General features: G+C 54.8%; 55 protein-coding genes (2 of these 55 only partly in view). 28 read left to right on the top strand and 27 right to left on the bottom strand.

From position 1 onward, the window contains the following. Window positions 1-259, bottom strand: partial view of a plant virulence effector HPE1-like domain-containing protein gene (locus M2418_RS07585; protein ID WP_250983205.1) — the 5' portion only. It extends 215 nt beyond the left edge of the window; the window shows 259 of its 474 coding nt (coding positions 1-259); its start codon is at window positions 257-259; its stop codon lies beyond the left edge, outside the window. A gap of 107 nt (window positions 260-366) precedes the next feature. Next, a complete protein-coding gene (purD, locus tag M2418_RS07580; RefSeq protein ID WP_259145761.1) occupies window positions 367-1638 on the bottom strand; it encodes a phosphoribosylamine--glycine ligase in 1272 nt (423 codons plus the stop codon). A gap of 232 nt (window positions 1639-1870) precedes the next feature. On the opposite strand from purD, the gene M2418_RS07575 reads away from it, so the two are divergent. From M2418_RS07575 to ubiA, 4 genes are all read left to right on the top strand, one after another. Continuing rightward, window positions 1871-4186, top strand: coding sequence for a Tex family protein (locus tag M2418_RS07575; protein ID WP_259145759.1), 2316 nt, complete (start codon window positions 1871-1873; stop codon window positions 4184-4186). 174 nt (window positions 4187-4360) lie between these two features. Then, on the top strand, window positions 4361-5614 hold the full coding sequence (locus tag M2418_RS07570; protein ID WP_259145757.1) for a cyclopropane-fatty-acyl-phospholipid synthase family protein: 1254 nt from the start codon (window positions 4361-4363) through the stop codon (window positions 5612-5614). A gap of 132 nt (window positions 5615-5746) precedes the next feature. Next, on the top strand, window positions 5747-6547 hold the full coding sequence (locus M2418_RS07565; protein WP_250983201.1) for a MipA/OmpV family protein: 801 nt from the start codon (window positions 5747-5749) through the stop codon (window positions 6545-6547). 78 nt (window positions 6548-6625) lie between these two features. After that, complete coding sequence (gene ubiA / locus M2418_RS07560) at window positions 6626-7588, top strand: 4-hydroxybenzoate octaprenyltransferase (protein WP_250983200.1); 963 nt, start codon at window positions 6626-6628, stop codon at window positions 7586-7588. A 63-nt stretch (window positions 7589-7651) separates the two neighbouring features. Here ubiA and M2418_RS07555 read toward each other — a convergent pair whose 3' ends face one another. Next, window positions 7652-8218: a DUF6101 family protein gene (locus M2418_RS07555; protein WP_192487849.1), complete on the bottom strand. Its 567-nt coding sequence runs from the start codon at window positions 8216-8218 to the stop codon at window positions 7652-7654. Between the two features lie 346 nt (window positions 8219-8564). Here M2418_RS07555 and M2418_RS07550 point away from each other — a divergent pair, with 346 nt between their 5' ends. Beyond that, the gene (locus M2418_RS07550) at window positions 8565-11150 is read left to right on the top strand and encodes a DUF1217 domain-containing protein (RefSeq protein ID WP_259145755.1); all 2586 of its coding nucleotides are present in this window, start codon (window positions 8565-8567) and stop codon (window positions 11148-11150) included. Between the two features lie 19 nt (window positions 11151-11169). Here the strand turns inward: M2418_RS07550 and M2418_RS07545 are convergent, their stop codons facing one another. The 3 genes from M2418_RS07545 to M2418_RS07535 all read right to left on the bottom strand — a co-directional run bounded on the left by M2418_RS07545 (window position 11170) and on the right by M2418_RS07535 (window position 14315). Beyond that, window positions 11170-12603, bottom strand: a complete 1434-nt coding sequence (locus M2418_RS07545; RefSeq protein ID WP_259145754.1) for an FAD-binding oxidoreductase — start codon at window positions 12601-12603, stop codon at window positions 11170-11172. A 31-nt stretch (window positions 12604-12634) separates the two neighbouring features. Then, a complete protein-coding gene (locus M2418_RS07540; RefSeq protein WP_259145752.1) occupies window positions 12635-13615 on the bottom strand; it encodes an L-threonylcarbamoyladenylate synthase in 981 nt (326 codons plus the stop codon). Window positions 13616-13703: 88 nt separating this feature from the next. Continuing rightward, window positions 13704-14315 (bottom strand): DUF6656 family protein, encoded by a 612-nt coding sequence (locus M2418_RS07535; RefSeq protein ID WP_259145750.1) that lies wholly within the window; start codon window positions 14313-14315, stop codon window positions 13704-13706. A gap of 316 nt (window positions 14316-14631) precedes the next feature. Here M2418_RS07535 and M2418_RS07530 point away from each other — a divergent pair, with 316 nt between their 5' ends. From M2418_RS07530 to M2418_RS07505, 6 genes are all read left to right on the top strand, one after another. After that, complete coding sequence (locus M2418_RS07530; RefSeq protein WP_259145749.1) at window positions 14632-15876, top strand: aromatic ring-hydroxylating dioxygenase subunit alpha; 1245 nt, start codon at window positions 14632-14634, stop codon at window positions 15874-15876. A 7-nt stretch (window positions 15877-15883) separates the two neighbouring features. Then, on the top strand, window positions 15884-16957 hold the full coding sequence (locus tag M2418_RS07525; protein ID WP_259145748.1) for a hybrid-cluster NAD(P)-dependent oxidoreductase: 1074 nt from the start codon (window positions 15884-15886) through the stop codon (window positions 16955-16957). Between the two features lie 177 nt (window positions 16958-17134). Further along, window positions 17135-17710, top strand: coding sequence for a BA14K family protein (locus tag M2418_RS07520; RefSeq protein ID WP_259145747.1), 576 nt, complete (start codon window positions 17135-17137; stop codon window positions 17708-17710). Window positions 17711-17925: 215 nt separating this feature from the next. Beyond that, entirely contained in the window at window positions 17926-18423 is a 498-nt protein-coding gene (locus tag M2418_RS07515; RefSeq protein ID WP_259145746.1) for a BA14K family protein, read from the top strand. Window positions 18424-18625: 202 nt separating this feature from the next. Next, on the top strand, window positions 18626-19384 hold the full coding sequence (locus tag M2418_RS07510; RefSeq protein WP_259145745.1) for a crotonase/enoyl-CoA hydratase family protein: 759 nt from the start codon (window positions 18626-18628) through the stop codon (window positions 19382-19384). A gap of 89 nt (window positions 19385-19473) precedes the next feature. Next, entirely contained in the window at window positions 19474-19788 is a 315-nt protein-coding gene (locus M2418_RS07505) for a hypothetical protein (protein ID WP_259145744.1), read from the top strand. Window positions 19789-19823: 35 nt separating this feature from the next. On the opposite strand, the gene M2418_RS07500 is transcribed toward M2418_RS07505, so the two are convergent. Both M2418_RS07500 and M2418_RS07495 read right to left on the bottom strand, forming a co-directional pair. Beyond that, window positions 19824-21074, bottom strand: coding sequence for a class I SAM-dependent RNA methyltransferase (locus tag M2418_RS07500; RefSeq protein ID WP_259145743.1), 1251 nt, complete (start codon window positions 21072-21074; stop codon window positions 19824-19826). Then, on the bottom strand, window positions 21071-21823 hold the full coding sequence (locus M2418_RS07495; RefSeq protein ID WP_259145742.1) for a TlyA family RNA methyltransferase: 753 nt from the start codon (window positions 21821-21823) through the stop codon (window positions 21071-21073). The genes M2418_RS07500 and M2418_RS07495 overlap by 4 nt, the downstream gene beginning before the upstream one ends. Window positions 21824-22159: 336 nt before the next feature. On the opposite strand from M2418_RS07495, the gene M2418_RS07490 reads away from it, so the two are divergent. Further along, on the top strand, window positions 22160-24184 hold the full coding sequence (locus tag M2418_RS07490; RefSeq protein ID WP_259145740.1) for a methyl-accepting chemotaxis protein: 2025 nt from the start codon (window positions 22160-22162) through the stop codon (window positions 24182-24184). A gap of 328 nt (window positions 24185-24512) precedes the next feature. Here the strand turns inward: M2418_RS07490 and dxs are convergent, their stop codons facing one another. The 7 genes from dxs to M2418_RS07455 all read right to left on the bottom strand — a co-directional run bounded on the left by dxs (window position 24513) and on the right by M2418_RS07455 (window position 30699). Continuing rightward, window positions 24513-26432, bottom strand: coding sequence for a 1-deoxy-D-xylulose-5-phosphate synthase (gene dxs, locus M2418_RS07485; protein WP_259145738.1), 1920 nt, complete (start codon window positions 26430-26432; stop codon window positions 24513-24515). Between the two features lie 101 nt (window positions 26433-26533). Next, window positions 26534-27457 carry a pirin family protein gene (locus M2418_RS07480; protein WP_250983185.1) on the bottom strand — a complete coding sequence of 308 codons (924 nt, stop codon included), beginning with the start codon at window positions 27455-27457 and terminating at the stop codon, window positions 26534-26536. A 126-nt stretch (window positions 27458-27583) separates the two neighbouring features. Beyond that, on the bottom strand, window positions 27584-27838 hold the full coding sequence (locus M2418_RS07475; RefSeq protein WP_192487158.1) for an exodeoxyribonuclease VII small subunit: 255 nt from the start codon (window positions 27836-27838) through the stop codon (window positions 27584-27586). Window positions 27839-27840: 2 nt separating this feature from the next. Beyond that, on the bottom strand, window positions 27841-28776 hold the full coding sequence (locus M2418_RS07470; RefSeq protein ID WP_259145737.1) for a histone deacetylase family protein: 936 nt from the start codon (window positions 28774-28776) through the stop codon (window positions 27841-27843). Window positions 28777-28821: 45 nt separating this feature from the next. Then, a complete protein-coding gene (locus tag M2418_RS07465) occupies window positions 28822-29385 on the bottom strand; it encodes a biotin transporter BioY (RefSeq protein WP_259145735.1) in 564 nt (187 codons plus the stop codon). 4 nt (window positions 29386-29389) lie between these two features. Next, window positions 29390-30022, bottom strand: coding sequence for an energy-coupling factor transporter transmembrane protein EcfT (locus tag M2418_RS07460; RefSeq protein WP_259145733.1), 633 nt, complete (start codon window positions 30020-30022; stop codon window positions 29390-29392). Beyond that, the gene (locus tag M2418_RS07455) at window positions 30019-30699 is read right to left on the bottom strand and encodes an energy-coupling factor ABC transporter ATP-binding protein (RefSeq protein WP_259145917.1); all 681 of its coding nucleotides are present in this window, start codon (window positions 30697-30699) and stop codon (window positions 30019-30021) included. The genes M2418_RS07460 and M2418_RS07455 overlap by 4 nt, the downstream gene beginning before the upstream one ends. Window positions 30700-30853: 154 nt before the next feature. Here M2418_RS07455 and M2418_RS07450 point away from each other — a divergent pair, with 154 nt between their 5' ends. Further along, window positions 30854-32047 (top strand): winged helix-turn-helix domain-containing protein, encoded by a 1194-nt coding sequence (locus M2418_RS07450; protein WP_259145731.1) that lies wholly within the window; start codon window positions 30854-30856, stop codon window positions 32045-32047. Window positions 32048-32079: 32 nt separating this feature from the next. On the opposite strand, the gene ribB is transcribed toward M2418_RS07450, so the two are convergent. The 3 genes from ribB to M2418_RS07435 form a co-directional block, all read right to left on the bottom strand. Further along, window positions 32080-33189, bottom strand: coding sequence for a 3,4-dihydroxy-2-butanone-4-phosphate synthase (ribB, locus tag M2418_RS07445; protein WP_259145729.1), 1110 nt, complete (start codon window positions 33187-33189; stop codon window positions 32080-32082). A gap of 9 nt (window positions 33190-33198) precedes the next feature. Next, entirely contained in the window at window positions 33199-34296 is a 1098-nt protein-coding gene (aroC, locus tag M2418_RS07440) for a chorismate synthase (protein WP_192487164.1), read from the bottom strand. Window positions 34297-34428: 132 nt separating this feature from the next. After that, window positions 34429-37581: an EAL domain-containing protein gene (locus tag M2418_RS07435; RefSeq protein ID WP_259145726.1), complete on the bottom strand. Its 3153-nt coding sequence runs from the start codon at window positions 37579-37581 to the stop codon at window positions 34429-34431. A gap of 305 nt (window positions 37582-37886) precedes the next feature. On the opposite strand from M2418_RS07435, the gene M2418_RS07430 reads away from it, so the two are divergent. Then, a complete protein-coding gene (locus M2418_RS07430) occupies window positions 37887-38147 on the top strand; it encodes a DUF1344 domain-containing protein (protein WP_192487853.1) in 261 nt (86 codons plus the stop codon). Between the two features lie 43 nt (window positions 38148-38190). Here the strand turns inward: M2418_RS07430 and M2418_RS07425 are convergent, their stop codons facing one another. The 4 genes from M2418_RS07425 to M2418_RS07410 all read right to left on the bottom strand — a co-directional run bounded on the left by M2418_RS07425 (window position 38191) and on the right by M2418_RS07410 (window position 41567). After that, window positions 38191-38781 (bottom strand): histidine phosphatase family protein, encoded by a 591-nt coding sequence (locus M2418_RS07425; RefSeq protein ID WP_250983178.1) that lies wholly within the window; start codon window positions 38779-38781, stop codon window positions 38191-38193. 34 nt (window positions 38782-38815) lie between these two features. After that, window positions 38816-39634, bottom strand: coding sequence for an enoyl-ACP reductase FabI (gene fabI, locus M2418_RS07420; protein ID WP_192487166.1), 819 nt, complete (start codon window positions 39632-39634; stop codon window positions 38816-38818). Window positions 39635-39866: 232 nt separating this feature from the next. After that, on the bottom strand, window positions 39867-41000 hold the full coding sequence (locus M2418_RS07415) for a DnaJ C-terminal domain-containing protein (protein WP_259145723.1): 1134 nt from the start codon (window positions 40998-41000) through the stop codon (window positions 39867-39869). 204 nt (window positions 41001-41204) lie between these two features. Then, the gene (locus tag M2418_RS07410) at window positions 41205-41567 is read right to left on the bottom strand and encodes an RT0821/Lpp0805 family surface protein (RefSeq protein ID WP_371815226.1); all 363 of its coding nucleotides are present in this window, start codon (window positions 41565-41567) and stop codon (window positions 41205-41207) included. A gap of 148 nt (window positions 41568-41715) precedes the next feature. Here M2418_RS07410 and pdxH point away from each other — a divergent pair, with 148 nt between their 5' ends. Beyond that, complete coding sequence (gene pdxH, locus M2418_RS07405; RefSeq protein WP_250983176.1) at window positions 41716-42336, top strand: pyridoxamine 5'-phosphate oxidase; 621 nt, start codon at window positions 41716-41718, stop codon at window positions 42334-42336. Between the two features lie 72 nt (window positions 42337-42408). Beyond that, window positions 42409-43032 carry a hypothetical protein gene (locus tag M2418_RS07400; protein ID WP_259145719.1) on the top strand — a complete coding sequence of 208 codons (624 nt, stop codon included), beginning with the start codon at window positions 42409-42411 and terminating at the stop codon, window positions 43030-43032. A gap of 23 nt (window positions 43033-43055) precedes the next feature. On the opposite strand, the gene M2418_RS07395 is transcribed toward M2418_RS07400, so the two are convergent. The 3 genes from M2418_RS07395 to M2418_RS07385 all read right to left on the bottom strand — a co-directional run bounded on the left by M2418_RS07395 (window position 43056) and on the right by M2418_RS07385 (window position 45709). Next, window positions 43056-43565 carry a GrpB family protein gene (locus M2418_RS07395; protein ID WP_259145718.1) on the bottom strand — a complete coding sequence of 170 codons (510 nt, stop codon included), beginning with the start codon at window positions 43563-43565 and terminating at the stop codon, window positions 43056-43058. A 6-nt stretch (window positions 43566-43571) separates the two neighbouring features. Next, window positions 43572-44987: a metalloprotease TldD gene (gene tldD, locus M2418_RS07390; RefSeq protein WP_259145716.1), complete on the bottom strand. Its 1416-nt coding sequence runs from the start codon at window positions 44985-44987 to the stop codon at window positions 43572-43574. Between the two features lie 173 nt (window positions 44988-45160). Further along, window positions 45161-45709 carry an invasion associated locus B family protein gene (locus tag M2418_RS07385; RefSeq protein WP_259145714.1) on the bottom strand — a complete coding sequence of 183 codons (549 nt, stop codon included), beginning with the start codon at window positions 45707-45709 and terminating at the stop codon, window positions 45161-45163. Window positions 45710-46031: 322 nt separating this feature from the next. On the opposite strand from M2418_RS07385, the gene coxB reads away from it, so the two are divergent. The 11 genes from coxB to M2418_RS07330 all read left to right on the top strand — a co-directional run bounded on the left by coxB (window position 46032) and on the right by M2418_RS07330 (window position 55647). Beyond that, window positions 46032-46928: a cytochrome c oxidase subunit II gene (gene coxB / locus M2418_RS07380; protein ID WP_259145712.1), complete on the top strand. Its 897-nt coding sequence runs from the start codon at window positions 46032-46034 to the stop codon at window positions 46926-46928. Between the two features lie 16 nt (window positions 46929-46944). Next, window positions 46945-48645 carry a cytochrome c oxidase subunit I gene (ctaD, locus tag M2418_RS07375; RefSeq protein WP_250983170.1) on the top strand — a complete coding sequence of 567 codons (1701 nt, stop codon included), beginning with the start codon at window positions 46945-46947 and terminating at the stop codon, window positions 48643-48645. A 74-nt stretch (window positions 48646-48719) separates the two neighbouring features. Continuing rightward, window positions 48720-49673 (top strand): heme o synthase, encoded by a 954-nt coding sequence (cyoE, locus tag M2418_RS07370; RefSeq protein ID WP_259145710.1) that lies wholly within the window; start codon window positions 48720-48722, stop codon window positions 49671-49673. A gap of 277 nt (window positions 49674-49950) precedes the next feature. Beyond that, entirely contained in the window at window positions 49951-50556 is a 606-nt protein-coding gene (locus M2418_RS07365; protein WP_250983168.1) for a cytochrome c oxidase assembly protein, read from the top strand. 72 nt (window positions 50557-50628) lie between these two features. Then, window positions 50629-51504 (top strand): cytochrome c oxidase subunit 3, encoded by an 876-nt coding sequence (locus M2418_RS07360; RefSeq protein WP_250983167.1) that lies wholly within the window; start codon window positions 50629-50631, stop codon window positions 51502-51504. Between the two features lie 120 nt (window positions 51505-51624). Beyond that, window positions 51625-52008: a DUF983 domain-containing protein gene (locus tag M2418_RS07355; RefSeq protein ID WP_192487177.1), complete on the top strand. Its 384-nt coding sequence runs from the start codon at window positions 51625-51627 to the stop codon at window positions 52006-52008. Window positions 52009-52015: 7 nt separating this feature from the next. Further along, window positions 52016-52753, top strand: coding sequence for an SURF1 family protein (locus tag M2418_RS07350; RefSeq protein ID WP_259145707.1), 738 nt, complete (start codon window positions 52016-52018; stop codon window positions 52751-52753). A gap of 29 nt (window positions 52754-52782) precedes the next feature. After that, window positions 52783-53835 carry a 4-hydroxy-3-methylbut-2-enyl diphosphate reductase gene (ispH, locus tag M2418_RS07345; RefSeq protein WP_250983165.1) on the top strand — a complete coding sequence of 351 codons (1053 nt, stop codon included), beginning with the start codon at window positions 52783-52785 and terminating at the stop codon, window positions 53833-53835. A gap of 18 nt (window positions 53836-53853) precedes the next feature. After that, a complete protein-coding gene (locus M2418_RS07340; RefSeq protein ID WP_192487180.1) occupies window positions 53854-54822 on the top strand; it encodes a homoserine kinase in 969 nt (322 codons plus the stop codon). Next, window positions 54819-55259: a ribonuclease HI gene (rnhA, locus tag M2418_RS07335; protein ID WP_192487181.1), complete on the top strand. Its 441-nt coding sequence runs from the start codon at window positions 54819-54821 to the stop codon at window positions 55257-55259. The genes M2418_RS07340 and rnhA overlap by 4 nt, the downstream gene beginning before the upstream one ends. A 79-nt stretch (window positions 55260-55338) precedes the next feature. After that, window positions 55339-55647 (top strand): Dabb family protein, encoded by a 309-nt coding sequence (locus M2418_RS07330; RefSeq protein ID WP_259145705.1) that lies wholly within the window; start codon window positions 55339-55341, stop codon window positions 55645-55647. 95 nt (window positions 55648-55742) lie between these two features. Here M2418_RS07330 and M2418_RS07325 read toward each other — a convergent pair whose 3' ends face one another. Further along, window positions 55743-56228: a peroxiredoxin gene (locus M2418_RS07325; RefSeq protein WP_250983163.1), complete on the bottom strand. Its 486-nt coding sequence runs from the start codon at window positions 56226-56228 to the stop codon at window positions 55743-55745. Between the two features lie 89 nt (window positions 56229-56317). Continuing rightward, window positions 56318-57148 carry a protein-disulfide reductase DsbD domain-containing protein gene (locus tag M2418_RS07320; protein WP_259145704.1) on the bottom strand — a complete coding sequence of 277 codons (831 nt, stop codon included), beginning with the start codon at window positions 57146-57148 and terminating at the stop codon, window positions 56318-56320. A 150-nt stretch (window positions 57149-57298) separates the two neighbouring features. Here M2418_RS07320 and M2418_RS07315 point away from each other — a divergent pair, with 150 nt between their 5' ends. Then, window positions 57299-57671: the 5' portion of a YqgE/AlgH family protein gene (locus tag M2418_RS07315; protein ID WP_192487185.1), read on the top strand. 233 nt of this gene lie beyond the right edge of the window; the window shows 373 of its 606 coding nt (coding positions 1-373); the start codon lies at window positions 57299-57301; its stop codon lies beyond the right edge, outside the window.

Below are 57671 nucleotides of genomic sequence, written 5' to 3'. Positions count from 1 at the left end.
CGCCCAGCCATGCTTCGGTGCGGAACATTTCCTTTGTGCCGTTCACATCACGGATTTCGGTTTTCTGAACGCCGGATTGCAGCGATGGCGCAACATACTGGCTAGCCGTCACCTTCTCCTTCAGGGGAGGGCAAGACCCGCAACGCAGGTTGATAATGCTCTTGTTGTCTGTGCGGTCATGGTCAATGACCTCGATCGAGGAAGCCATAGCGGCATGGCTTGTCAGTGCAAACAATGCAACCGAAACAAAATAACGCATGGGCCAATACTCCTTCATTCGAAGAAGTATAGTAACCGGACTTCCTTTCCGTCCGGTCAGTAAAATTGGTAAATATTGAACGAATAACCTGTCAGGGCGACAGCTTATCAGCCCTGTTCGCGGGCAATCGCCAACCAGCCAATATCCTTGCGGCAGAAGCCATTGTCCCATTCGACCTTGGAAAGCAGGTCATAGGCACGACGCTGCGCTTCGCTCGCCGTTTTGCCGGTTGCCGTGACGTTCAGCACGCGACCGCCGGTGGCAACCAACTGGCCGTCCTTAAGCGCTGTGCCGGCATGAAACACCTTTGCGCCTTCGTCAGCCTGGGGAATGGCGACGATGGGTGTGTTCTTTTCATAGGCTGCCGGATAACCCTTTGATGCCAGAACGACTGTTAGTGCGGTGTCGTCGATCCACTCTGCTGTCACCTTGTCCAGCGTGCCGGTGGCCGTGGCGTAGAGAATAGGCAGCAGATCGCTCTTCAGGCGCATCATCAGGACCTGGCATTCGGGATCGCCGAAACGCACATTATATTCGATCAGTTCGGGGCCTTTTTTTGTGATCATCAGCCCGGCGAAAAACACACCGCTGAACGGATGGCCGTCCTTGGCCATGCCGTGAATGGTCGGCTCGATGATTTCCTTCATGGTGCGGTCAACCATGTCAGCTGTCATGACCGGAGCAGGGGAATAGGCACCCATGCCGCCGGTGTTCGGGCCGGTGTCACCATCGCCAACGCGCTTGTGGTCCTGTGCTGTTGCCAGCGCCAGCGCCGTCTTGCCATCCGAAAGGCAGAAGAAACTTGCTTCTTCACCATCCAGAAATGCTTCAACAACCACTTCTGCGCCGGCAGCACCGAAGGCGCCATCAAAACAATCGTCAATGGCGGAAAGCGCCTCGGCTTCGGTCATCGCCACCGTCACGCCCTTGCCAGCGGCAAGTCCGTCGGCCTTGATGACGATGGGTGCACCCTGTTCGCGCACATAGGCCTTGGCCGGTTCTGCTTCCTTGAAACGCTGGTAGGCGCCGGTTGGAATATCGTAACGGGCGCAGAGGTCCTTGGTGAAGCCCTTGGAGCCTTCGAGTTGGGCCGCCGCCTTGGAGGGGCCGAAAGTGGCAATACCTGCATCACGCAGATCATCCGCCAAACCTGCAACAAGCGGAGCCTCAGGGCCAACGATGACAAAGTCAATCGCCTTTTCCTTGGCGAACGCAATGACCGCAGCGTGGTCTTCAACGTTGAGAGACACCAGCGTCGCATGGTCCGCAATGCCTGGATTGCCGGGTGCCGCATAGAGTGTGGCCAGCAGGGGGGACTGGGCGATTTTCCACGCCAAGGCATGTTCGCGTCCGCCAGAACCGATCAACAGAACTTTCATGGTCTCACCCCTGTAATCTCGTTTCTGCGGCGTTAAGGGCAGGGGGGAGAAAGGTCAAGGAGAAAGCTGTCCTTCCGGCCTGTTTGTTCCCGCATATCCGCCTTCTGTGGCCTTTAACACCAACTGTTCACAGTGCTTTATCGGCTTTTCTGTGGGTTTGTTCACACTTCGTGTTGTCATGCCACAATCAGCCTCTATGTTCGGCCAGATTTTAAACAGACCAGAGAAGCACATGTCCGCAGATAATGCCCGCCTCGCGCCAGTCATCGCATCTGAGATCAATGCCCGACCCGATCAGGTCAAGGCTGCCATACAGCTGCTCGATGAAGGCGCGACGGTTCCGTTCATCGCACGTTACCGTAAGGAAGTGACGGGTGGTCTGGACGACACCCAGCTTCGCACACTGGCCGAGCGGTTGTCGTACCTGCGTGAACTGAATGCGCGTCGTGCCTCGATCGTCGAATCCATCACCGGTCAGGGAAAAATGACCGACGATTTGATGGTCAAGATCGTATCGGCAGTCACCAAGGCAGAACTGGAAGACCTTTACTTGCCTTACAAACCAAAGCGCCGTACCCGTGCGGAAATCGCCCGTGAGCGTGGCCTTGGACCGCTGGCAGAAGCCATCTGGGACAATCGCAGTGCCGACCCAGCCAAACTGGCTGAGACGTATGTTCAGGGTGAAGTGGCCGATGTAAAGGCGGCCCTTGAAGGTGCGCGTGATATTGTCGCCGAAACCATGACCGAAAATGCCGAACTGCTTGGCCGCCTGCGTGACTACATGCGCCAAAACGCAACGTTCCGTGCCAAGGTTGTCGAAGGCAAGGAAGCAGCGGGCGAAAAGTTCTCTGACTATTTCGCCCATTCCGAACGCTGGGCCACAGTTCCGGGTCACCGTGCGCTAGCCATGCTGCGCGGCTGGAACGAAGAAATTCTGACACTGACAATCGACGTGGATGTAGATGATCCATCGCCGGTCAAACCGTGCCAGAGAACCATTGCCAGTGCATTTGATATCCGTTCCGGCGGAGCAGGCGATGCCTGGTTGATGGAGGTTGCTGGCTGGACATGGCGCGTCAAACTTTCCATGTCGCTGTCGCTCGACCTGATGCGAGAAGTCCGCGAACGGGCGGAAGAAGAGGCGATCCACGTGTTCGCCAGAAATCTGAAAGACCTTCTGCTGGCGGCACCTGCCGGTTCGCGCGCCACCATGGGTCTTGATCCGGGCATCCGTACCGGCGTCAAGGTGGCGATTGTCGATGGTACTGGCAAACTGCTCGATACCTCGACCGTTTATCCATTCCCGCCCAGAAACGACATTCGTGGCACGCAGGCGGAGCTGGCCGGCCTCATTCGCAAACATGGCGTTGAACTGATTGCGATTGGTAACGGTACCGGCAGTCGCGAAACCGAAAAACTGGTGGCTGACATGCTGACCCAGCTGACCGGTCCGAAACCCACCAAGGTTATCGTGTCGGAAGCTGGCGCTTCGGTCTATTCGGCCTCTGAGCGCGCCGCTGCCGAATTCCCCAATCTCGATGTTTCAATCCGTGGCGCGGTGTCGATTGCTCGCCGCTTGCAGGATCCGTTGGCCGAACTCGTCAAGATCGAACCCAAATCAATTGGCGTTGGCCAGTATCAGCACGATGTTGATCAGGGCAAGCTGTCGCGTTCGCTGGACGCGGTCGTGGAAGATGCGGTGAATGCGGTTGGTGTTGATCTCAACACCGCCTCGGCACCACTTCTGGCACGTGTTTCCGGCCTCGGCGCATCGATTGCCGACGCTATTGTGCTGCATCGTGACCAGACCGGTCCATTTGCCAGCCGCAAGGACTTGCTGAAAGTGCCGCGCCTTGGCCAGCGCACCTTTGAGCAGTGCGCCGGCTTCCTGCGTATTCCAAACGGCAAGGAGCCGCTGGATGCATCCTCGGTGCACCCGGAAGCCTATGGCGTTGCCAAGAAGATTGTTGCCGCTTGCGGCCGTGATTTACGCACTCTTATGGGCGACAGTGCCACCCTGAAATCGCTTGATCCGAAAAAGTTCATTGATGAGCAATTTGGTCTGCCGACGGTCAAGGACATTATTGCAGAACTTGAAAAACCCGGTCGCGACCCGCGCCCAAGTTTCAAGACAGCAACCTTTGCAGAGGGCGTCGATGAAATCACCGACCTGAAGCCCGGCATGTTGCTGGAAGGCACGGTTACCAACGTAGCGGCCTTCGGCGCCTTCGTGGATATCGGTGTGCACCAGGACGGTCTTGTTCACGTGTCGCAACTCGCAGACCGTTTCATCAAGGATCCGCATGAAGTCGTCAAAGCCGGCGACGTGGTAAAGGTAAAGGTGGTTGAGGTTGACGTTAAGCGTAAGCGCATCGGCCTGACCATGCGCAAGGATGGTGGCGAAGCGGCACCTCAGTCGATGCGGGAAAAGGGCAATGCCAGCGCCATGAAGCACGCCAGCGCCAAACCGCAGGGTCGTGGCAATGATGCGGGCCAATCCGGTGGTGCTTTGGCTGCCGCACTCGCAGAGGCGATGAAACGCCGCTAACCTTATCTGCGATAAATTGAAGAACAAACAACGCCGCCCCGTGTGACTTACGGGGCGGCGTTTTGCGTCTGAAATGCATCAATTTTTTTGAAAACTGCCTGTCTTGAAACTTTGGCCGAAAGGAATACGGTTACAAAACTTGATAAGTGAGACTTAGCTTATTCGGGAGGTGAAATGGCCTCGTCTCTGCATGCATTGCTTGAGAAAATAGTCAGAACCGGCGACCTCGTCGTTACCGGTCCAAATGGACTTCACATTTACGGCGACGGTACAGGAAAACGGGTCGCGATCAGTTTTACCGATGATGAAGCGTCGGACGAGATTGCCAGAGACCCGACATTGAAACTCGCCGAAATCTATATGGAACGCCGTATGAATGTCGACGAGGGCGACATTTATGATTTTCTGGCGTTGATCAAGGCGAATACACTGAGCGAGGCGCTGACCTTCGGCATGATTTGGCGCGGTTTCGCGCGCATTATCGCCTCGCGCATAAAGATGCACCTGCCAGTCAATCACAACAAAAGCAACGTTTCACACCACTATGATTTGAGCGCCAAGCTGTTCGATCTGTTTCTGGACGAGGACTGGCAATATTCCTGCGCCTATTTCAATCCGCCCGGAATAACGCTGGATGAGGCACAGGCTGCCAAAAAACGACATATTGCCGCAAAACTGTTGCTGGCCGAGGACCAGAGCGTCCTGGAAATAGGCTCCGGTTGGGGCGGCATGGCGATGTATCTGAGCGAAAGTTCCGGTGTTGATGTAACTGGCATCACCTTAAGCGAAGAACAGCTAAGGGTATCGCGGGGTCGTGCGTCAAAACGCAACCTGTCGGAAAAGGTGCGGTTTGAACTGCAGGACTATAAATATCTGCCGTCCAAAAAATACGACCGCATCGTGTCGGTTGGCATGTTCGAACATGTTGGGCCAACTCATTATCGGGAGTATTTCAACAAGGCGGCAGAAGTGCTGGATGACTACGGCGTGATGGTGCTGCATTCCATCGGTCAACCCTATCCGGCACTGGCCACCAACCCGTTCATCGAGAAGTATATTTTCCCCGGCGGTTATATTCCGTCACTGGCGGAAGTATTGCCTGCGGTGGAAAAAGCCGGCTTGTTGGTGCGCGATATCGAAATACTGCCGATGCATTATGCCCATACGCTGAGGCACTGGCGGCAACGTTTCGTCGCTCGAAAGGACGAAGCCGTGGCGCTTTATGACGAGCGCTTTTTCCGGATGTGGGAGTTCTATCTGGCCGGCTCAGAAATGGCCTTCACTCACGAGAATTTTCATATCTTCCAGCTGCAACTGGCAAAACGCGGTGATGTTGTTCCCGACAACCGCAATTACATTCAGTTGGCAGAACAGCGACTGGCAGAGTTTGAGAAGACCCGCCTGCCGATGGAGAAGGTCGAGTTCTGACACACAATCTCGAATAGGATTTGACACGCCGGCAGCTACCCTGCGTAGTTAACAGATTGGCAAGGGAATATGCTTAATTTGAAATGAGAGTATCTGTTTCTCCTTTCTGTTTTGCGTATCCGGAGTTCATACATGTCTTTTTCAAAGCTGGCTTTTTCCGCCTGCCTTATTCCCCTTTGTCTTGCGGGCACTGCACAGGCCGAAAGCTGGTTCTCCGGTGACTGGTACCTGAAAGTTGGTGCGGTCGGTTTTTCCGCGCCGAAGTATCAGGGCGACAACAAGAATGAGTTTGGCGCTGCGCCAATCATTTCGCTGGGCAAAGTTGGCCCATCCGCAAAGTTTTCGTCGCGCAATGATAGTGCGTCGTTTGGTCTTCTCGATCAGGGAACGTTTCGCGCCGGTGTCGCTGCGAAGCTGATCATGCCGCGTGATGAGGGTGATTCTTCTGACCTTCGTGGCATGCAGAAAATCAAGCTCGGCGGTGAACTCGGTGGCTTTGCTGAAGTCTACCCAACAGACTGGGTGCGTGTTCGCGGTGAAGTGCGCCAGGGCATACGCAGCCATAGCGGTGTCGTTGCCGATCTGTCAGCGGACGTTTTCACCGACATCACGCCCGGTCTGCAGATCTCGGCCGGTCCACGCGCGACATGGGTCAGCAACAAATATAACGACAAATATTACGGTGTAAGTTCTGCGGCTGCGGCGTCCGGTGGTCCTTCGGCCTACAATCCCGATGGCGGTCTGCATTCTGCCGGTGTTGGTGCCGCCATCACCTGGAAGGCAACCGACAATATCGAGCTGACATCCTTTGCCGAATACAAGCGCCTAATGGGCGACGCTGGCAAAAGTACGCTGGTCAGTGAACGTGGTTCGAAGAACCAGTTTGTTGTCGGTATCGGCGCCAGCTACAAATTCGGGTTCAGCGTTCCCTAATCATCCTTGCTTTGCAAAAAGCGCGGGTTTAGAGCCTTTCCTGTCTCATGGTAGCAGGAAAGGCTTGGAAACCCCGGTATGGTTCACAATAGCGATATGACCGGCCGCGTTTCAGACGCGCCATCCGACAACTGGGTTTACCGACTGCTGCCACGCTGGGTCTGGCCGTATGCGCAGCTCGCCCGCTGGGACCGCCCGATTGGTTGGCAGCTTCTGATGTGGCCGTGTTTCTGGTCGGCCGCCCTGGCGGCAAATGTCGCCATGGACGCCGGAACATTTTCATGGGGCCTGCTGGCCTTCCATCTTGTGCTGTTTTTTATCGGTTCGGTCGCCATGCGTGGTGCAGGCTGCACCTATAATGATTTGGTCGATCACCAGATCGACATGGCCGTTGCCCGTACACGCTCCCGCCCATTGCCATCAGGGCGGGTTACACGCAAACAGGCGAAGATTTTTATTGTGCTGCAATCTCTGGCCGGTCTCGTGGTGCTGTTGCAGTTTAATACCTTCTCTTGGGCGCTTGGCATTTTTTCGCTAATCTTTGTCGTCATTTATCCCTTCGCCAAAAGATTTACCGACTGGCCGCAGTTCTTCCTCGGTCTTGCCTTCTGCTGGGGTGCGCTGATGGGGTGGTCGGGGCAGTTCGGCACTCTGGCACCGGCAGCATTCCTGCTCTACGGCGCGTCAATTGCCTGGACGATTGGATATGACACGATTTACGCCCATCAGGACAAGGAAGACGATGAATTGGTTGGCGTACGCTCAACCGCCCGCCTGTTCGGTGATAACACACGCATGTGGCTTATTGGCCTTTACGGTTTGGCGCTTGTATTAATGGTGATGTCTTTCGCCTCTGCCGGTGTCGGCTTGTTGGCCTATTCTGGTGTTGCTGCCGCGGCAGGCATGTTTATTCGCCAGATCATCGTGCTGGATATCAATGATGGCGACCAGTGCCTTGCACTGTTCAAGTCCAACACGCGGGTCGGCGCGCTGGTGTTTGCCGGTCTGTTATTGCCGCTTGCCGTCAATCTGCTTCAATAAAGAAAACCCGGCAGGAATGACTTCCGTGCCGGGTTCTTTTTGATCTGGAGATCACGTTTAAAGTCAGTTGCGTGCGATAATTTCTTTGCCTTCGATCTTCATCGCGACGCCAAGCTTGCCGGTGGATCGGCGAACAAGGAAACGTGGACGACGATTTGCGAAGTAGGAATGGCGACGGCGCGGACGAAGGTCCTGCGGGCGTGGGCCGCCAATATGGTCTTCCAACGGACGGGCAACGCCATCTGCTTCAACCATCAGCATCGGAATGCGATAGGTTTCAGACCAGTTGCGCCAGTCGGCAGCAATGTCACAGAGATCATGGGCTACCAGCAGTGGAATGCACAGGGCAGGGTCCTCGTGGTGCAGTTCCAGCGTTACGGTAACCTGACCGTCACCATGGTCGATGGCGCGGGCTGCAACACCCTTGAAAGCGCGTGCTGGCAGGGCAAAGGAAAGCGGCAGGCCGCTTGAATTGAGTGTTTTCTTGAGTACGGCACCGCGTTCATCAAGTGTAATGACAACGTCGGAACATCCGTCGCGGACTCCATAAGTGACCTGTTGCGGAAACCGCGCTGGATCGAGTCTGAGTGTCGCTGCGGCCCATTCGGGCTTCAAAACCGTATTTGTCATATTCATGCAACCCTTGTTTTACCTGAGAGCCTTTTGGGCATCTCCCGGGACTTTTCGTCCTCTGATGATGTGAACATAGCGCCTGCTCATTCTGGACCGCTTAAAAAACGAGGTTAAAAAACTTTGCATTCCCAGATGGTTAGCAAAGTGCCCAATGATCAGGGTTGCGGAAGTGTGAACGGAGACAGTGCAATTTTCTCCAATTGGCCACGGCAAAGGTCTCATGGTTCAAGCTCCGGGCAAGGCTACGCGGGCATTTTGCCAATCTCGGAGTTCTGTGCGATTTTATCGGACGGAATTGCTTGGTTTTGTTTTGCGGTGGAATTTACGCGAAGGAATACGCGCAATGGTGTCGACTTATCTCAGCTACGATTTGATAAACCGGGACATGAAAACCAGTTTGTCACGCGTTGCCCAGCAAAGCATGACCGCCCGGCAAACCGAGTATTACAAGGAGAACATCGGCAAGGTGAAAACCGTCGATGAGTTTCTGGATAATTACCAGCTCTATACGTATGCCATGGAAGCCTTCGGTCTGTCCGACATGAGCTATGCCAAGGCGTTCATGAAGAAGGTGCTTGAGAGCGACCTGAATGATTCAAACAGCTTTGCCAACAAGCTGACTGACACCCGCTATCGCCAGTTTGCCGAGGCGTTCAATTTCAGTACACCGACCAGCACCTTGCAGTCGGATTCGCAGCTGGAAGCGATGATCGGCCTCTACAACACCAATGTTGCGGATGCGGACTCGGCGATTACCGAAGAAAATCGCTATTACAATGTGATGATCAAGACGATTGATAACGTCGACAAGCTTATGCAGAACGAGCGCCTTCGCTCCTATACGCTCAGTGTCTTCGGAATTGATCAGCAGTATTTCTCCTATGCCAACATCAGGGGATTGCTGACCAGTGATACAGATGATCCCAACAGCTATTTCAACATTACCTACGGCGCTAAATACGGTGCCAATGCCGCGCGTCTGGCCGAGATTAACACCACGCTGACCGAAATCACCGGGCGTGCCACGGCCATTACCAAGGTCAGTGATCTCAATAGCGCGATTACCAAGGGCGATGCCCTTCAGGTGCAGATTGATGCGGCGCAGGAGGAACTGGACAATGGCGGTGACGAGGAAACACTGACTGCCAAGATCGAAGATCTGAAAACCCAGCTTGCCAGCGTTTGGAGCAAGGTCAGCGTGACCGACCGTGATGCGGCGCAGGCTGCAATCACCACCAATCAGGCGCTGATTGACGATTATAACACCCGTCTTCCAGCCGTTGGCACCGAGACAACGGCTTTAACCACGAAGTTGAATACCGAAAAGACCACGCTGACGAAGACCAACTCTGATCTGGATGTCTTCCGGGCCCTTGCCGATGCGTTTGATTTCAATGCCGATGGCACCGTAACCCCGGGCAGTGCCCAGACGGAAGAAAACCGTCTGGTTATGAACAACGCTTATATCCTGACCAACCCTCGCTCGACCATCGCCAAGGCCGAACTGGAGCGGGATTACTTTCTGAGCAAGATCAACGCGATCACCTCGGTTGAACAGATTGCTGGCGGTGGTGGTGTAACCGGTGACGCACGCCTTCTGGCCTATATCCAGACTGCATTTAACCTGACTGACGCAACGATCATGCCGGCAACGATCAAGAACATTCTGACGGCCGACCTGAGCGACCCGAACAACTACATCGCGACAGTCGGCAAAAACGACGAGCGCTATATTGCGTTGAGAAACGCATTCAACTTCCAGTCTGATGGCACGCTTGCCGATGGCACTCTGCCGCAGACGTCCGAACAGAGCCGTATTACCAATATGGGCTATATGAGCTACCATAACGACAAGGATGAAGCCGCCGACGAAAAGGCGCTTGCGTCGTTCAAGACCCAGATTGCCACGGTCACGTCGCTGTCGACCTTCATGACCAACACCAGCGTTTACAGCTATGCCCTTAAGGCTGTGGGCCTGGACCCGAACACGGAAAGCGAACGCACCATTAAAGAGGTGCTAAAAAGCGACCTTCAGGACCCGAAAAGCTTTGTCTACACCCTGAAGGACGAGCGCTACGTCAAGCTGGCGGAGCTTTTCAACTTCAAGTCGGATGGCACAATCGGCGCGCCGGTTCTCGCGCAGTCGGAGCTTGACGTGCAAACCGTGGCTGCCGCCTATATCAATGGCCGCTCGGCATTCGGCACCGAAGACGAAAAGACCCTGGCGAAAAAAGAGTCCGAATATTACACGGAAGAAATTCAGAAGATCAAATCTCTCAAGGACCTGCTGGGCAATGCCAGACTGCTGGCCTTTGCCATGGAAGCTTTCGACATTGATCCGGCCAGCGTCACGACCGAACAACTCTACAAGATCTTCACGTCCGATCTGGACGATCCGAAAAGCTACATTAATACGGAAGCCGACACCTCTTTCCGCAGGCTGGTAACCTCCTTCAATTTCGACACCCAAGGTAACCTGATGCGCGAGGACCGCGCCTCCATTCAAAACCGCAGCGGTCTTTATGAGACGCTCGACAACTATCTGCAGCAGACCTTGGAAACCCAGGCGGGTGAAGACAATGCCGGTGTTCGTCTTGCGCTGTATTTCCAGCGTATGGCCAAGGATACGACGTCCTACTACACAATTCTTGGCGATACAGCGCTTCAGAAGTTCATTACGACGACCTTCGAAATTCCTGACGAAATGGCCAATGCGGAAGTCGACACGCAGGTGACGATGATGAAGAAATACTTCGACATCGAGGACTTTCAGGACGAAGAAAAGGTCAAGAAGCTGATCTCACGCTTCACCGTCATGTATGATATGGTCAATGGAAGCTACAATCCGACTCTGGCCATGTTCAGTGGGTCTACAACCATCAGCGTCGACACGTTGATGGCGGTAGCAACGCTCAGTTCGTCGCGGTAATCGCAATAGGCGGTGCCTGTTATGGCGTCGCTATGACCTTGCCGGGGTTCATGATGCCGGCAGGGTCAAAAGCGGACTTGATGCGCCGCATGAGATCAATCTCGATACCATCCCTGATATGGGCAAGTTCATCGCGCTTCAGCTGACCAATGCCGTGTTCAGCCGAGATTGACCCGCCACAAGACAATACCAACTGATGCACGATGGCATTGACCTCGCGCCAGCGCCCAATGAACTCTGCTTTGTCTGCTCCAATCGGCTGGGAAATATTATAATGGATGTTGCCATCACCCATGTGGCCGAAGGCGCAGATACGGGCATCCGGAATGACCTGCAAAACAGCCGTTTCTGCCGCTGCCATAAATTCCGGGATGCTGGAAACCGGCACTGACACGTCGTGCTTGATCGAACCGCCTTCAGGGCGCTGCGCTTCCGACATGCTTTCACGCATATGCCAGATTGCCTGACGTTGTGCGTCTGATGTCGCAATGACGGCATCCTCAACGATACCGTTTTCCAGGCCCTGCTCCAGCAGGACCTGCATCATCGCGTCGGCTGCATCGCTGGAGTCGGATGTCGAGATATCGATCAGCACATACCAGGCATGTGGCCGTGCCAGCGGATCCCTGACGCCGGGAATGTGTTTGGTGGTGAACTCAACACCGAGGCGCGGCATCAATTCAAAGCCGGTCAGGGCAGACCCGCACAGGCTGGTTGCTTTTTCAAACAGCGTCAAGGCGGCATCAGGGCTCGCCAGGCCGACAAAAGCAACCTGATGGCCGAGCGGCTTAGGAAACAGTTTCAAAACGGCGGCGGTAATGACACCGAGTGTGCCTTCCGAGCCGATGAACAGATCCCGCAGATCATAACCCGTATTGTCTTTTTTCAGCTTGCGAAGACCGTTCCAGATTTCGCCTGTCGGTAAAACCACCTCAAGGCCCAGGCAAAGCTGGCGCATATTGCCGTAGGCCAGAACGGCAGTGCCCCCGGCATTGGTGGCAAGGTTACCGCCGATGCGGCAGGACCCCTGCGATGCCAGCGTCAACGGAAACATGCGGTTTACACTGTCGGCCGCCGTATGAATGTCTTCAAGGATGCAGCCGGCGTCGGCAACGATGACATTGGCCACGGCATCAATTTCGCGAACCTTGTTCATGCGTTCCAGTGACAGAATGATATCGCTGGCTCCGGCCCGTGGAGTCTGACCGCCAACAAGGCCAGTATTGCCGGTTTGTGGAACGATGGCCGTGCCGGTTTTGCTCGCCAGCTTCATTATCTCGGCAACTTCTTTTGTCGAAGCAGGTTTCAGCAGCAAGGGCGATGTACCATGGTAAAGACCACGGTTTTCGACAAGGCGAGGCGCTAGTTCGGCCTGATCGCGAACGGCGTGGCTTGCACCGACAATGGCCGTGAACTGTGCAATGAGATCGTCTGAAAGAGCGGCAACAGTCATCTTTCACCTTTATCGTGGAGATTGCTGGATCTTATGAACGGGGTGCGGCGGCTCGTGCCAGTCGATCATTGATCGCTTCACCGAGACCATGCTGCGGAATGGCGGTAACCGCAATGCTGGCAGCACCGCTGGCATCCGCCAGTTTGAGATATCCGAAAAGATTTGTGGCGGCCTCGGCCAGATCGCCGGAAAGGCTGAGATTGAGAATGGTCTTTGCCTTGTCCTGTCCCGGCAACGGCGCGATGTCACCGAAGGAGATAAGGGCTTCGCCTGCGTCAACCGATGTGGCTTGCAGACGCACGGAAGCGCCTGGTGCGTAATGGGAGGCCAGCATGCCCGGTGCTTCAATGGCTGGTGATGCCGTTCTGGACCGCAACAATTTTTTGCCTGCAACCCGTTCAATGTCCTGTGAGGCAAGACCGCCCGGCCGCAACAATCGCAAACTGCCGTCTTCTTCAACTTTGACGATGGTGGATTCGACGCCAACTCCGGCGGAACCTGCATCCAGAACCAGCTTGATCTTCTCGCCCAGATCATCTTCGACATGCGACGCACTTGTGGGGCTGATCTTGCCGGAGCTGTTGGCGCTTGGTGCAGCAAGCGGTCGATCAAATGTCTTGATCAGCTCGCCGGCAAAACCCTGCGGCACACGGATACCGACCGTATCGAGTCCGGCAGTGGCCAGCGGATGAATGCCGCTGTTGTCTTTTAACGGCAAAACGATGGTTAGCGGGCCTGGCCAGAATGCCTTCGCCAGCGCAAGAGACAGGTCATCGAACCTTGCGTAGCGCTGCGCCATCTCAAGATCAGACATATGGCAGATCAGTGGATTGAAACGTGGGCGGCCCTTGGTCTCGTAAATGTGGGTAATCGCGGCGGGATTGGTCGCATCGGCAGCGAGGCCGTAAACAGTTTCCGTTGGAATTGCCACGGGATAACCGTCACCAAGAATTGCGGAGGCAACCTCAAGGGCTTCCTGGGGATGTGTATGGATATTGATATGCCGAGCCATCTAATGCACCGTTCCTGTGGTGTGGTGCATAGCGCATTTTAGGTCCGCCTGTGAAGCGCACATTATCAGTGCGCATCGGGCAGTCCGTTTACATCGCCATGATGAGTTTGCGCATTTCTTCCGTACGCGCACCAAGCGTCAGCACGTTTTTCAACGCGACCTTGGGGTCATGCGTGCGAAACAGCAGACCGTCCTTGTGAACCGAACGATCGATCTCAACGCTGTGGCCGTTGACCGCATTCATCGCGATGGCAAAATACATGCGGGAATAGCGTGGATCGATCTCAACGAAGAAGCCGTCCTTGTCACCGCCGATTTCCGCGAAGAAATTCGCAAAATAGAACGACCACAGGATCTGCCGGCGCATGTCGAAACTGGTTTTCGACGCCGTCACGTGGCAGTAGCCAAGATGCGGACTGTCTTCGAGCGTCTTGTGAAAGATCATGCTCGGGAACTGGATGGACCGGTGGAAATTGTTGAGGTGGGAGTGCGTCTTGTATCCCGCCGTTTCGAGCTTGCGACCGGTACGGTCCGCAACCTCGTCATGCGTCATGTAACGCTTTTCGTCGGGCAACCAGCGTTCTTCGTAACGCAGGATGCGTCCGGTCCGCAGGAATTCCGAATGCATATTGCGCGCACGGGCGGGGGCCTTCTTGCGCGCACTGGCGTCGTAATAACGGATACGTGTTGCCTGTTCCACGCGACAGGTTCTCCATGGTCACTGGGACATCAGTTTAGATTTAAGGAGTTAATACACGGTTTCCGGTGATTTTCTGAACAGGTGGCATGTCTGGTTGCGACTTCTTGTGTCGGAAATCTAATTAAACTATTGATTATAAACAATGATGTAGATCACGGCATTGTTTCGCCATGTCGCAAATTGTCGCCAATGCGGAAAACCATGTCGCTGTTTGCGCACCTGCGCTCTTTCAGGCGTGATTAGATGTTCACATGCCGTTGAAACAGCAGTTGGAGTACCTCTTCGACATTCTGTTTTGCCAATGAGGAATGTGGCCATGGATTTGCGTGACACCGTTTTGCGCCAGCTGAAGAACCGTCGGGAAGGCTTCAGTCTTGAGCAGCCATTTTACATCGACAAGGATTATTTCCAGCTTGATATGGAAACAATCTGGTACCGTGACTGGCTGTTTATCGGACATGATTGCGAAGCGCCGAAGGCTGGCAATTACTTCACCGTCCAGATCGGCAATTATGCCGTGGTCATCGTGCGCGGCAAAGATGGTGTCATCCGCGCTTTCCATAACTCCTGTCGCCACCGCGGTTCTCGGGTCTGCACCAGCCATAAGGGACAGTCGGCACGTCTCGTTTGCCCATATCACCAATGGACCTATGATCTGGATGGCAAACTGCTGTTTGCCCGCCATATGGGTGATGATTTCGACAAGAGCGAATTTGGTCTTAAGCCGGTCGCCTGCGAAAGTGTCGCCGGTTACATCTTCATCTGTCTTGCCGAAAATCCGTTAGATTTCTCGCTGGTGCGTGCGCAGGTCGAGGGCTACATGGCCCCGCATCGCATTGCCGATGCGAAGATCGCCCATGAAAGCACGATCATTGAAAAGGGCAATTGGAAGCTGGTGTGGGAAAACAACCGCGAATGCTACCACTGCGCGGCAAACCACCCGGAACTGTGCCGTACCTACCCGGAAAACCCAAGTGTAACAGGCACGGATGGTGGCGCTGATGACCCCGAAATTGGCGGTCACTGGTCACGGTGTGAGGACGCAGGCCTGCCAAGCCGCTTCCAGATTGATCCACTTGGACAGTTCCGTGTCGCGCGTATGCCGCTGATTGGCGACGCAGAAAGCTACACAATGTCCGGCAAGCGTGCGGTGCGACGTCAGCTCTCGGATGATGTCACGATCAGCCACATCGGCGCATTGCTGCTGTTCCACTATCCAACAACATGGAACCACTTCCTGGGCGATCACACGATTTCCTTCCGCGTGTTACCGCTCGGGCCCGAGGAAACCATGGTCACCACTAAATGGCTGGTGCACAAGGATGCGGTTGAAGGGGTGGACTATAATATCGAGGAACTGACCCACGTTTGGAACGAGACCAATGACCAGGATCGCCAGATCGTGGAAGAAAATGCCTTTGGTATTCGCTCACCTGCCTATGAGCCGGGACCCTACTCCATGGTTCATGAAGGCGGTGTCATGCAATTCGTCAACTGGTATGCGGATTTCATGATTGATCGCCTGCAGGGCGACAAGGCAAAACTCGCAGTGGTTGCCTGACGTGAACATGGTGCTCTCTTATAAACATCTCGACGAAATGAAGCCGTGGAGCGACAAGCTCCACCTTCTCGAATGCCTGTCCGTGACACCGGAAACTTCAGATGTGATGACGTTCCTGTTTCGCTCGGAAGAGCCGAACTGGTTCCGCTACATGCCGGGTCAATTTGTGACGCTGGAGCTTCCTGTCGGCAACGAGGTGCTATTGCGCACCTACACGCTGTCATCCAGCCCGTCACGGCCCTATGCATTGTCGGTGACGGTGAAGGCGCAGGCCAATAGTATCGGAACGCGCTGGATGTTCGACAACCTCAAACCGGGCATGAAGATCCGGGCGCTGGGGCCATTCGGTGACTTTTCCTATGTGAAACATCCCGGCGACAAATATCTGTTCATCTCGGCGGGTTCCGGCATCACTCCGATGATGTCGATGGTGCGCGACATGAGTGATCGCGCGCCGCAAAGCGATATCGCCTTCCTAAACTGCTCTCGCTCGCCCTCCGATATCGTGTTCCGGCACGAGCTGGAATATCTGGCGCGTTTTATGCCGAAACTGTCGCTCGGCTTCATCGTTGAAAATTGCGGGCGCACAGACCTCTGGTCCGGCCTTAAGGGCATGGTGGATAAGGCCAAGATTGCACTTCTTGCGCCTGACTTCATGGATCGCACGGTGTTTTGTTGCGGTCCGGAACCGTTCATGACAGCGGTACGCTCGTTGCTGGAAGCCTCTGGTTTCGACATGAGTCGGTACCATCAGGAAAGTTTCGCTCCGGCCGCGCCGCCGCCTTTGGCGGAAGTTATCGCCGGTGCAGATGGTGAAGTGCTCGCCACGGTCACCTTCACGCTTGCCGGGAAGGAAGCCTTCTGCCAGCCGGGACAGACAATTCTGACCACCGCACGTGCTGCTGGCGTTCGTATAGGGGCAGCATGTGAATCCGGTATTTGCGGAACCTGCCGGGTGCTTAAACTTTCCGGTAATGTCGATATGGCCCATAATGGCGGCATTCTCGATGAGGAGATCGAGGACGGTTATATTCTTGCGTGCTGCTCACGGCCGCTGGGTGATGTAAAAGTTGAGGTCTGAATACAATCACATGAATTTTACTTTGTTTATCGCAGTGGTGGGGAACAAAGTCCTATCAAGCTCGTTTCTCTATAGTTGAATTTGAAGTTAGTGTACTCCCCGCGATAGTCGTCTGGTAAGTGCATGCCCTCAAAAGAACTTCGTTTCGTCATTGACGATTACTATGGAGGAATTCCCATGATGCGATTTCGTGCGACAAGCGTTGCTACGGCAATCGTGATGTGCTTTGGCAGCGTCATTCCTGTCCAGGCATTCCAGATACCGACTGTGCAAACTACGCAGGCCGATAATCTTCCGGTGGTAAATGTGCAGGACCAGCGGTATAAGCCACGTGTCTTACCGCGTGCAACTTGGGAGAGTCAGGACCGTTACAGTGGCGGGAACGCTGGGCGCGATAGGTGGGAACGTCCCGACAGGGTTGTTAGAGATCGTGATCGTTACGATCGTCCCAGCAGAGATCGTGACCGTTGGGACAGCCGGCCTAGCAGAGACCGTTATGGCTGGTACAATGGCCACCGTGGTTATTCCGACAGACGCCCAGGATATCGTTATCACAATGGTTACTGGTTCCCCATGGCAGCGTTTGCTGCAGGCGCCATTATAGGTGGCGCTATGCAGCAGGGCCAGCCATCTTATGGCAACAGCCACACAAGCTGGTGTGCCAACCGGTGGAGATCCTACCGCGCTTACGACAACACCTATCAGCCCTATAACGGTCCACGCGCTCAGTGTGTGTCGCCTTATGGTCGATAAACAGAATTTATTAACCCGCGATTCAATCGCGGGTTAATTTTTTAAAATACGGGTTTTCCTGCGATTTCATTCGTTAATGCTGGGTTCATGCGAACTGAAATATGTTCGTAATATAAATTCCGGAATAGACCTGCGTGGTGCAGTTGTATTTCGGGAGGACAAATAACGTTTATCGCTCTGTTGGTACAGACTTGCCCAGAGTAGGGAGAAGTCAGATGAGTAACTACCTCAAGAAAATTGCCGGTGCCGGTTTTGCTGCACTTGTTGCAGTAACAGCGATCGCACCGGCGCAAGCCATGCCGCTGCCGGTGGTTCCAAGCCAGCCCAGCGTTAACCCCGACGTGGTTAATGTGCAATACTACCGCGACTATGATCGCGGCCCTCGCCGTGGCTTTTACAACGGTTATCGCGGTTATCGCGAGCCTCGTCAGGGCTATCGTCATCATGACGGTTACTGGTTCCCGCTCGCTGCGTTTGCAGCCGGTGCGGTGATCGGTGGCGCAATTGCTGCTCCGACCTACAGACCGGCCCCGGTCTATCGTCCTGCGCCAGTTTATCGCCCGGAACCAGTTTATCGCCCGGTTCCTACGGGCAATATCAATCCGCGTCACTACGACTGGTGCTCGGCCCGTTATCGCTCTTATGATTCCTACAGCAATACGTTCCAGCCAAATTACGGCCCACGCCGTCAGTGCCTGTCACCGTATTTCTGATCCGTATCCCAGAGAGGTCTATAAAGCTCCGTCCGGTATCAAGCCGGGCGGAGTTTTGTTTTGTGCTTGATGCATTGGCTCGACAGCGATTGGTGCTCAATGGGAATTCAATCTCGTCAGTAAATTGACGTTTACGTAAAAATAAATTATTTCTGAAAACCATACGTGAAAACGTGGTGTGTAAGGTCGTGGGAGGAATGCCGTGCAGGACAACCATATTTTGGTGGAAAGGTCTGAGGACGGATCAGGCGTTCTCGTCATTCGATTTAACCGGCCTGAGAAAAAAAACGCGATAACGCAGGCAATGTATCGTCGTATGGTGAAAACACTGAATTCTGCCAATGAAGACGAGGGCGTGCGGGTTGTTGTTTTTCTCGGCACGGAAGGCTGTTTCTCGGCCGGCAACGACATGGCCGACTTCTTGACCTATGGCATGGGGCAGGCGGTGGAACCGCCCGCAGGTTTTGAGTTTATCAAAGCGCTGGCGGAAGCGAAAAAGCCCTTGGTGTCCGGTGTTGATGGTTTGGCGATTGGCATCGGCACGACGCTTCATTTGCATTGCGATATGACGGTCGCATCGTCACGCAGCCTGTTCAAAACGCCTTTCGTCGATCTGGCGCTGGTGCCAGAAGCCGCGTCCAGTCTGCTGGCACCACGCGTTATGGGTCACCAACGTGCTTTTGCGTTGCTGGCGGCAGGGGAGGGTTTTTCGGCAAAACAGGCTTTTGAGGCTGGCCTGATCTGGAAAGTCACCGAGCCGGAGAATGTGGAAACGGAAACGCTGGAAATTGCCCGTAAACTTGCCGCCAAGCCACCGCAGGCTTTGCGCATTGCGCGCGACTTGCTGCGCGGAAGCGAGCAGGAAAAACTGCAGAGAATGGATGAGGAATTTGCCCATTTCAGTTCTCGCCTGAAAAGTGCAGAAGCGCGGGCTGCCTTTGAGGCTTTCATGCGCCGTTAATGCTGAATGCGGTAAAAGAATGCCGCTGGCAACCAAATGCTAAAACGGGTGTTGGAGCCAGGATGATCGGTTATTCGGGAACCAATGTAATGCGTAAAATTGCCCTTGCCTGCATGGCGCTGCTGCTCACCACAGCCGCCGAAAGCCGTGACATGCCAGCCATGTCTGTTGCGCCAAACAGTGATGTTTTGCTGGCGCAATCTCAGAACATGGATTTTAACTCTTCGCAGTCACGCCCAGACCGTCAAAAAAACAATCGTGCACGTTTTGCCTGCGTGATCACGCCGCCAGAAAGCGCAAGACGCTCGCAGCCCTATGTCTGCCGTGTCGAAACCGGCCGGGCAGGCGGGCGCTGCCGCTGCCCGGGCATTGTCGGGAGCGGCAACCTTCAGCCAGTATGGTAAAAAGAGATCTTTGGGGTGAGCGTGCTGCACTCACCCTATTTTTCGAGTAGTGCCACCGCTTCCACATGGGGTGACCACAGGAACTGGTCCACAGGCACAACGCGCACGATGCGGTAGCCACCTTCCACCAGAATGGACAGATCGCGTGCCAGCGTCAGCGGATTGCAGCTGACCGCAGCGATTTTTTTGATGGTGCTGCGTGCCAGCTCTTTCGATTGCGCTTCTGCACCGGCCCGTGGCGGATCAAACACAACGGCATCAAAAGTCTTGAGCTCGCTTGTCATCAATGGCCGACGGAACAAGTCACGTTTTTCGGCTTTGACGGGTTTCAAGCCCTGTGTTTTGCGAGCACCGGCATCCAGTGCCTTGATGGCCTTGTCATCGCCTTCAACCGCGAGAACCTGCGATTTTTCCGCCAGGCGCAATGAGAACGTGCCGCAACCTGCAAACAGGTCAACCACACGCTTGGCCTTGCCAAAATGGTCAACCACGATGTCCGCCATCGCATTCTCAGCAGCAATGGTTGCCTGCGTGAAGTTGCCGGGCGGCGGGTTAACCTCGGCCTTGCCAAATTTTAGCGCCGGTTTTTGCGGTTCGATGAGGATTTCACCATTCAACGAAACGCGGGCAATGCCTCTCATCGCCAAAACGGTCTGAGTCAGTAGATGGCGCTGTTTGTCATTGATGGATTTTATGCCTTCGACCGCGACATCAAGGCCCGACAGGCTTTCCAGCACCGTCATGCGGAATGGTTCGGCGCTCTGAACCATGGCTGTACCAATGGCCCGAAGATCGTTCAGTCGGCTGACAATGCCATCCGAAGTGACAGGACATTCTGCAATATCGACGATGTGGTGGCTGCCTGCCTGGCTGAAACCGAGAAGCATGCTTTTTTCGGTTTTGCGCAGGGCAAAGACCGCGCGCCGACGCTGTTTGGGCTGACAGGTCACCAGAGCATCGACCTCAGGTGTCTGGCCCTTGGCCTTCAAGGCAGAAACGACGAGATCGCGCTTGAATTCGTGATAGGCTTCATCACCCATGTGCTGCAGCGAACAGCCGCCACAGGTGCCGCCCTGACCATCCGGTCCGAAGTGGCGACAGAGCGGTTCGCGTCGCTGCGCAGAAGCTTCCGAAATTGACATGATCGTGCCTTGGTCCTTAACTCGCGCAATGGCGACGGTTTCGCCGGGCAGGCTGAACGGGACATAGACGGTGCCGTCGGGACAGTGTGCAATGCCGTCGCCCTGCGCGCCCATGCTCTGGATTTTCACCGTTTGCGTTGTCATGGCTTTTGGCCTCCGAGCAAAAATTCGATGTTTCCGTCTCCTCCGGCAATAGGCGAGGGAATGAGGCCAAGGCTTAGCCAGCCCATGTCCTCAACCAGCCATCGCTCCAGTTCGCGTGCAACATCAGGCGCGGTTTCTGGTGCCTTGAGCAGTCCGGCTTTGCTGATGGCATCTCTGCCCGCTTCAAATTGCGGCTTGATCAGCAGCACTGCGTGTGCGCCAGCTTCGGCAAGCTCTAGCGCAGGCGCAAGCGCCAGCTTCAGCGAGATAAAGGAAACGTCCGAGACAATAAACGTCACCGGCCGGTCGAAAATATCTTCCGCTGTCAGGTAACGCGCATTGAGCCCTTCGATGTTGGTCACCGACGGGTTCTGTTCAATGCGGGCGTGCATCTGGCCATGGCCGACATCGATTGACGTTACATGGGCTGCACCGCGCTCAAGAAGCACTTCGGTAAAGCCGCCGGTCGACGCACCGACATCGAGGCATTCCTGGCCACGCGGATCGAGTTTGAAATGGTCGAGTGCAGCCACGAGTTTCAGCGCTGCTCGCGAGACATAGTCCTGCGCAGGGTCCGCGGTGCTGATGGCCACGTTGGCTGCAAACATCGCAGCTGGTTTGGTGACCACCTGCCCGTTGACGCTGACCGTGCCACGTTCAATGGCATCGCGCGCCCGCGAACGGCTGCTAAACAAACCAAGTGCCACCAGCAACTGGTCTAGGCGTTGTGTTTCTGTTGAGTGAGACATGGGAAGTGTCAATGACTGCGGTGCGCCCTGAACGCAAGCCTTTTGTCGAGGCGAACACCGATCTGACAACCATATGGCGGTGATGGGCATCATCTTTGCAACGCAAATGGTTTGTTCTGACCTATAATTTTGCTGCATACGCGAAATCCGGGCGCTTTTGCGTGGCCGATTAAGTGATTTTAAACGCGCTATCTGCAAGGTGCGATTGGCTGGCTGCCTTTAATCCCGCCGATTTGCCATGAGGGCATTTTCTAAAAATCCATGTTGCGACACCGGGGTTCTTGAGCGTCGGGCATGGTGCTGTTGATACATCAACTGTTCCGGAAAGAGCATTCAATGTCCTTGAAGAATTTCTCGATCAATTTGAAACTGATCATAACCTTCGTCGCGTTGATGGGGGTCTGTCTTGTGGCATCTGCCGTGGTTTTCTGGCAGACACTCGACACAAAACGTATCTCTTCTGAACAGTTTAAAACAGACAAGATCGTCGAGTCGGTGGATGCGGCGCTCGCAGCAATGCTTGAGCAGGCCGTCAATCAGCGCGGATTCCTACTGTTCCGCAGCGACAGCACATACAATGACGTATTCGCCAACCGCGAATTGATGCTGAACAAGCTCAATGAAGCTCGCACTTATGCAGCCGGTATGCCAGAGATCATTAAATCGATCAATGCGATGGAAGCATCGGCAACGGTATTCCACAAGCAGCTTGCCGAGCCACAGATTGCTGCGCGCAAGACGACGGAAGCGCCGATCTCCGAAATCATCGAAATTGGTCGCAACCAGGCTAAGGGTCAGCTGGATGGCTTCCGCACCAATGCGGCGACCATCAAATCGCAGCTTGCTGAACTGTCTGCATCGCACTATGCGGCACAGGACGCCGCACAGTTTAACCTGCAGGTGGCGCTTCTTGGCGGCGGTGCAGTTGCTGGCGTGATTGCCATTGCCCTGATCCTGCTTCTGGCACGCGCTATCGCGACGCCAATCGTCCAGATGACGGAATCGATGAGCCGCCTTGCACAGGGTGACAACACTGTCGAAGTGCCGGCACTCGACCACAAGGACGAAGTCGGTAAAATGGCGCAGGCCGTTCTGGTCTTCAAACAGGCCGGTATCGAAAAGCTGCGTCTTGCCGACGAGACCGAAAGAATGCGCCTTTCTTCGGACGATGAACGTCGCCGAAACGAAGCTGAAAAGGCTCGCGAAGACGCTGAAAACAACGTCGCGGTTGAAGAACTGGCCAATGGCCTGACGGCTCTTTCCAACGGCAATGTCGCCTATCGTATTGAAAAGCAGTTCGCCCCGCGTCTGGACTCGCTTAGAAACGATTTCAATAATTCGCTTGAAAAGCTGCAGCAGACGCTGCGCTCGGTTGGCGAAAATGCTTCCGCCATCAACTCTGGCGCTGCTGAAATGTTGTCCTCTGCCGATGACCTTTCCCGACGTACTGAACAACAGGCTGCATCGATCGAACAGACGGCCGCTGCTCTGGAAGAAGTTACAACGACAGTTCGCGATTCTGCCCGTGGTGCGGAAGAAGCAGGCAACCTAGTACAGCGTACCCGTGAAGGTGCCGAAAAGTCTGGCGTGGTGGTGCGTAATGCCGTCAAAGCCATGAAGGAAATTGAAAAGTCTTCGGGTGAAATCGGTAACATCATCGGTGTTATCGATGACATCGCCTTCCAGACCAACCTTCTGGCGCTGAACGCCGGTGTTGAAGCGGCGCGTGCTGGTGAAGCAGGCAAGGGCTTTGCGGTTGTTGCGCAGGAAGTTCGTGAACTGGCGCAGCGTTCCGCCAATGCTGCAAAGGAAATCAAGTCGCTGATCACCGCTTCGAGCCAGCAGGTCGAAAACGGTGTGAACCTCGTTGATGAAACCGGCAAGGCGCTGGAAAAGATCGTCTCCGACGTCGCTGAAATCAGTACGCATGTCAGCGCCATTGTTGTTGCCGCTCGTGAGCAATCCACTGGCCTTCAGGAAATCAACACGGCCGTCAATGCCATGGACCAGGGCACGCAGCAGAATGCTGCCATGGTCGAACAGCAGACGGCAGCCAGCCATTCACTGGCCCGTGAAGCCGAAGGCCTGAACACGTTGCTGGGCCAGTTCAATATCGGCGCCGTCAACCGCGTTGCTGCAACGGGAACATCATCCCACCGTCAGTTGTCCTCGGTGCGCCCACCGGTTCAGCCAGCGGTCAGAAAAACAGTGACAAGCCGTGGCCCGATTGTCGCGACTGAAACGTCGCGTCCGGCTGCATCGCCCGCCCGTTCTCTGGGACAGACACTGGCCCGTGCCTTTAATGCCAAACCGGCAGAAAGCACAGCCAAAGCCGCTGAGCAAGATTGGACAGAGTTCTGATAAGCGGTTCCTGAAAGCGCTGTAGGCAATTACTTACAGCGTCATGGTTTCCATACGAAGATCCGAAAACGCCGTGCGTCCGACTGGAGGCACGGCGTTTCTGCTTTCAAGCAGCAGTGCGAAACCCCCGCTCGGTGTTGCGCACTGCCTGCCTGGACATGGGAACATGTCTGCAACACCGGGTGTGACGTCCCGTTTGCTGCAAAATCAATGTATCGAATATGGAGGGTTGATCTTTGCGCTAAAGCACGTTTCGGAGACATCCTGCCCCTCGCAAACGATGTGCCTCCATGTCATCCATGGCATGATGGAGGGAAGGACGCCGGCGTTAACCGGCGTAACCTGTACCCGGCTGTGCCTGGCCCAGTGCCTTGAACACAGTGTTGACGATGCCAGCGCGGTCAAGCCCGGCATTGGCATACATGGTTTCCGGCTTGGCCTGTTCAACCCACTGGTCTGGCAATGTCAGGGTACGAACCTTGAGGCCCATATCCAGAAGGCCAGCACTGGCCATGAAATGCAGGACATGGGCACCAAAGCCGCCTGCGGAACCTTCTTCAATGGTAAGCAGGACTTCATGATGGCTGGCAAGTTGGCGGATAAGGTCGAGATCCAGCGGCTTGGCAAATCGTGCATCGGCGACCGTTGTCGAAAGTCCGGCGGCGTCAAGATCTTCCGCCGCCATCAGGCATTCGGCAAGCCGTGTCCCAAATGACAGGATGGCAACCTTACTACCCTGCTTGATGACACGGCCTTTGCCAATTTCAAGGATTTCACCACGGGCAGGCATTTCAATGCCAACACCTTCACCACGCGGATAACGGAAGGAAATAGGACCTTCATCATAGGCGGCAGCTGTGCGCACCATATGTTTGAGTTCGGCTTCATCAGCGGCTGCCATGACCACCATGCCGGGCAGGGTGGCAAGGAATGTGGTGTCGAATGAACCGGCATGGGTTGGGCCATCGGCACCAACAAACCCGGCGCGGTCGATGGGGAAGCGCACAGGCAAGCCCTGAATGGCAACGTCATGGACGACTTGGTCGTAACCGCGCTGCAGGAATGTCGAATAAAGCGCGCAGAACGGCTTGTAACCATCCGCAGCAAGTCCGGCTGCAAATGTAACGGCGTGCTGTTCGGCAATACCGACATCAAAGGTCCGCGACGGAAAGAGATCGGACAGCTTGTCGAGGCCGGTGCCGTTTGGCATGGCCGCGGTAACGCCAACGATCTTTTCGTCAAGCGTCGCTTCCTGCACCAGCGCTTCAGCAAATACGCTGGTGTAGCTCGGTGCATTGGGCTTGGCCTTGGCCTGCGCACCAGTAATGACGTCGAACTTGTTGACGCCGTGGTATTTGTCGGCCGCAGCTTCGGCAGGGGCGTAGCCCTTGCCCTTTTGTGTCACCACGTGAATGAGTACAGGCCCTTGCTGGTTGTCGCGCACATTGCGCAGCACTGGCAGCAGATGGTCAAAGGAATGACCGTCAATCGGGCCGATATGGTAGAAACCAAGCTCTTCAAACAGCGTGCCGCCAGTTACATAACCGCGGGCATGAGTGACGGCGCGTGTAATGGCGCGGTCGATGGTCTTGCCCAGATAGGCGGTCAGCTTCTTGCCGAAATCACGGATGCCCATATAGGTGCGGCCAGACGCCAGACGCGCCAGATAGGCGCTCATCGCACCGGTTGGCGGTGCAATAGACATGTCGTTGTCGTTCAGAATAACGATCAGGCGCGCATCGAGTGCACCGGCATTGTTCAGCGCCTCAAAGGCCATGCCGGCAGACATTGAGCCGTCACCGATGACAGCAATGACCTTGCGGTCGCTTTTGTCGAGTTCGGCTGCCACAGCCATGCCCAGACCGGCAGAAATCGACGTGGACGAGTGACCTGCACCAAAGTCGTCATATTGGCTTTCGGCCCGACGGGTAAAACCAGAAAGACCGTCTTCCTGACGCAGCGTGCGAATACGGTCACGACGTCCGGTCAGGATCTTGTGCGGATAACACTGGTGCCCGACGTCGAAGATAAGCCGATCTTCAGGCGTGTTGAAAACCTTATGGATAGCGATGGTCAGCTCAACCACACCAAGGCCAGCACCGAGGTGGCCACCGGTCCGGGAGACGGCATCGATCATTTCATCGCGAAGTTCCCGTGCCAGTTGGGGCAGGTCGCGGTCTTCAATCGTTTTCAGATCGGATGGAAACTGCACCCGGTCAAGCAAAGGTGTTTCTGGCAATACGGTCAATCGTCCGGCCTTTATTCAGATGGCTCCAGCAGCAGATAAATTATCGCAAATCCATGTATTGCGAAATTCTGTCTGAGCAATTGGTCCACTTCTACAAAATGTCAACCTTGCGGCAAAGGAACAAACTCTTCTTCATCACCCGGAACAATGTCAAACCGGGCGGTTCTCCACTCTTCCTTGGCCTGTTCAATACGTTCTTTTGATGAAGAAACGAAGTTCCACCATATATATCGTTTGGAATTGAGGGCAGCCCCGCCAAACAGCATGATATGACAGCCTGTTTGTCCGCCCTTCAGCGTTATATTGTCGCCGGGGCGAAACACCAGCAACTGATCGGCGGCGAAAATATCGCCAGCAACATCCAGAGAGCCGGAAAGAATGTAGATTGCCCGCTCTTCATGCATCGCGTCGAACGGGAATGTAACGCCGGGTTCGAGGCTGATATCAGCGTAGAGTGTATCGGAATAGGTTGTAACCGGCGAAACCAGTCCACCCATCGAACCAACAACGACACGGCCGCGTACACCTTTGACATCAATATCAGGCATATGTTCACGCCCGGTATGGGCAAAGGCCGGTGCCATTTCTTCCAGATGATCGGGCAGCGCCAGCCATGTCTGCAAGCCGGACATCGAAAGCGGATGCCCGCGCAGGTTCTCCGGTGTGCGCTCCGAATGAACAATGCCACGACCGGCCGTCATCAGATTGATATCGCCGGGGCGAATGACCAGTTCGGTCCCCAAGCTGTCGCGATGTTTGATCTCGCCGTCAAACAGATAGGTGACAGTCGAAAGGCCGATATGCGGGTGCGGTTTCACATCCAGCGCTTCACCGGCTTTCAAAATGGCAGGGCCCATACGGTCAAAAAAGATGAATGGCCCGACAAGGCGTCGCTGGCGGGTGGGCAGTGCCCGGCGCACTGCAAAACCGCCAATATCACTCGAGCGTGGAATGATCAGGTTTTCGATCGCGTCGCAACTGAATGCATCACCGGCGGCAGGATCGTTCCCGGGAAAAAAGGACATCGTGTATTTTCCTTCTTATTTCCCGGCAAACTAGCACAGATGAACGGAATTGGCAGAGCACGTCTTGTGAACAGCGTGTACTGTTTTTGAACGGATCAACTTAAAGCGGAAATCCACCTGAACGACTTATTCGCCGTCGAGCGGCTCAACACCTTGTGGTGCACCATTCCGATCAAGGCGGATTTTTTCGATGCGCTTTTCTGCGGCGGTCAGCAGGTTCTCGCAATGCTTCTTCAGGGCTTCGCCACGTTCGTAAATCTTGATGGAATCATCAAGTGCAACATCACCACGTTCAAGACGGGCCACGATGCTTTCCAGTTCCGCGACAGCTTTCTCGAAAGAGTAGCTGCTAACATCGGTTGCGCTGGTCGTGTCCGTCATATTCAACCCTTCATCATTCTCAAAATATGCATGGCCGCCGATTCCGCCAGCCCTTCCAGATCATAACCACCTTCAAGCAGGCTGACGACCCGGTTCTGACAATATTTGTCCGCCATCTCCAGAAGTCGGCCCGTTGCCCAGTCGAAGTCATCGCCAACAAGATTGATATGCGCCAGCGGATCGCGGTAATGGGCATCAAAGCCGGCAGAGATGATAATCAGGTCCGGCGAAAAATCGGAGATCGCCGGCAAGACACGGGATTTGAACGCCTCACGGAAATGATCGCTGCCGGTGTTGGGAGACAGAGGCGCATTGACCACGTTGTTCTTCACGCCGGTTTCCTTCTTGTCACCGCTCCACGGATAAAGGGGCATCTGGTGCGTGGAGCAAAACAGCACGGAAGTGTCTTCCCAGAATATATCCTGTGTGCCGTTGCCGTGGTGAACGTCCCAATCGACAATGGCCACGCGTTCAGCACCATGCACTTTCTGTGCGTGGCGTGCGGCGATAGCGGCATTGTTGAACAGACAAAAACCCATGGCTTTTGACGTCTCCGCATGGTGGCCGGGAGGGCGCGATGCCACAAACACGTTATCGGCGGCGCCGGAAAACACATCATCCACCGCCGCCATAGCCGCGCCAATGCCGGTCAATGCGGCCTTGAGGCTTTTCGGTGAAGCATAGGTGTCGGCCTCAAGGCGGTTGATACGGCCTTCCTCTTCCGGAATTTCCCGCATCACGCTCAGAAGATGTTCTTCCGGATGTGCCAGAAGCACCGCGTCCTCATTGGCCTGCGGCGCCTGCTTGCGCTCCAGCCCGCCGAAATTCGGGTGCTCCAGCGCAATGTTGAGCGACCGTAACCGATCGGGGCGCTCAGGGTGCCCCTCTGGTGTCAGGTGTTCAAGAAAAATGGGATGCTCATAAAGACGTGTGGCCATGGTCTATCCAGGTGTCTTTTAAAAAGGTGAAGCTGAAAAAAGCGGTCAGACGCGTTGTGGCAAAAGCGGATAACCCGCCAGAACTGCACGCCCTGCAAGTGCCGCCAGAACAGCCTTGAGAACGTCACCTGGAATGAAGGCCAGCGAACCAAGGAAAGCTTTTTCCAGACCCGTGCCGGCCGCGTAACCCAGATAAGGCACACCGAAAGCATAAAGCACCACAACACCGCCGGTGACGCTGGCAATGAAGAAACCAACGCCTTGGACCAGACCGGACTGCTGACGATTGACCAGTTTCTCCGAGAGGTAACCGGTGACGAAGGCAGCAAAAATCCAGCCGATCAGATAACCAGTTGTCGGCGTGTTGAAAATCGACAGACCTCCGCGACCGCCCGACAGTACCGGCAGGCCGATGGCGGCAATCAGGATCGTCAACAACACGGCCAGCGTGCCACGTTTTGCGCCGAGCACGACACCGGCCAGCATCACACCGAGCGACTGCGCCGTAATTGGAACGGGGATAATGGCGACCGGAATTGGCGGCAGCAATCCAAGCGCAATAATGATCGCTGAAAACAACGCAATAAGAACGAGGTCACGGGTCTTCATGGGTTTAGTCTCCCCTCAAAATATCAGGAGATGAGGTTTGGCCTCTGAAACCGCGCGCGTCAATGGCGTCGGCAATCGCATCCGCATCCTTCAACGTCATAATAATCAGCGGAACAAGGATTGTGTGCAATTTCGCCCGTATCCCGCGTGCCCGATGGGCGTCCTGCAACAACTCGTAGCGGTGAACGACCTCTGGTACGAAGCGAATAACCAGCCCAACCGCAAGGCCGATGTCGGCAGCCTTGGCCAGTCCCAGTTTTTCCAGGGGACGGATGGCTAGCGTGATTTCGTCCATGAACTGCGAGATACTGACACTTGCCGTTATCGCGGTTGCCAAGAGCGTGAGCGCAGTCAGACGAAAAAGAGAGATGGTGGCTTCCAGCGGTGAGGCAAACACGAAGCTAAACAAGGCGATTACCGTAATCGTCAGCATGACCGGCCGCAGACGCGATAGGGTTTCTTTCAAGCCCAGATGTGCCTGCCACAACACGCCACCACCGACCAGTAGCCCGACGGCCAAGAGAAAGGGATCGCGCGTCATGAAAAGTGCAATGCTGAACAGGGCAAGCGAAATCAGTTTGACGCGTGGCGACAAACGGTAAAGCCAGCCGGTTCCCTCAACGTGCAGGCTTCTCATGACAAGGCCAATTCGCGGTAGAGGCTGATGGCATTAGCAGGTGACGTATCGGCATGCAGACTACCCTGATTGAATACCAGCACACGATCGAAAGTTTCCAGCAGGGCAAGATCATGGGTGATGACAATCAAGTCCTGCTCCAGCCCAGCCATTGTTTTTTCCACAAGCGCACGGTTCTTCAGATCAAGCTGGTTGGTCGGTTCATCCATGATCAGGATTTGTGGGCCGGTTATCGTCAATGCGGCCAGAGCCACCAGCTGCAACTCGCCACCGGAAATCTCATGAGCGCGACGGTTTGCCAGATGTTCGATGCCAAGACGTTGCAAAACGGCTTCAACTGCGGCATTCAGCGCCGCCTTGCTCAGTCCGCGGTTTTTCAACCCGAAAGCAATGTCATCGCGAATAACGGGCAGAATGATCTGGTTTTGCGGGTTCTGGAAGATAAAGCCGACCTGCCGCAAAACGGCGACATCATCCTTGACGGTGTCGAGCCTATTGACCGTGACGGTGCCGCTTGTTGGTTTGGTCAATCCGTTGATCATGCGAGCAAAGGTGGTTTTGCCGGAACCATTCAACCCGATAATACCGATACGGTGTTCTTTCAGCGTCAGGCTCAGAGGGTGAAGGGCAGTGCGGTTTTCAAACCGTGCGCCCGCCTGGTTAAAGCAGATGTCCAACCGCCACGTCTCCTGAAATACGATCATTCTTGTTCAAGCTTACGCGGAACGTTTGGAGCATCAGAACGGACCTGTAAAGGGTTCAGCAGTGGCGATCATTAAGAACAAAAAAAGAACATTGATTTTCAGATTTTATCGCACTAACGTTTCGACCATGGCGATTGAGATTGAAAATCAGATGGCACGACGGTTGTTTCTGGCGAAGCAGGGGCTTTGTGCCGCGCCTGCACGTGCCATGGACAAACAGGGCCTGTTGCAGCTTGTCGATAATATCGGCTTCGTTCAGGTGGACAGTATCGCTACCGTCGAGCGCGCCCACCATCAGATCATCTTTTCACGCAACCGCACCTACAAACCCAAACATCTGACCGAACTTCTGGAAAAGGATCGGTTGCTTTTTGAGCATTGGACGCATGATGCCTCCATTCTGCCGTCTCGATTTTTTCCCTATTGGAAACACCGTTTCCGCCGCCGCGAACCGGGTATGATTGAGCGCTGGACCAGATGGCAGGGCGAGGGGTTCCGTCAGGCTGTTGAGGAAACCTACGCACGGATTGTGGAGAACGGTCCGGTCATGTCACGTGACGTGAAGGCCGAGGATCATAAGTCGGGCGGTTGGTGGAACTGGCATCCTTCCAAAACTGCCTTGGAATTTCTGTGGCATACCGGCAAGCTGTCGATTTCTGGCCGGGTGAACTTCCAGAAGGTTTATGATCTGACGGAACGGGTATTACGCCCTGATCATCACGAATCGGATGTCGATCATGATGCGTTTCTTGACTGGGCCTGCCGCGAGGCACTCAAACGGCTTGGTTTTGCAACCTCGGGCGAAATCGCTGCCTTCTGGGATATCGTGACACCGCAGGAAGCTAAGGCCTGGGTTGACAGCCACCGCAATGAATTGACCGATGTGATCCTTGCGTCAGCTGATGGTAAAAAACTGCGTGCCTGTGTCGCCTTCCGCGACATTGAGGATGATTTGCAGGCAGTGCCTGAGCCGCCAAGTGGCATTCGTGTCCTCAGCCCTTTCGACCCGTTGCTACGCGACCGCGCTCGGGCGGAACGACTGTTTGGCTTTTTCTACCGTATCGAAGTGTTCGTACCCGAACCCAAACGGCAATACGGTTATTACGTGTTTCCGTTGCTGGAAAAGGACCAGATGATCGGCCGCATCGATATGAAGGCGGATCGCAAGCGCGGAACGTTGGACGTAAAGCGTCTTTGGCTGGAGCCGGGTATACGCGGTTCTGCCGGGCGTTTTGACAGGCTGGATGCCGAACTAAAACGTCTGGCACGGTTTACCGGTGTCGAGAGCGTCAATTATCTGGAGGGCTGGAAAGGGGACTGATCCCCTTTCACCGGTAATCTAAAACTCTGCAATCAGCAGATTTCGGTCTCTGTGATATTGATACCAAAACCCTCAAGGCCGACATAGTGACGCTCACGGCTGGCCAAGAGCTTGATCGAGCTAATGCCGAGGTCTTTAAGGATTTGTGCGCCGAGACCAATTTCCAGCCACTCATGTTCGCGTGACCGCGCCTGTGCATGATCCTCGTCAATGGCTGTCTTTTTGCGGTTGCGGCTTGGGTCACTTGCTTGACCAACACCGACAGAGCCTTCACGCAGGTAAACGATCACGCCGCGGCCCTGTTCAGCAATTTTTTGCATATAGTGCTGCACCGGTTGCTTGTTGCCGAAGATATCGTCAGCAACATTTTCAGGATGCAAGCGTACGGGAATATCGACGCCGTCACGAATATCACCAAAGATGATCGCCATGTGCTGCATCGGATCCCAGGGCAGCGAATAGGTCTGCGCCTTGGCAGGACCATAGGGCGTTTCGATGGTAAATTCAGATTCCATGTCCACCAGCGTTTCTTTGCGCTGGCGATAAGCAATGAGATCGGCAACCGAAACCTGCTTCATGCCATGGGTCTCGGCAAAAGCTGAAACCTGCGGGCCACGCATAACGGTGCCGTCATCATTGACCAGTTCACTGATCACGCCAATCAATGGCAGGCCCGCCAGCTTGCACAGATCAACGGCTGCTTCGGTATGGCCGGAGCGCATCAAAACGCCGCCTTCACGCGACACCAGCGGGAATATGTGGCCGGGGCGGGTAAAGTCGGCCGCGCCGACATTGGGATTGGCAAGGTTGCGAACCGTCAATGTACGGTCATCGGCAGAAATACCGGTCGTGGTGCCGTGCTTGAAGTCGACGGAAACGGTGAAGGCCGTGGTGTGTGCGCTATCGTTTTCTGCCACCATCGCATTGAGGTTCAGGCGTTTCGCCTCCTCACGTGGCATTGGGGCACAAACAATGCCGGAGGTGTGGCGCACGATGAAAGCCATTTTTTCTGCCGTGCAATGCACGGCAGCAACGATCAGGTCACCTTCGTTTTCACGATCGTCATCATCCATGACAACAACGATCTCACCGGCTTCGAAGGCGCGGATTGCTTCAACGACACGCTTTTGATCATAGGCCATGTTCAGTTCCTACTTCAGACGGCCGGTCTGGCCGCGGTCCCGCAGATAATGATCGGCAACAGTGCACGCCACCATCGCCTCGCCAATCGGTACGGCGCGAATACCCACGCATGGGTCGTGACGACCCTTGGTGCGAAGATCGACGTTCTTACCGTCAGCATCGATCGACTGACGCTCGGTCAGAATGGAGGAAGTTGGCTTGATGGCGAAACGTGCCACGATGGGTTCACCGGTCGAGATGCCGCCGAGAATACCGCCAGCATGGTTGGACAGGAATATCGGCTTGCCGTCATTGCCCATGCGCATCTGGTCGGCATTTTCTTCACCGGTCAGTTCGGCAGAGGCAAAACCTTCACCGATCTCGACACCCTTTACGGCATTGATCGACATCAGATTGCTGGTGATATCTTGATCGAGCTTGGCATAGATAGGCGCGCCCAGTCCGGCCGGCACATTTTCAGCGACCACTTCGACAACCGCACCAATCGACGAACCGGCTTTGCGGATGCCGTCGAGATAGTCTTCCCAAACCGGAACCATCTCTGCGTCAGGGCAGAAAAACGGGTTCTGGTCGATCTGGTTCCAGTCCCAGTTATCTCTGTTGATCTTGTGTTTGCCGATCTGCACCAGTGCGCCACGCACAGTGACCTGCGGCAGAATCTTGCGCGCCAAACCACCGGCCGCCACACGGGCTGCCGTTTCACGCGCTGAAGAGCGGCCACCACCACGGTAATCACGAATGCCGTATTTCAGATCATAGGTGTAATCGGCGTGCCCCGGCCGATATTGGCGGGCAATTTCGCCGTAATCCTTAGAGCGCTGATCGGTATTTTCGATCAGCATGGAAATTGGAGTGCCGGTGGAAATGAATGTTTCGCCATCCTCATCCAGCATCACGCCGGAGAGTATCTTGACGATATCGTCTTCACGACGCTGCGTCACAAAACGGCTTTGGCCGGGTTTGCGCTTGTCGAGATAATCCTGAATGTCACGCTGGGTAAAACGGACGCCGGGAGGGCAGCCGTCAACGACACATCCCAAGGCTGGACCGTGGCTCTCGCCCCAGGTGGTAACGCGGAAAAGATGACCGAAAGTATTGTGCGACATGTATTCAGACCAAGGCAATCGCGACCGTTTGTGAAGGGCGCATTGTTGATGAAAGCAAAGCTGTCATAGTGGAAAAAGGAAAGAAGGCAAAAGCCTTTCTTCCCGTGCGGCAAGAGAAACGGCAATCAAGCCTCAGGAGGCCATCGACCAGACGCCGGATTTCGCCTGTGCGGAAAAGTCTTCTGCGCTCAGCGGTTTGGCAAAGGCGTAGCCCTGCAACAGATCACATCCCATCTGTGCCAACATGGTAGCGTGATCCTTGCTTTCCACGCCTTCCGCCACGGTTTCAATGCCGAGCGAGCGGGCAATATCGATAATCGAGCGAACAAGCGCGCGTTCCTGCGATGCCTCAAGAATCGGCATGACCAACTGACGGTCGATCTTAAGACGCTTCGGCTTCAGTCGCAGCAGACTGACGATCGAGGTGTGACCTGTACCGAAGTCATCGACCTCGATGTCGATACCCAATGCTTTGATGCTATCAATATTCGATGAAACGAGATGTTCGCTCTCATCGAGAAAGATCGACTCCACCAGCTCAAACGCCACTTCACCGGGCATGATGTTCAAATCAGCCAGGCTTTCCATCAGATTTTCGTTGTTGAGGCGCCGCAGCGACACGTTGACAGAAACGCGGGGCAGGGTAACGCCCTTCAGGTTCCACAAACGTTTGTCGGTCAGCGCCGTTTCCAGCATCTGCCGATCAAGCGATGCCATAACGTTAAGGTCTTCGGCGATTTTCAGGAACTTGTCTGGCGTGACGATACCACGTGTCGGATGGCGCCAGCGTATCAGGGCTTCAGCGCCGACAATCTGTCTGGTCCTGGCGCAGAATTGTGGCTGGTACCAGGTTTCAAACTCGCCGTTTTCGATGCCGACCAAAATCTCATCGGCGATACGTTTGGTGTTGATAACCTCAGCCTGCAGGTTCTGCGTAAAGAACTCATAGCGGTTACGGCCCATGCTTTTGGCACGGTAAAGGGCAAGGTCAGCATTGATCAACGTCTTGCGAGCATCTGCATGTATGCCCTCACCAAATGCGATGCCGATGGAAACACCGCAACGGCAGGAGAAGCCCTCGAAATCCAGAGGTTGACGGAAAGCATCGATGATATTGAGCGACAGCTCCTTTAGGGTGTCGCGGTCGCAATTGTTCTGCACGACAATCACAAATTCGTCGCCGCCGATACGCGCCACGAGATCGTCCTGATGCACATATTGTTTGAGGATTTTGGCAGCATGAATAAGCATGGCGTCGCCGGCCGCATGGCCAAGCGTGTCATTGATCTGCTTGAAGCGATCGAGATCCAGATGGATGATCGCAAAACGGTTACGGCTTTTGACCTCCCGTTGCGGCAACGCATCCAGTTCAAGGTCCAGCTTGCGGCGGTTGAACAGGCCGGTCAGAGGATCATGTAATGAGTTGTGCTCGATGCGGTTCTTGGCAATTTCCAGCTCAGCATTCTTGGCTTCCGCATCTTCCTTGGCGGTTTGCAACTGCTGGGCCAGCAGCATGTCGGCGGTAATATCGAAGGCAATACCGACGATTTTTCCCTCGCCACTACGCCCTCTGTAAATCTGTCCCACGGACCGGACGTAACGCACCTCGCCAGAGGGCAGGCGGACACGCTGGATATCTGACAACTGAGTGTTGTTGGCGGTAGACGTGTCAGCGCGTCCAGCCGCAGTCTCTCGGTCTTCCGGCACAAGGCACTGCAACCAGCGCTCACGGGTCACGTGACCGTCGCCAACATAGTCCAGCTCGTAAAGCTGGTGCATGCGTTTGTCCCAAATTGCCCCGTTCTGGTTGAGACGCGATTCCCATGTGCCGCACTGGTAGGATGCAAGTGCAAGGTCCAGACGACCAGAAAGTTGCTCCAGATCCTGTTCGCGGCTGAACAGCTCCTGCAGGGCAAGTTCAAGTTCCGCGTTTTTGATTTCACTGGTCGACATCGCATCGCGCAGATTTTGCGCCATCATGCTGTCGGCAGACACATCCCAGGCAATTCCGGTCGTGCGTCGTGTGCCATCCGGTCTGGTGTAGTTGGCACCGGCTGAGCGAATATAACGGATGGAGTTGTCCGCCAGTTTCAACCGGTAGATTTGCGAGAAGGTCTTGGTGCCGAGCATACAGTTAAAGACGTAGGCTTCCGTGGCCGCGCGGTCCTCCGGAACAATCATGCTTAACCAGCTCTGCAGCGAAACATCCTGTTCCAGCATCTGGAGGCCGTGCAGGCCGGAGGCACGCTCGTCCCAGAAACAGCGCTCTCCATGTTCATCCAGTTCCCAGATGCCAATGTTGGAGGATTCCATCGCCAGCTTGAAGCGCTGGGAAATCTCCTGCAATCGGCTTTCACGGGCACGAAGCACTGCAATGTTGCGGTTGCGTTCGGAAATCAGGAAGCTGGCGATAAAAATCGGCAGGATCATCGCAATCGCAGCCGACGATAGCATAAGCCGGAAGGTGCCTTTGCCTTCAGGCAAGGCATCCCAACCCTTTTTGGGGCTGGCCATGATGTCCCAGGAACCGCCGGGAATATTCAGCTGTCTGATCGCAGGCTGCGAATTGACGATATGATCTGCGCCGATGAAGGCCGTGGATGTGTTGCTGTTTTTCAGCGCGACCTGCAACCCGTCCATTTCGCGGGCAATATCATTGTCGGGATGGGCGTTCGCCGCATCCAGAAACTTGTCCTGATCGATAACAAGAACCACGGCGCCATGGGCGTTAGCCTGGTCTGTTTCGCTGTCCATGACCGGAACGACGAGAATAAGGGCACCATTCTCTGCATTGCTCATGATCGGTTCAGTCAGCTTGGTATCGGCAGATGTTCCCTGACGAATTTCCTCAAGTCGCTTTTCCATCATCTGCCTGATTTTCTCTTTCGGAAAATCTGAGACCCATTGGGCGGGGTAGATGTTCTGCAACTGGTAGCCGGGTGCAAGCCCGATACTGATGAAATGACCGCTAGAATTGAGGTTATGTTCGGCGAGACTGCCAAACCGCTCAACCGGATCGTTGGAAACATTGATCGTGGAATGGGCCAGCGAGCGGATCAGGCTGACGTCATGATCAATGCGTGCAGATAATCTGTTGTGCAACAGCTGTGACAAGTTATGCGCCGTGGTCCGCAATTCGGTGCGGAAATTCTCAGTATGGCGCATGTCCACGACAAGAACGGCGATAATCACTACGCAGGAAAGCAACACCGATGCGACAATTGAACCGCGATAAGTACGTGAAATGCCTGTATATTTTTGCTGGAAAAAAGATGCCGCACTCAAATCGGGAAAACTCTCCTCGCCAAAAAGTGTGCCGTGTTACGGAAATACTGCGCAATACAGCACAGATTTCACAGGCATTCTCATTTTACCCAGGCTCGCACTATAGTCGACGCGAGTTAATTTAGACTTGAAATTTTACTTGGCACGGGATGGTGGGGAAATCTCTTTGCGGCGGCTTGATTGCACTAAAAATTCAGGTCATCAATTGCGCCAAAATGTCATTGTTACGGGCGAATTCCGCCACAATCAGGAGGCAAATCTTGTCACAGGTTTTGATGGCGAATGCGCTTGGGAAGGTTAAGTCGATGCGTTTGATGATTGCAGCACTGTTGGCGACGGCAAGCTTCTTGTCTCCGATCAACGGCTTCGCTCAGAGTGCGGATGTCGAATCCACCATCAGCAAGGTCGACGAAAATGGCCTGACCATTACCCTGAGTGATGGCAAGAACTACAAGGTACCGGAGGAGTTTAACTTCGAAGGGCTGAAGGCTGGCGTAAAGGTCGTCGTGTTCTACACCGAAGTTGATGGCAAGCGTGTCGTTGACGATCTGGAAGTCGTCCAGTAACGCCGCAATCATCGACCTGTTTTGAAGAATAAGGACTGGCTGATCACAGCCAGTCAGCCGTTTTATCGGCAAGCGAAATTTTCAGGATTCGATCCTGCGGAATTTCCGTGTTGGCCGCAACTGAAGTATCCATTCCCGTGACCAGCCTGAAAATCGAGCGGATAACGCCGCCGTGGCAAACGCAGACCGTTGGCTTGTCGACAGACGACAGCCATGCCCCGATGCGCCATGAGAGAATCTCATAACTTTCGGCATGTTTGCCTGGTGGGATAAAGTCCCATTTAGCCCGGTTTCGGGCCTTAACGCGGTCAGGCACTTCCAGTTTCAGCTCGGGTAGCGTGCGGCCTTCCCAGTCTCCGAACGAAATCTCGACCAGTCTATCGTCGGTTCTATAGTCGAGTGCAGGCAGCTGCATCGCAGCGCGAATAAGCTGCATTGTCTCGCGTGTACGGCCAAGCGGGCTGGCCACGAAATCAAACTGCGAGACAGTATCACCAAGCAGGTCGCCCAGCGCCTTTCCGTTCGCAACCGCCTGGCTGCGCCCGAAGTCATTCAGCGGTATGTCTTTTTGCCCTTGAAGGCGGCGTTCGGCATTCCAGTCGGTCTGTCCATGTCTGATTACATAGATAAGCACGCGTATCCTTTCGCCGCCTTCCGGCGTATTTCAATCAGTCTTTCACTACGGAGATGTCTGGCGCATCCACGGCCTTCATGCCGATGGTGTGGTAACCCGAATCGACGTGATGAATTTCGCCGGTAACGCCGGTCGAAAGATCAGACAGCAGATAAAGCGCAGACTTGCCAACTTCTTCGATGGACACGGTACGCTTCAGCGGCGCGTTATATTCGTTCCATTTCAGGATGTAACGGAAGTCACCGATGCCGGATGCAGCAAGCGTCTTGATCGGGCCGGCCGAAACAGCGTTGACGCGAATGCCGCGGTTGCCGAGATCAACCGCCAGGTAACGAACGCTGGCTTCGAGAGCAGCCTTTGCAACGCCCATGACGTTGTAATTCGGCATGACCTTTTCCGCACCGTAATAGGTGAGGGTGATGATCGAGCCGCCATCATTCATGATAGGCTCTGCGCGCTTGGCAACAGCCGCCAACGAGAACACCGAAATGTCCATCGTGCGGTTGAAGTTGTCACGGCTTGTATCGAGGTAACGGCCCGTCAGCTCGTCCTTATCGGAAAACGCGATGGCGTGAACAACGAAGTCGATCTTGCCCCAATGCTTTTCCAGCGCAGCAAAAACCTCATCGATTGTTCCGAGGTCCGTCACGTCGCAGTGGCCGGCCATGAACGCGCCCAGCTCTTGTGCCAGCGGTTCAACGCGTTTTTTTAAAGCGTCGCCCTGCCAGGTCAATGCAAGCTCGGCACCTGCATCGGCGCAAGCCTTGGCAATGCCCCAAGCGATTGAGCGGTTGTTTGCAACGCCCATGATGAGGCCGCGTTTGCCAGCCATCAGGCCGGATGTCTGAGCCATGTTATGCTCCCTGATACCTACAGCGTCCTTGTGCGTTTGAGAAAACGCACAAGGACGCTGTAATATTTTAAGTTGCTGCAAGATTTTCACCGCAAATCGATTCCGATTTAGGGTGATGCAGTGGATTGACCTGCCTATGGCATAGCCTGCTTGCCGGTTCAAGCAGGCAGAGGATCATCTCCTGTTAGGGAGTGTCACAAAGGGTGCTTGACCAACAGGTTTCGTGAAAATGTCACAAATAAAGGCCCTGACGCATATGGCGCATCAGGTCTGTTACCTTTTCGTCGGGCTTTTCCAGAAGCACGATGCGGATTTCCATTACCAGATCACCACGTTCGCCTTTGTCGTCGTAGAGACCTTTACCAGGAATACGGATCGTCTGGTCGGAACCGGACCATGCCGGCACGGTGACGGAAATTTCGCCTTCGGGAGCCTGCAATGTAGTCTCACAACCGAGCACGGCATCCTGCAGCGACACCGAAAGAGGAGTGTGGATATCGTAGCCATTGATCCTGAAATTGTCGCTGCGTGCGGCAAGCAGGGTAATGGTTAGATCGCCGCGCTGCATGCCGGGGATCTTCAGGCCCTGACCCTTAAGCCGTACGATATGACCGTCGGTCATGCCAGGCTCAATCTGGAACCGGACCTCGCGTTCGTCGCTCAGCGTCAAGCTGACAGATTTCTTTTCCAGGAAATCGCTGACAGTCACGGTTGCTTCCGCCGTGATATCAGGCGCTTTTTCGATCACCTGGCTTGTGCCCGTCAGGCGTTTGAAAAGGGATGTGATGAAGGATCCGGCAGCCGCAATAGCCGCCGGTGTCTTGTCACCGGATGCATCGGTTTCGGAATAGGCCTGAGTCTCGTCTGATGTTCCGTTGCCAGAAGTGCCAGTCGTACCGGAAGTGCTGCTGTCGCTTGCAGAGGCTTTTGCCTGCTGCTGGCGCGCCTGCGCACCAAAAATCCGCTCCAGCATATCTTCCGGGGCTTCGGATGCTGTCGCATCGGCAGGCTTGCCGGAGGCAGTGCCCTGCGGTTTGCGGGCTTCGGCCTTAGCCAATTCTTCCATCAGCTTTTCTGCAGCCTTGGCGCGTTCGGCGGCCTCACGGGCGGCTTCGCGCTGCTGCATGATGGTTTGCTCGCGGTGTTTTTGTGCCGCTACCTTGCGCGCCTGATCATAGCGGTCGCGCTTTTTGGGATCTTTCAGAACGTCATAGGCCTGCCCAACCTCGGCAAAACGCTGCGATGCGTTGGGGTCATCCCGGTTCTGGTCGGGATGGATTGACTTGGCTTTGGAGCGCCACGCCGCCTTGATCTCGTCGGCGGGAGCGTCACGTTTGACGCCAAGCACGGAATAAGGATCACGCATATGAACCACCGGTAACGCTTTTCCCTGTTCTTCTCATCATGAGAACGAGGGTGAAAATACACTTGCGGTAAGCTGGTCGCGATCATTCGCGCCCTCTTCCTGCTTAAACTGCACAAGACTTTGGCGATAAGTTGCTAATCAGACCTTTACGCGGGCGGTTCAGCCGGGTTCCCGGCGGGTTTTCGCGTTGATAAGGTAAATAGATTATTTCTGGTTGAAGCGGGTCATCAACCATTCGCCTGCTTCTGAAAGGCACGTTTGGCCCGAATAGCTGGCGATACCCTCATAGGAATGACGGGTGGTGTCGAAGTTGCGGCAAAGGAAGCCGGTGGAGTTGTCTTCGCGAATGGCGGTAATCACGCCAGCACTGCCGGTAGTGGTATTGGCCCAGGGAAGGGGAGAATTGGATAGTTTTGAAAGATCGGCTGACGTTACGGCATTGCGCACGGTAACATCGTCTGTCTGAACGGTGGGGCGGTTGCCACCGGACACGGAGGCCGTGGAAAGGCTGGTATCAGCCTTGTCGCCACCAAACAAGTTGAGGCTGCTGACACAGGATGTAAGCATCAAAACAGCCGACATGCTCAGGAAAACACCTGCGCCTGTTTGCAAGCTGCTCTTTGTTCGCCTGTTCGACTTTGCTATGACGTTCACCATCTTCATGCCGGAGATCATCTCCGGGTTTGCCAATCAGTTCAGGAGCTTTTTATTCAATATGTCTGAAAGTGGGTTAACAACCGGTGACTTCACCGAGGAAAACGAACCCTTTGCTCTTTTCGGGCAATGGCTGAACGACGCAACCGCGTCCGAGATCAACGATCCGAATGCGGTCGCACTGGCAACTGTCGATGAATACGGCATGCCGAGCGTCCGCATGGTTCTCCTCAAGGATTTTGATGAGCGAGGGTTCGTATTCTATACGAACTTCGAGAGCCGCAAGGGACTGGAAATTCTTGGCCAGAAAAAGGCAGCCATGTGTTTTCACTGGAAATCCTTGCGCCGACAGGTCCGTATCCGTGGCGACGTGGAAACTGTCAGCGACGAAGAAGCGGATGCGTACTACGCGTCCCGCCCGCGTGGCAGCCGCATCGGAGCATGGGCGTCCAAGCAGTCGCGCCCGCTGGAAAGCCGGTTTGCGCTGGAAAAGGCCGTTGCCGAATATACCGTACGTTATGCGGTTGGAGACATTCCGCGCCCGCCGCATTGGTCCGGTTTCCGTATTCGCCCCGTTACTATCGAATTCTGGCACGACCGTAATTTCCGCCTGCATGACCGGGTGGAATTCAGACGCGACACGGCAGAAGGTGACTGGAGCAAGGTACGCATGTATCCGTGAACATCTGTCCGGTGCGTGGCGGATTGGCACCGCGCACCGGACACACATTGTATCTTGATGATGAGTATTTGCGTGTTGTCCAAGACGAAGTCGTTTCAGGCCGGGCTGTTTGCCCGTGTAATAAAAGCCGCCTGTATTCCGGCCCTGGCATTGTGTTCCGTGGCGGCTATGACACTCAGTGGTCCTGCGCATGCAATGGACGAGGTAGCCTTGAAAGCGGCGATGGCGTCGTTTGGCGAAGCGGCGCAAGTGCAGCGGCTGGAGAGTGAGATTGCCGGTTACGTAAAATCAGGCGACCTCGAAAAGCTCACGCAATTGGCTGAAGACATTCAGGCCAAGGATGGAGAGTTTCTCAATATTCTGACGCTAATCGTTGAACAGCAGGAACAGGATGTCAGTGAAGAGCTGGCGCTGATGGCGGTTGATCCGCACCAGATCGCCTTGCAAATGGGGCCATGTCACCACGCCAATATTGCCATCCGCTCCTTGGCGCTGATGATCGCTGATGGCGCCGAACCCACCATCAGAAATGATGTCGTCATGGTTGATGGCACGCAGCTCGACAATGTCTTTGCTGAAACCATCAATCGCTGTGAGCGTATCAATGGTTTGCCGCAGCGTGTGCCGCAGATCGGCTCATTATGTATGATGACCGGTAACTGTTCCGATGATCCGGACCTCGCACCGCAGCCCTGATACATTTGCCTTGGCATTATCTTTTACAAATCGCGCACAGCTGCGTCGATGATTGTGTTGATGAAGTCGGTCTTGGCGCGCGTATAGGCATCGCCGTCATATTCATACCGCTGTACCAGTTGCAGTTTTAACCGCTGGTACTGTAGAGCTAGATCACTGTTCTCGCGCAGCCTGTCCCTGAACAGAACACGGCGGGTATGGGTCAAGCTCTCAGGCGGACATACATAAAGACGGTGATGGGGCAGGGCGTCGCGACGCAAGAAGGCCCAGACGCCGTCGCCATAACGACTGCCGCGCGGTGCATAACCAGCGTCTTCCAGAGCGGCTCGGCAAAAATCCATCTCAGTGAGATCATCAAGGATGATGTCTACATCGATACAGGGCTTGGCAGACAGGCCAACAACGGCGGTGCTGCCAATATGCTCGATATCAAGGATTTTGCCCGGCAGAAGGATTTGTATGTCCTGCCGGATTTTTTCAAATTCAAGTGGCCATGAGGCATCATAGGGAACGATCTCAACCTTCGTTCCCATGGGGTTTTAAGCCTGTGTGCCGCCGACGGTGACTTGATCCATGCGCAAGTGCGGCTGGCCAACACCAACTGGAACCCACTGGCCTGCCTTGCCGCAGTTGCCAATGCCGGTGTCAAGTTTCATGTCGTTACCAACCATAGAGATGCGCTTCATGGCATCCGGGCCGTTGCCAATCAGCATTGCGCCCTTTACCGGCGCACCGATCTTGCCGTTTTCGATCAGATAGGCTTCGGTGCAGCCGAACACGAATTTGCCGGAGGTGATGTCCACCTGACCACCACCGAAGGATACGGCGTAAATGCCCTTCTTGACTGAGGCGATAATTTCTTCCGGCGTCTTGTTTCCGCCCAGCATGTAGGTGTTGGTCATGCGAGGCATTGGTACATGGGAATAACCCTGCCGTCTGCCGTTGCCGGTCGGCGTCATGCCCATCAGGCGGGCATTCTGACGGTCCTGCATGTAACCGACCAGTTTGCCATTTTCGATCAGGACATTGTAGGCAGACGGTGTGCCTTCATCATCGATGGTGATGGAGCCGCGACGGTTATCTATGGTGCCATCGTCAACCACGGTCACATCAGGTGCCGCAACCATCTCGCCCAGCAAACCTGCAAAGGCTGAGGTTTTTTTGCGGTTGAAGTCACCCTCAAGGCCGTGGCCAACCGCCTCATGCAACATCACACCCGGCCAGCCGGAACCTAGCACGACATCCATGGTGCCGGCGGGCGCATCGATGGCGCTCAGATTAACCAGTGCCTGACGCAACGCCTCGTCGGCGCCGCGTTGCCAGTTGTCTGTCGCGATAAAATCACCAAAGCCGACACGTCCGCCCGACCCGAAGGAGCCGCTTTCCTGGCGGTCGCCTTCTCCGGCAATAACGGAGATGTTGATACGGGTCATCGGGCGAATGTCGCTGACACGGTGACCGTCGGCGCGCAAAATATCAACGATCTGCCAGCTTGCCGAAACCGATGCCGTCACCTGACGGACCTTCGGATCCTTGTCGCGAAGATAGGTGTCGATATCCTGCAGCAGCTTCACTTTTTCTTCGAAGCTTGGTGAACCGATCGGGTTCTCGTCACCGTAAAGCTTGCGGTTTGTTCCCTGTGGAGCGGCAGCGTAAGAACCGGAATAACCCTTCGTTACGGCAGAAACAGCATCCGCCGCGCGTTTGAATGCGCCTTCAGACAGTTCGCCAGCATGGGCATAACCAACGGTCTCGCCAGCCACGGCGCGCAGGCCAAAACCCTGGTCGGTATTGAAGCTGCCGCCCTTCAGGCGACCATTGTCGAAGGTCAGTGATTCCGCCTGCGCATGTTCGATAAACAGTTCACCGTCATCCGCTCCCGAAAGAGCATCTGCCACAAGCGCGCGCATCTTTGCTTCGCCGCAATCAAACAGGGACAGAAGATCTTTCGTCATCACATGCTCCATCGGTTTGCCGTGGTTTCTGTCACTAGCGGACCTAATCCCTGATAGTGCAGACCATAGCGTAAAATTATGAAGGGCGTCCGCCGGGTCTGCGAACGCCCTCAAGGTATGATGTAGGCTCTGGTGGTCGCTGGCGCAAGCAGGCCAGCGGTCAGGCAATCTGGTTAGGGGAGTGCGTCGTACCCTTCGGAAAAGCCGGAAAGTTCGATCGGAATACCAACGCGATCCTGATCAACCGATTCCCGCAGCGCAAAAACGGCTGCCTTACCGGCACGCAACACCTTCATCAGCTCGTCGTCAATGTCCACTTCCACGTAGCAACCTTCAGAGAAACAACGTGTGAAATAAGCGCGGCCGATATTGTTGTTGTCGACGTAAAGTTCCATCCCGTCCTTCAGCAGCACGCCAAGCGGCGCCAGAATGCGCAGGATGCGGGATTTACGGTCAGCGGTCTTTAGCACGACAACGGAGAGACCAACTTCGGGCCTGTCATCCGCGATCACGTTTTGCATCAGCGCACACTGCTCTTCAGACGCACCAGCCGGCTTGTCGCAAATCACCGACCACGATCCATGGTTGGAACGCGCCATGCCCGGAGCGGGTGGCTGGCCGGGTGCAGGCTGCGGTTGCTGTGCCATGACCGATGCTGTCGGCATGATGATCGCTAGTCCCGCGGCTGCAAGCACAGTGCGGGCAAACGGGGTGAAACCCATGAGTACCTCTGGAATTCGAATCAATGCGGCTATTTTGCCCTTCGCTCAAGGAAATGAAAGCCTTAATCCTTCAATTCCAGTTGAGTGCGGCGGAAATTGGACTTCCCCGTGAAATCTTCAAACAAGCCTGATATGCCAGCTAGTTCATGTTTTTTAGATATAAACGATGAAAAACATTCTGAAATTGATGAATGCCAAAAAGCCGCACCCGCTTTCGATTGCGGATATTGCGGCGACGTGCAAACTATGGTTTGAGTTTATTCTATAGCATGGATTCTGCGTTTGAGTTTGAGATGGATCAAACGCGTGAGGGAGAGATACCGTGATTAACAGAATTTACGTGGCGCTGGGGGCATTTTTCTGTCTGCTCACGGCTGGCGGCGCCCATGCCGACCAGCCGGTACATTGGCAAATGGGGATGCAGGAAGCTGCCACAATTATTATGCACGACATTCGTGCGTTTGAGCAGTACACCCTGTGGTTCATTGTGCCGGTTACGCTTTTTGTGCTTGCGCTGCTGATCCTGGTAGCAATCAAGTTTCGTGCAGCCGCCAATCCGGTTGCATCCAAGACCAGCCATAACACGGCAATTGAGGTCGTCTGGACACTGGCGCCAGTTCTGATCCTGCTGTTCTTGGCTTTCCCGTCTTTCAAGCTGTTGAATGCACAACTTATTCAGCCGGAAAATCCGGACCTGACATTGAAGGCAACTGCAACGCAGTGGCTGTGGAGCTATGAATATGCGGCGGCTGAGGGGGCCGAACCCGTGTCTTTCGATAGCTACATGCTCAAGGAAGAAGATAGAGACGCCGCCGGCAAGACCGACAAGGCTGTTTATCCGCGCCTTCTGGCTGTCGATAATGAACTGGTCGTTCCGGTTGGCAAGACTGTTCGCCTTCTGGTGACGGCTGCTCCGACAGATGTTATCCATTCTTTTGCAATGCCAGCCTTCGGTATCAAGATCGATGCCGTACCGGGCCGTCTGAACGAAACATGGTTCAAGGCTGACCGTGAAGGTCTTTATTATGGACAATGTTCCGAGCTTTGCGGCAAGGATCATGCTTTCATGCCAATCGCCATACGAGTGGTTTCCGAAGATCAGTACAATAGCTGGCACGCCGCCGCAGGCTCTGACCTGGGCGCAGCCAACAAGGCACTGACTGCTTATGTCGAGGGTGGGGTACGCACCGTCGAAGTGGCTGGAAACGAAACCAAGTAAAGGTAGGGTGAGGCAAATGGCTGGACATTCCGCACACGACGACCATCACTCTCATGGTCATTCCGCTCACAACGAGCACGTGCATGACGAACATCATGCACATACACCGGGCTTTTTCGCCCGCTGGTTCTTGTCGACGAACCACAAGGACATCGGCACTCTCTACCTGATTTTCGCGATCATCGCGGGTATCGTAGGTGGCGGGCTTTCGGTTGTCATGCGTATGGAGTTGCAGGAGCCTGGCATTCAGATTTTCCACGGTCTTGCGGCCATGGTTTATGGTTTTGAAGGCGATGCCGCTATCGATGGCGGCAAGCACATGTTCAACGTGTTCACCACTGCACACGCCCTCATCATGATCTTCTTCATGGTGATGCCGGCGTTGATCGGTGGTTTTGCCAACTGGATGGTGCCGATCATGATCGGTGCGCCTGACATGGCTTTCCCGCGTCTGAACAATATTTCGTTCTGGCTCATTGTTCCGGCATTCATTCTGCTTATCCTGTCGCTTTTCGTGGAAGGACCAGCGGGTGCTTATGGTGTCGGTGGCGGCTGGACGCTTTATCCGCCACTGTCGACAACCGGCATGCCGGGACCGGCGGTTGACCTTGCGATCTTTGCGCTGCACGTTTCAGGCGCGTCTTCGATCCTGGGTGCGATCAACTTCATCACCACCATTCTCAACATGCGTGCGCCGGGCATGACCCTGCACAAAATGCCGCTGTTTGCATGGTCGGTTCTGGTAACTGCGTTCCTGCTCTTGCTCTCCATGCCTGTTCTGGCTGGTGGCATCACCATGCTGCTGACTGACCGTAACTTCGGCACTGCATTCTTCTCGCCGGAAGGCGGCGGTGACCCGATTCTCTACCAGCACCTGTTCTGGTTCTTCGGTCATCCGGAAGTGTACATTCTGATCCTGCCTGCTTTCGGCATCGTCAGCCACATCGTTTCCACGTTCTCGAAAAAGCCGGTATTCGGTTACCTTGGCATGGCTTACGCTATGGTCGCCATCGGCGCCGTCGGCTTCATCGTTTGGGCCCACCACATGTATACGGTTGGCCTGTCGCTGGAAGCACAGCGTTACTTCGTGTTCGCCACGATGGTTATCGCCGTTCCGACTGGCATCAAGATCTTCTCGTGGATTGCCACGATGTGGGGTGGCTCACTCAGCTTCCGCACACCGATGATCTGGGCTATCGGCTTCATCTTCCTGTTCACGGTTGGTGGCGTCACGGGCGTACAGCTCGCCAATGCCGGTCTCGACCGTTCGCTGCATGACACCTATTACGTGGTTGCACACTTCCACTACGTGCTGTCATTGGGTGCGGTGTTTGCGATCTTTGCAGGCTGGTACTACTGGTTCCCGAAGATCACCGGTTATATGTACAGCGAAACCATTGGTAACATTCACTTCTGGGTAATGTTCGTGGGCGTGAATCTGGTGTTCTTCCCGCAGCACTTCCTCGGTCTTGCAGGCATGCCACGTCGTTACATCGACTATCCGGATGCCTATGCCGGCTGGAACATGGTGTCGTCCTACGGTTCTTATATTTCCGCAGTGGCTGTTCTCATCTTCCTTTACGGTGTATGGGAAGCCTTGGCGAGGAAGCGTGTTGCGGGTGATAATCCGTGGGGCGAGGGTGCAACCACCCTTGAATGGCAGCTTTCGTCTCCGCCTCCATACCACCAGTGGGAACAGCTTCCGCGCATTCGCTAAGGCGAAATGACGTTGGTACAAGGATATCGCGCCGATGCGCGCGGTATCCTGATTGAATCAGGATTAAGTTTGAAATGACTGTTATCGACAATCACGACGTATTGGATGCGAAAGGCTCTGGTCTGTCAGAAGCCGGTGCGCGTGATTATTTCGAATTGCTCAAGCCACGCGTTATGTCGCTTGTCGTATTCACAGCATTTGCCGGTCTTATCGTGGCGCCAGGCAGCCTTAACCCGGTACTCGGCTTCATTGCCGTTCTGTGTATTGCGGTTGGCGCAGGTGCCTCCGGCGCGCTGAACATGTGGTACGATGCTGACATTGATGCGGTCATGACCCGTACGGCAAATCGTCCGGTGCCTTCCGGTCGCGTTGCGCCCGGCGAAGCGCTGGCATTCGGCCTTACGCTGTCGGCCTTCTCGGTGATGATCCTCGGACTGGCGCTGAACTGGCTTGCTGCAGGCATCCTTGCCTTCACCATTTTCTTCTACGCCGTGGTCTACACCATGTGGCTGAAGCGCTCGACACCACAGAACATTGTGATCGGTGGGGCGGCCGGTGCTTTCCCGCCGATGATCGGTTGGGCCTGTGTGACCGGCGATGTGACGCTGAACAGCGTTCTCCTGTTCCTTATCATTTTCCTCTGGACGCCTGCTCATTTCTGGGCGCTGGCCTTGTTCAAGATGAAAGATTACGGTTCCGTCGGTATCCCGATGATGCCGAATGTAGCGGGCGAATCTTCTACCAAGAACCAGATGCTGGCCTATACGTTGCTGACCTCTGCGGTCGCTGTCGCGCCATCATTTACCGGTCTTGCGGGGGTTGGCTACGGCATTTTCGCGGCCGTACTTAGTGTGATCTTCATCTATTTCTCTCTGACCGTGCTGCGCATGCCGGAAGGAGATGAAAAGATGGTTCCTGCGAAAAAGATGTTCGCCTACTCGATCTTTTACCTGTTCGCGATCTTCTCTGGACTTCTGGCCGATCACTTCGTGCCATCATTCCAGACGTTAATGGCGGGGTGGGCCTAATGGAAACAGTAAAACCAAGCGAAGCAGAAAAGAAATCAAGACGTGGAAGAAACATCGCGCTCGGCCTCGTGTTGGCGGCGTTGGTGGTCCTTTTCTACGTCATTACGATCATCAAGATCGGATCGCACTAGAGCATGTCGCGCAATACTGCGTTGCAGTCACCTCTGACGCGACAATGCGGAGAGAAATGGCGGGGAGTGCAGAGATTGCATCTTAAAGGTCGTTACAAGCCCGGAATTTTTCGAAGCGCGTAACGAAAAAAGGGAGGAGGAGCGAAATGACAACGGCAAATGTAGGACCTGCAAAACGCACAGGGAACGGCACAATTCTGGTGCTGTGCCTGGTATTCGTGTGTGGCATGGTCGGCATGGCCTATGCCGCCGTCCCTCTCTATCGCCTTTTTTGTCAGGTCACCGGTTATAACGGCACCACGCAACGCGTAGAGCAGTACTCCGAGACCATTCTTGATCGCACCGTAAAGGTGACGTTCGATTCCAACACATCCAATGGCCTGAACTGGGACTTCCGTCCGGTACAACGCTCAATCGATCCTAAGATCGGTGAGACGGTCGAGGTTCGCTTCAAGGCGACCAACCGGTCTACGGTCCCGACCACGGGCACAGCTGTCTTTAACGTGACGCCGATGGAAGCGGGCGCCTATTTCAACAAGGTTGAATGTTTCTGCTTTACGGAAACCACCTTGCAGCCGGGCGAAACGCTGGAAATGCCTGTGGTGTTTTTTGTCGATCCGGATATCGTCAAGACGCGCGAAACAAAAGACATACACACAATGACTTTGTCCTATACTTTCTATCCGTCAAAGACGGACAAGCCGGTGGCAGCGCTGCCGGTGAAAACAGAAGGTCAGGAACAGAAACTTTGAGAGAGGGAATCGCACGCTCTGATCGGGAGGGTGTGATTTTGGGAAAGCAGTCAATTCGGGGAATTGTCGGATATGGCAGACACGCACGAAAAGAAACATGACTACCACATTATAGATCCAAGCCCCTGGCCACTTCTGGCTGCTGTTGGTGCATTTGTGCTGACCTTTGGTGGCGTCTGTTATATGCGCTACCTCTCGGGTAGCTCGATGAAGCTGTTTGGTCTGGAAATGGCCAATCCTTGGCTGTTCTACATCGGCCTCGCGCTGGTGCTGTACGTCATGTACGCCTGGTGGGCAGACACCGTGAAAGAAGCGCATGAAGGGCACCACACCCGTGTTGTGTCGCTGCATCTTCGTTACGGCATGATCATGTTCATTGCCTCGGAAGTCATGTTCTTCGTGGCATGGTTCTGGGCTTACTTCGACGCCAGCCTTTACCCGCATGAGGCAATTCAGGCTTCGCGCCTTGAATATACCGGCGGTCAATGGCCACCCAAGGGCATCGAGGTGATCGATCCATGGCATCTGCCACTGTACAACACCGTTATCCTGCTGTTGTCGGGTACCTGTGTAACCTGGGCACACCATGCGATCCTGCACAATGATCGCAAGGGGCTGATCAACGGTCTGGCGCTCACGGTTGCGCTTGGCGTATTGTTCTCGTCCGTGCAGATCTATGAGTACATGCACGCGCCGTTCGACTTCAAGAATTCTATCTACGGCGCCACCTTCTTTATGGCGACCGGCTTCCACGGCTTCCACGTTTTCGTCGGTACCGTGTTCCTGCTGGTCTGCATGTTCCGTGCTATAGCCGGGGACTTTACGGCGAAACAACACTTTGGTCTCGAAGCGGCCGCCTGGTACTGGCACTTCGTTGACGTGGTTTGGCTGTTCCTGTTCTTCGCAATCTATATCTGGGGCGGTTGGGGCGCGCCGGTTCACGGTTGATCGCCAAACAACAGACAATGTCGGGCGGCAGCAATGCCGCCCTTTCTTTTTGCCTGCCCTGAAGCATGTTGCCGTTAAACATGCTTTAGTGCGGGAATACGTGGAGACAGAGGAAAAGCCATGCAGGATGACAGCGCCCTTTATCCACCGGTTGATCCGGTTAAGTGTGGCTTGAAGGGGCATTGCCCGCGCTGCGGGCAGGGGAAACTGTTTGATGGTCTTCTCAAGGTAAAACCAGAGTGTTCAGCCTGCGGGCTTGATTATTCTTTTGCCGATGCGGGTGATGGGCCGGCCGTGTTTGTCATGCTGATCGTCGGTTTTCTGATTGTCGGTCTGGCGCTTTGGCTTGAGACGACCTTTGAACCACCCGTCTGGGTTCACGCCCTGATATGGTTGCCACTGACGGTCATTGTGTCCCTTACCCTGTTGCGCGTTCTGAAAGGCATCATGATTGCCCTGCAATATAGAAACAACGCCAGTGAAGGCCGCATAGATCGTGGCTGACATCAACATGACAACAGTTGGAAGAACACGGAAATTGGTCGCTGGCTTGAGCGCCTTGGTCGCTCTGGCAATCCTGTTGGGGCTTGGTACATGGCAGGTACAACGCCTGCACTGGAAAGAGGCGCTGCTGCAGGACATCGATACCCGCCGCACCGCCGCACCGCTGACGCTTGCACAAGCCGAGCAGATGCTCGGCAAACAACCGCTGGAATATCGCCGGGTGAAGGTGCAGGGTTTGTTTGACCACACCCGTGAACGTCACTTCTTTGCCACCCATCGTGGGCAGACCGGGTATTACATCTACACGCCGTTGCGACTGGAGGATGATCGCTTCATTTTCATCAACCGCGGTTTCGTGCCCTATGAGTTGAAGGAACCGGCAACGCGGCTCGCCGGAGAAATAATGAGCGGCCCTGTCGTTATTGAAGGACTGCTGCGCGAGAAGCTGACGGAAAAGCCTTCCTCGATGGTTCCGGAAAACGATCTCGCCAAGAATATCTTTTACTGGAAAGATTTTGACGCAATGGTGAACAGTGCCGGTCTTGATCCGGCCACGGTCGTGGGCTTTTTTGTCGACGCCAACGATGCGCCGAACCCAGGTGGCTGGCCGCAAGGTGGCGTAACGCTCATCGATTTGCCAAACAATCATCTGCAATATGCGATAACATGGTACGGACTGGCCGCTGCCCTTGTCATCGTCGCCGGATTTGCCTATTTCCGGGGAACTAAAGGTAAAACCGGGTAGCAGCTTTACCGGCTCGCCAAGGAGAAGGAATGAACACCATCGTTTCCAAGTCGCCCCTGACGATTAGGCTCTGTGGGCCGCGCGGTTTTTGTGCAGGCGTGGACCGGGCCATTCAGATCGTCGTTCTGGCGCTGAAAGCCTATGGTGCTCCCGTTTATGTCCGCCACGAAATCGTTCACAACCGCTACGTGGTTGAGGGGCTCGAGGCCAAGGGCGCGATCTTCGTTGAGGAACTGAACGAGATTCCACCTGAACACCGTGAGCAGCCGGTGGTGTTTTCGGCCCATGGTGTGCCGAAGTCGGTTCCTGAAGATGCGCAGGCCCGTAACCTGTTCTATCTCGATGCAACATGCCCGCTGGTTTCCAAGGTGCACAAGCAGGCCATGCGCCACCAGCGTTTGGGTCGCCACGTCGTGTTGATTGGCCATGCCGGTCACCCGGAGGTTATCGGTACCATGGGTCAATTGCCTGATGGGACCGTGTCGCTTGTCGAAACCATTGAGGATGCAGCAGTCTATGAACCGGCCGATTCCGAAAATCTCGGTTTCGTCACGCAGACCACGCTTTCGGTGGATGATACGGCCGGCGTTATTGCCAAGCTGCAGGAACGTTTCCCGTCCATCCAGTCGCCTGCGGCTGACAGTATTTGTTACGCAACGACCAATCGCCAAGAAGCGGTCAAGCAGGCTGCTCCCGGTTGTGATCTGTTCATCGTGGTCGGTGCACCCAACTCTTCCAATTCCAAGCGCCTCGTTGAAGTGGCCTTGAGGGCAGGGGCAACGCGCTCCGTTCTGGTGCAGCGCGCCTCGGAAATCGATTGGGACGTGATTGGCGATATCCGCACGGTTGGTCTGTCGGCGGGTGCCTCCGCCCCGGAAGTGATTGTTGACGAGATTATCAGCGCATTCCGCGAGCGTTACGACACGACACTGGATCTGGCTGTGACTGTTGAAGAAACCGAGCATTTCCTTGTCAACAGAGAGCTGCGCAGCATTGAACTGACCACGGCCGATATGGCATTCGTAAATGGCGATTCACGCGACATCATGCCTGCAAAATCCATCTTTGCTGCAAACCTCTGATATTTAAGAGACTTCAAATTGGCAGTTTACACCGATATCACCGAAGACGACCTCAAGAGCTTTCTGGAAGCCTATGATGCGGGGGAATTGACCTCCTACAAAGGCATTGCCGAAGGTGTAGAGAACACCAATTTTCTGCTTCACACCACCAAGTCGCCGCTGATCCTGACGTTATATGAAAAGCGGGTGGAAAAGTCGGACCTGCCGTTTTTCCTTGGCCTCATGCACCATCTGGCAGACAAGGGACTTTCCTGCCCTCTACCGCTACCCCGCAAGGATGGCGAGTTGCTTGGTGAGCTTTCAGGCCGTCCGGCCGCCCTGATCTCCTTCCTTGAAGGCATGTGGCTGCGCAAACCGGAAGCCAAGCATTGCCGCGAAGTCGGCAAGGCTCTGGCGGCCATGCACCTTGCGGGCGAAGGTTTCGAGATCAAGCGACCTAACGCGCTGTCCGTTGAAGGCTGGAAAGTTCTCTGGGAAAAATCCCGTGAACGCGCTGACGAAGTTGAAAAAGGCCTGCAGCAGGAAATCCAGCCGGAAATCGATTTTCTGGCAGCCAACTGGCCGAAGGATTTGCCGGCCGGCGTCATTCACGCCGATCTGTTTCAGGATAACGTGTTTTTCCTGGGCGACGAACTGTCTGGCCTGATCGACTTCTATTTCGCCTGCAATGACTTCCTCGCTTATGACGTTTCCATCTGCCTCAACGCTTGGTGCTTTGAAAAGGATGGCGCCTATAACGTCACCAAGGGCAAGGCATTGCTGGAAGGGTATCAGTCCGTGCGTCCACTGAACGCTGAAGAGTTGAACGCACTGCCGTTGCTGGCGCGTGGTTCTGCACTTCGCTTCTTCCTGACACGCCTCTACGACTGGCTGACAACGCCAGAAGGGGCATTGGTGGTCAAGAAAGACCCGATTGAATATCTGCGCAAGCTGCGTTTCCACCGGTCCATCAACGACGTGGCCGAGTACGGATTGGCCAGCGAATGAAACACGTCGATATTTTTACCGATGGCGCCTGTTCGGGAAATCCAGGACCGGGTGGCTGGGGCGCCGTTTTGCGTTACGGCGAAATCGAAAAGGACATGTGCGGCGGCGAGGCGGAAACGACCAACAACCGTATGGAGCTGATGGCGGCAATTCAGGCGCTTAACGCCCTGAAATCGCCCTGCGAAGTCGATCTCTATACCGACAGCTCGTATGTTAAAGACGGTATTACCAAATGGATTTTCGGCTGGAAGAAAAAAGGCTGGAAAACCGCCGACAATAAACCGGTGAAAAACGTCGAGCTTTGGCAGGCTCTGGAAGAAGCGCGTGACCGGCACAAAGTGACGCTGCACTGGGTCAAAGGTCATGCCGGACACCCGGAAAACGAACGTGCCGACGAACTGGCGCGCAAGGGCATGGAGCCATTCAAGACACGGTGACGCCAATCGGCGTCTGATTTAACCTTGCCAAAGCCTCATCTCTACCTATCTTGTCGTCAAATAACAGGAGAGGTCATTTATGATTCAACATTGCGTATTTCTGCGTTTGAAAGCCTCGACCACGGCTGATCAAAAGCAGGCAATTTATGACGCCATTGCGGCCTTGAAAGATGTTGTCCCCGGAATTCTCGATATCAAATTCGGACAAAATGTATCGCCGGAAGGCTTGAATGGCGGCTTTCTGGACGGGTTTATCGTGACACTGGAAAGCATCGAAGCCCGTGATGCCTACCTCACCCACCCGCAACATGTTGAAGTCGGCGATGAAATCATCGCATTGACCGACGGCGGACTGGCGGGAATTCTCGTCTACGACATGCTGATCTGAGCGACACGCGCGCCTGCTGCGCGATATCGCATCGTATAACAAAAAGGGCACATTCCAGCTGGAATGTGCCCTGATTTTTTGTCTGATTGTTCAGATCAAAGCTGTTCAATCATCGTTGCCGCGGAGGAAACCGTGGCCTGGCCTGGGTTTTCCTCAACGTTCAGCGACTTCACGACGCCATCATCGACCAGCATGGAGTAGCGCTTGGAGCGAACGCCAAGGCCGCCACCAGACAGATCTGCGTCCAAACCGAGTGCCTTTGTGAAAGAAGCATCCCAGTCAGCCAGGAAGTGGATCTTGCCGAGGCCACCGGAAGACTGCGCCCACGCACCCATGACATGCCAGTCATTGACCGCAACGACAGCAATATCGTCAACGCCGCGTGCGAGAATGGCATCGCGGTTTTCAAGATAGCCAGGAAGGTGGTTGAGAGAGCAGGTCGGCGTAAACGCGCCCGGAACGGCGAAAACAACAACCTTCTTACCCTTGAAAAGGTCTTCTGTGGTGGTTTCTACCGCGCCATCCGCTGTTTTTTCCTTGAAGGTGGCCGAAGGCAGCTTGTCACCAATTGCAATGGTCATTGAATGCTCCTGTTGAATAAATGGAAATGACTGAAAGATTTTCCGCGGGCACCGTAGAGGCTAAATCGGTCTGTGAAAAATGAATTTTGTTAAAACTGAAGCGGGCTTTCGATTGCCTTGCCACCGGCCTTTATCAGAACACGCCAATTGCTACCCGGCATGCGGAAGCGTTTGGGCAGTCCGCTCACATCCATATCAAAAATGGCGTGTCGTCCCGTTTTCTTGATATTGGAGGGGCTGGAGAATGCGTAGCCATTCGGCCCTGTCAGATAGACCTCGAATGTCTCGCCAGCACCCTCGGGTAGCAAGACGTCGAAAGCGACCGTATTGTCGCGTTTGTGGGCGTAGGATGCGACCTTGAAGTTGTCGTCGGGTTGCTGAGGCAGTTTTTTGTATGCGGTTTCAATGATCTGGCGTTCATCCAAGGTTGCTTTGGAAGACTTGCCTACGGGGATTTCGAACTCCGCCTGAAACGGTATGCAGATATTCTGGCAGACGCCGATAAAAGCAGATAGCTTGGCAGAGATTTCTTTCGAGGGGTCGAACGCGCCAAGTTTGAAGGGCAACAACACGGACTGATCATAGCCGATATCGCGCAACTCGCCGTTCATGATGAGTTTCGGAACCGGAAAAACAAGCGATTGAACAGTGACGCCACCGCCCGGTAAACTGGCTTCAATATGCGGCGGAATACCTGCTTCGCCCGGTTCACGCCAATAGGTGATCCACCCCGGCTTGAGTTCGATTTCCAGTCCGGCTTGAAGCATGCCATGTTGGTCGACATCCAGTGTCACCACACGCATGCGCCCGCCTTCGCTTTCCGCCCATTCGGTCACAGTTGCGTTGCCGGAAGTTGCTGTTCCAAAGACGCTGAGGCTGGCAAATATGGACAGGGCTTGAAGTGATCTGGAAATACGCATGGGTTCTGATTTACTCCAGCTGCCAGCGCTCTGCCACTTCATATCAAAAAAATTCAATCATTTTCAGTTGATTGATTGGCCACAATACCGCATCCTTAATGAATTGGGCAAAGGGCAGGGCCGACAGTTTCCAACGATCCGGAGGTGAATATGAAGTTTTCAACTCTCATGGACAAGCGAGAACGGGGCTTTCTGGATGGGCAATTTCTCATTGCCATGCCAGCGATGAACGACGGGAATTTTGCCCGTTCAGTGATTTACATTTGTGCGCATTCCTCAGCTGGTGCCATGGGTTTCATCATTAACCGGCCACAGCAGATAACCTTTACCGACGTGTTGCTGCATTTGAACCTTATGGACAGCAACGACGCTATCATGCTGCCAAACCACACGCGGGAATTCCCGATCCAATGCGGTGGTCCGGTAGAAAGCGGCCGCGGCTTTGTTTTGCATTCCGATGACTATTCCAGTGAGTCCAGCATTCCCGTGAGCGACGAAATTTCGCTGACGGCAACGCTGGATA

Source organism: Rhizobium sp. BIGb0125 (genome assembly GCF_024810055.1).
Classification (GTDB): Bacteria; Pseudomonadota; Alphaproteobacteria; order Rhizobiales; family Rhizobiaceae; genus Agrobacterium.
The sequence above is the reverse complement of the archived record's forward strand: the minus strand, read 5'-3'. Positions and strand labels throughout refer to the sequence as shown.

What these genes read in the sequence shown, in the direction of transcription:
- purD (WP_259145761.1), bottom strand. Translation starts at nt 1,638, where the DNA reads ATGAAAGTTCTGTTGATCGGTTCTGGCGGACGCGAACATGCCTTGGCG.
- M2418_RS07575 (WP_259145759.1), top strand. Translation starts at nt 1,871, where the DNA reads ATGTCCGCAGATAATGCCCGCCTCGCGCCAGTCATCGCATCTGAGATC.
- M2418_RS07570 (WP_259145757.1), top strand. Translation starts at nt 4,361, where the DNA reads ATGGCCTCGTCTCTGCATGCATTGCTTGAGAAAATAGTCAGAACCGGC.
- M2418_RS07565 (WP_250983201.1), top strand. Translation starts at nt 5,747, where the DNA reads ATGTCTTTTTCAAAGCTGGCTTTTTCCGCCTGCCTTATTCCCCTTTGT.
- ubiA (WP_250983200.1), top strand. Translation starts at nt 6,626, where the DNA reads ATGGTTCACAATAGCGATATGACCGGCCGCGTTTCAGACGCGCCATCC.
- M2418_RS07555 (WP_192487849.1), bottom strand. Translation starts at nt 8,218, where the DNA reads ATGACAAATACGGTTTTGAAGCCCGAATGGGCCGCAGCGACACTCAGA.
- M2418_RS07550 (WP_259145755.1), top strand. Translation starts at nt 8,565, where the DNA reads ATGGTGTCGACTTATCTCAGCTACGATTTGATAAACCGGGACATGAAA.
- M2418_RS07545 (WP_259145754.1), bottom strand. Translation starts at nt 12,603, where the DNA reads ATGACTGTTGCCGCTCTTTCAGACGATCTCATTGCACAGTTCACGGCC.
- M2418_RS07540 (WP_259145752.1), bottom strand. Translation starts at nt 13,615, where the DNA reads ATGGCTCGGCATATCAATATCCATACACATCCCCAGGAAGCCCTTGAG.
- M2418_RS07530 (WP_259145749.1), top strand. Translation starts at nt 14,632, where the DNA reads ATGGATTTGCGTGACACCGTTTTGCGCCAGCTGAAGAACCGTCGGGAA.
- M2418_RS07525 (WP_259145748.1), top strand. Translation starts at nt 15,884, where the DNA reads ATGGTGCTCTCTTATAAACATCTCGACGAAATGAAGCCGTGGAGCGAC.
- M2418_RS07520 (WP_259145747.1), top strand. Translation starts at nt 17,135, where the DNA reads ATGATGCGATTTCGTGCGACAAGCGTTGCTACGGCAATCGTGATGTGC.
- M2418_RS07515 (WP_259145746.1), top strand. Translation starts at nt 17,926, where the DNA reads ATGAGTAACTACCTCAAGAAAATTGCCGGTGCCGGTTTTGCTGCACTT.
- M2418_RS07505 (WP_259145744.1), top strand. Translation starts at nt 19,474, where the DNA reads ATGCGTAAAATTGCCCTTGCCTGCATGGCGCTGCTGCTCACCACAGCC.
- M2418_RS07500 (WP_259145743.1), bottom strand. Translation starts at nt 21,074, where the DNA reads ATGACAACGCAAACGGTGAAAATCCAGAGCATGGGCGCGCAGGGCGAC.
- M2418_RS07495 (WP_259145742.1), bottom strand. Translation starts at nt 21,823, where the DNA reads ATGTCTCACTCAACAGAAACACAACGCCTAGACCAGTTGCTGGTGGCA.
- M2418_RS07490 (WP_259145740.1), top strand. Translation starts at nt 22,160, where the DNA reads ATGTCCTTGAAGAATTTCTCGATCAATTTGAAACTGATCATAACCTTC.
- M2418_RS07480 (WP_250983185.1), bottom strand. Translation starts at nt 27,457, where the DNA reads ATGTCCTTTTTTCCCGGGAACGATCCTGCCGCCGGTGATGCATTCAGT.
- M2418_RS07475 (WP_192487158.1), bottom strand. Translation starts at nt 27,838, where the DNA reads ATGACGGACACGACCAGCGCAACCGATGTTAGCAGCTACTCTTTCGAG.
- M2418_RS07470 (WP_259145737.1), bottom strand. Translation starts at nt 28,776, where the DNA reads ATGGCCACACGTCTTTATGAGCATCCCATTTTTCTTGAACACCTGACA.
- M2418_RS07465 (WP_259145735.1), bottom strand. Translation starts at nt 29,385, where the DNA reads ATGAAGACCCGTGACCTCGTTCTTATTGCGTTGTTTTCAGCGATCATT.
- M2418_RS07460 (WP_259145733.1), bottom strand. Translation starts at nt 30,022, where the DNA reads ATGAGAAGCCTGCACGTTGAGGGAACCGGCTGGCTTTACCGTTTGTCG.
- M2418_RS07450 (WP_259145731.1), top strand. Translation starts at nt 30,854, where the DNA reads ATGGCGATTGAGATTGAAAATCAGATGGCACGACGGTTGTTTCTGGCG.
- ribB (WP_259145729.1), bottom strand. Translation starts at nt 33,189, where the DNA reads ATGGCCTATGATCAAAAGCGTGTCGTTGAAGCAATCCGCGCCTTCGAA.
- aroC (WP_192487164.1), bottom strand. Translation starts at nt 34,296, where the DNA reads ATGTCGCACAATACTTTCGGTCATCTTTTCCGCGTTACCACCTGGGGC.
- M2418_RS07430 (WP_192487853.1), top strand. Translation starts at nt 37,887, where the DNA reads ATGCGTTTGATGATTGCAGCACTGTTGGCGACGGCAAGCTTCTTGTCT.
- fabI (WP_192487166.1), bottom strand. Translation starts at nt 39,634, where the DNA reads ATGGCTCAGACATCCGGCCTGATGGCTGGCAAACGCGGCCTCATCATG.
- M2418_RS07415 (WP_259145723.1), bottom strand. Translation starts at nt 41,000, where the DNA reads ATGCGTGATCCTTATTCCGTGCTTGGCGTCAAACGTGACGCTCCCGCC.
- M2418_RS07410 (WP_371815226.1), bottom strand. Translation starts at nt 41,567, where the DNA reads ATGCTTACATCCTGTGTCAGCAGCCTCAACTTGTTTGGTGGCGACAAG.
- pdxH (WP_250983176.1), top strand. Translation starts at nt 41,716, where the DNA reads ATGTCTGAAAGTGGGTTAACAACCGGTGACTTCACCGAGGAAAACGAA.
- M2418_RS07395 (WP_259145718.1), bottom strand. Translation starts at nt 43,565, where the DNA reads ATGGGAACGAAGGTTGAGATCGTTCCCTATGATGCCTCATGGCCACTT.
- tldD (WP_259145716.1), bottom strand. Translation starts at nt 44,987, where the DNA reads ATGACGAAAGATCTTCTGTCCCTGTTTGATTGCGGCGAAGCAAAGATG.
- M2418_RS07385 (WP_259145714.1), bottom strand. Translation starts at nt 45,709, where the DNA reads ATGGGTTTCACCCCGTTTGCCCGCACTGTGCTTGCAGCCGCGGGACTA.
- ctaD (WP_250983170.1), top strand. Translation starts at nt 46,945, where the DNA reads ATGGCTGGACATTCCGCACACGACGACCATCACTCTCATGGTCATTCC.
- cyoE (WP_259145710.1), top strand. Translation starts at nt 48,720, where the DNA reads ATGACTGTTATCGACAATCACGACGTATTGGATGCGAAAGGCTCTGGT.
- M2418_RS07365 (WP_250983168.1), top strand. Translation starts at nt 49,951, where the DNA reads ATGACAACGGCAAATGTAGGACCTGCAAAACGCACAGGGAACGGCACA.
- M2418_RS07360 (WP_250983167.1), top strand. Translation starts at nt 50,629, where the DNA reads ATGGCAGACACGCACGAAAAGAAACATGACTACCACATTATAGATCCA.
- M2418_RS07355 (WP_192487177.1), top strand. Translation starts at nt 51,625, where the DNA reads ATGCAGGATGACAGCGCCCTTTATCCACCGGTTGATCCGGTTAAGTGT.
- M2418_RS07350 (WP_259145707.1), top strand. Translation starts at nt 52,016, where the DNA reads ATGACAACAGTTGGAAGAACACGGAAATTGGTCGCTGGCTTGAGCGCC.
- ispH (WP_250983165.1), top strand. Translation starts at nt 52,783, where the DNA reads ATGAACACCATCGTTTCCAAGTCGCCCCTGACGATTAGGCTCTGTGGG.
- rnhA (WP_192487181.1), top strand. Translation starts at nt 54,819, where the DNA reads ATGAAACACGTCGATATTTTTACCGATGGCGCCTGTTCGGGAAATCCA.
- M2418_RS07330 (WP_259145705.1), top strand. Translation starts at nt 55,339, where the DNA reads ATGATTCAACATTGCGTATTTCTGCGTTTGAAAGCCTCGACCACGGCT.
- M2418_RS07325 (WP_250983163.1), bottom strand. Translation starts at nt 56,228, where the DNA reads ATGACCATTGCAATTGGTGACAAGCTGCCTTCGGCCACCTTCAAGGAA.
- M2418_RS07320 (WP_259145704.1), bottom strand. Translation starts at nt 57,148, where the DNA reads ATGCGTATTTCCAGATCACTTCAAGCCCTGTCCATATTTGCCAGCCTC.